Origin of the sequence: Silanimonas sp. (assembly GCF_027530345.1) — a bacterium.
Taxonomy (GTDB): domain Bacteria; phylum Pseudomonadota; class Gammaproteobacteria; order Xanthomonadales; family Xanthomonadaceae; genus Silanimonas.
Window position 1 is genome coordinate 223,806 of sequence record NZ_JAPZQK010000006.1, and the last position, 56,699, is coordinate 280,504.

The 56,699-nt window shown below is 69.3% G+C and carries 52 protein-coding genes (2 of these 52 cut by a window edge); 29 read left to right on the plus strand and 23 right to left on the minus strand.

Annotated features, from left to right (window positions below):
• The 4 genes from flgA to O9255_RS04000 form a co-directional block, all read left to right on the plus strand.
• Positions 1 to 577, plus strand: partial view of a flagellar basal body P-ring formation chaperone FlgA gene (flgA, locus tag O9255_RS03985; protein ID WP_345781357.1) — the 3' portion only. Its footprint begins 197 nt before the window's first position; the window shows 577 of its 774 coding nt (coding positions 198-774); the start codon falls outside the window, past its left edge; the stop codon is at positions 575 to 577.
• 127 nt (positions 578 to 704) lie between these two features.
• Positions 705 to 1,031, plus strand: a complete 327-nt coding sequence (gene flgM / locus O9255_RS03990; RefSeq protein WP_297865541.1) for a flagellar biosynthesis anti-sigma factor FlgM — start codon at positions 705 to 707, stop codon at positions 1,029 to 1,031.
• Between the two features lie 21 nt (positions 1,032 to 1,052).
• Positions 1,053 to 1,382: a flagellar protein FlgN gene (locus O9255_RS03995; protein ID WP_297865542.1), complete on the plus strand. Its 330-nt coding sequence runs from the start codon at positions 1,053 to 1,055 to the stop codon at positions 1,380 to 1,382.
• 44 nt (positions 1,383 to 1,426) lie between these two features.
• Complete coding sequence (locus O9255_RS04000) at positions 1,427 to 2,680, plus strand: ATP-binding protein (protein ID WP_297865543.1); 1,254 nt, start codon at positions 1,427 to 1,429, stop codon at positions 2,678 to 2,680.
• A 1-nt stretch (position 2,681) separates the two neighbouring features.
• Here the strand turns inward: O9255_RS04000 and O9255_RS04005 are convergent, their stop codons facing one another.
• Genes O9255_RS04005 through O9255_RS04015 form a run of 3 tightly spaced genes read right to left on the minus strand, consistent with a single transcriptional unit; the run spans position 2,682 to position 6,203 of the window.
• Positions 2,682 to 3,350 (minus strand): potassium channel family protein, encoded by a 669-nt coding sequence (locus O9255_RS04005; RefSeq protein ID WP_297865544.1) that lies wholly within the window; start codon positions 3,348 to 3,350, stop codon positions 2,682 to 2,684.
• Positions 3,351 to 3,381: 31 nt separating this feature from the next.
• Positions 3,382 to 5,064: an EAL domain-containing protein gene (locus O9255_RS04010; RefSeq protein WP_297865545.1), complete on the minus strand. Its 1,683-nt coding sequence runs from the start codon at positions 5,062 to 5,064 to the stop codon at positions 3,382 to 3,384.
• Between the two features lie 5 nt (positions 5,065 to 5,069).
• Entirely contained in the window at positions 5,070 to 6,203 is a 1,134-nt protein-coding gene (locus O9255_RS04015; protein WP_297865546.1) for an HDOD domain-containing protein, read from the minus strand.
• Between the two features lie 201 nt (positions 6,204 to 6,404).
• Here O9255_RS04015 and O9255_RS04020 point away from each other — a divergent pair, with 201 nt between their 5' ends.
• The 5 genes from O9255_RS04020 (at position 6,405) to O9255_RS04040 (ending at position 14,340) form a co-directional block, all read left to right on the plus strand.
• The gene (locus O9255_RS04020) at positions 6,405 to 7,496 is read left to right on the plus strand and encodes an HDOD domain-containing protein (RefSeq protein WP_297865547.1); all 1,092 of its coding nucleotides are present in this window, start codon (positions 6,405 to 6,407) and stop codon (positions 7,494 to 7,496) included.
• Between the two features lie 88 nt (positions 7,497 to 7,584).
• The gene (locus tag O9255_RS04025; RefSeq protein WP_297865548.1) at positions 7,585 to 9,828 is read left to right on the plus strand and encodes an EAL domain-containing protein; all 2,244 of its coding nucleotides are present in this window, start codon (positions 7,585 to 7,587) and stop codon (positions 9,826 to 9,828) included.
• On the plus strand, positions 9,825 to 11,816 hold the full coding sequence (locus O9255_RS04030; RefSeq protein WP_297865549.1) for a TonB-dependent receptor: 1,992 nt from the start codon (positions 9,825 to 9,827) through the stop codon (positions 11,814 to 11,816). Before O9255_RS04025 ends, O9255_RS04030 begins: the two co-directional genes overlap by 4 nt.
• On the plus strand, positions 11,813 to 12,370 hold the full coding sequence (locus O9255_RS04035) for a YfiR family protein (protein WP_297865550.1): 558 nt from the start codon (positions 11,813 to 11,815) through the stop codon (positions 12,368 to 12,370). Before O9255_RS04030 ends, O9255_RS04035 begins: the two co-directional genes overlap by 4 nt.
• The gene (locus O9255_RS04040; RefSeq protein WP_297865551.1) at positions 12,367 to 14,340 is read left to right on the plus strand and encodes an ATP-binding protein; all 1,974 of its coding nucleotides are present in this window, start codon (positions 12,367 to 12,369) and stop codon (positions 14,338 to 14,340) included. The genes O9255_RS04035 and O9255_RS04040 overlap by 4 nt, the downstream gene beginning before the upstream one ends.
• 19 nt (positions 14,341 to 14,359) lie before the next feature.
• On the opposite strand, the gene O9255_RS04045 is transcribed toward O9255_RS04040, so the two are convergent.
• The 6 genes from O9255_RS04045 to O9255_RS04070 all read right to left on the minus strand — a co-directional run bounded on the left by O9255_RS04045 (position 14,360) and on the right by O9255_RS04070 (position 18,830).
• Positions 14,360 to 14,698 (minus strand): hypothetical protein, encoded by a 339-nt coding sequence (locus O9255_RS04045; protein ID WP_297865552.1) that lies wholly within the window; start codon positions 14,696 to 14,698, stop codon positions 14,360 to 14,362.
• Positions 14,691 to 15,440, minus strand: coding sequence for a J domain-containing protein (locus O9255_RS04050; RefSeq protein ID WP_297865553.1), 750 nt, complete (start codon positions 15,438 to 15,440; stop codon positions 14,691 to 14,693). The genes O9255_RS04045 and O9255_RS04050 overlap by 8 nt, the downstream gene beginning before the upstream one ends.
• A 7-nt stretch (positions 15,441 to 15,447) precedes the next feature.
• Entirely contained in the window at positions 15,448 to 16,209 is a 762-nt protein-coding gene (locus tag O9255_RS04055; RefSeq protein WP_297865554.1) for a hypothetical protein, read from the minus strand.
• 19 nt (positions 16,210 to 16,228) lie between these two features.
• Positions 16,229 to 16,825, minus strand: coding sequence for a GTP cyclohydrolase I FolE (gene folE, locus O9255_RS04060; RefSeq protein ID WP_297865555.1), 597 nt, complete (start codon positions 16,823 to 16,825; stop codon positions 16,229 to 16,231).
• Positions 16,826 to 16,899: 74 nt separating this feature from the next.
• A complete protein-coding gene (locus O9255_RS04065) occupies positions 16,900 to 18,150 on the minus strand; it encodes a TCR/Tet family MFS transporter (protein WP_297865556.1) in 1,251 nt (416 codons plus the stop codon).
• A 71-nt stretch (positions 18,151 to 18,221) separates the two neighbouring features.
• Complete coding sequence (locus O9255_RS04070) at positions 18,222 to 18,830, minus strand: pyridoxamine 5'-phosphate oxidase family protein (protein WP_297865557.1); 609 nt, start codon at positions 18,828 to 18,830, stop codon at positions 18,222 to 18,224.
• Between the two features lie 121 nt (positions 18,831 to 18,951).
• On the opposite strand from O9255_RS04070, the gene O9255_RS04075 reads away from it, so the two are divergent.
• On the plus strand, positions 18,952 to 19,335 hold the full coding sequence (locus O9255_RS04075) for a DUF393 domain-containing protein (protein ID WP_297865558.1): 384 nt from the start codon (positions 18,952 to 18,954) through the stop codon (positions 19,333 to 19,335).
• A 1-nt stretch (position 19,336) separates the two neighbouring features.
• Here O9255_RS04075 and O9255_RS04080 read toward each other — a convergent pair whose 3' ends face one another.
• Both O9255_RS04080 and O9255_RS04085 read right to left on the minus strand, forming a co-directional pair.
• The gene (locus tag O9255_RS04080) at positions 19,337 to 20,527 is read right to left on the minus strand and encodes a class I SAM-dependent rRNA methyltransferase (RefSeq protein WP_297865559.1); all 1,191 of its coding nucleotides are present in this window, start codon (positions 20,525 to 20,527) and stop codon (positions 19,337 to 19,339) included.
• Positions 20,528 to 20,583: 56 nt separating this feature from the next.
• Complete coding sequence (locus tag O9255_RS04085) at positions 20,584 to 21,732, minus strand: GGDEF domain-containing protein (protein WP_297865560.1); 1,149 nt, start codon at positions 21,730 to 21,732, stop codon at positions 20,584 to 20,586.
• An 87-nt stretch (positions 21,733 to 21,819) separates the two neighbouring features.
• Here O9255_RS04085 and O9255_RS04090 point away from each other — a divergent pair, with 87 nt between their 5' ends.
• Positions 21,820 to 22,611, plus strand: a complete 792-nt coding sequence (locus O9255_RS04090; protein WP_297865561.1) for a rhomboid family intramembrane serine protease — start codon at positions 21,820 to 21,822, stop codon at positions 22,609 to 22,611.
• Positions 22,612 to 22,614: 3 nt separating this feature from the next.
• Here O9255_RS04090 and O9255_RS04095 read toward each other — a convergent pair whose 3' ends face one another.
• The 6 genes from O9255_RS04095 to O9255_RS04120 form a co-directional block, all read right to left on the minus strand.
• Positions 22,615 to 23,871 (minus strand): ABC transporter permease, encoded by a 1,257-nt coding sequence (locus tag O9255_RS04095; RefSeq protein ID WP_297865562.1) that lies wholly within the window; start codon positions 23,869 to 23,871, stop codon positions 22,615 to 22,617.
• Entirely contained in the window at positions 23,868 to 25,088 is a 1,221-nt protein-coding gene (locus O9255_RS04100) for an HlyD family efflux transporter periplasmic adaptor subunit (RefSeq protein WP_297865563.1), read from the minus strand. The genes O9255_RS04095 and O9255_RS04100 overlap by 4 nt, the downstream gene beginning before the upstream one ends.
• Complete coding sequence (locus tag O9255_RS04105; protein WP_297865564.1) at positions 25,085 to 27,025, minus strand: HlyD family efflux transporter periplasmic adaptor subunit; 1,941 nt, start codon at positions 27,023 to 27,025, stop codon at positions 25,085 to 25,087. The genes O9255_RS04100 and O9255_RS04105 overlap by 4 nt, the downstream gene beginning before the upstream one ends.
• A complete protein-coding gene (locus O9255_RS04110) occupies positions 27,009 to 27,686 on the minus strand; it encodes an ABC transporter ATP-binding protein (protein WP_297865565.1) in 678 nt (225 codons plus the stop codon). Before O9255_RS04110 ends, O9255_RS04105 begins: the two co-directional genes overlap by 17 nt.
• Before the next feature lie 83 nt (positions 27,687 to 27,769).
• Positions 27,770 to 28,309, minus strand: a complete 540-nt coding sequence (locus O9255_RS04115) for a hypothetical protein (RefSeq protein ID WP_297865566.1) — start codon at positions 28,307 to 28,309, stop codon at positions 27,770 to 27,772.
• 328 nt (positions 28,310 to 28,637) lie between these two features.
• Positions 28,638 to 29,084 carry an Lrp/AsnC family transcriptional regulator gene (locus O9255_RS04120; RefSeq protein WP_297865567.1) on the minus strand — a complete coding sequence of 149 codons (447 nt, stop codon included), beginning with the start codon at positions 29,082 to 29,084 and terminating at the stop codon, positions 28,638 to 28,640.
• 126 nt (positions 29,085 to 29,210) lie between these two features.
• On the opposite strand from O9255_RS04120, the gene phhA reads away from it, so the two are divergent.
• The 5 genes from phhA (at position 29,211) to O9255_RS04145 (ending at position 34,595) form a co-directional block, all read left to right on the plus strand.
• Positions 29,211 to 30,101: a phenylalanine 4-monooxygenase gene (gene phhA, locus O9255_RS04125; protein ID WP_297865568.1), complete on the plus strand. Its 891-nt coding sequence runs from the start codon at positions 29,211 to 29,213 to the stop codon at positions 30,099 to 30,101.
• Positions 30,102 to 30,169: 68 nt separating this feature from the next.
• Positions 30,170 to 30,850 carry a methylamine utilization protein gene (locus O9255_RS04130; protein WP_297865569.1) on the plus strand — a complete coding sequence of 227 codons (681 nt, stop codon included), beginning with the start codon at positions 30,170 to 30,172 and terminating at the stop codon, positions 30,848 to 30,850.
• Positions 30,843 to 33,233: an EAL domain-containing protein gene (locus tag O9255_RS04135; protein ID WP_297865570.1), complete on the plus strand. Its 2,391-nt coding sequence runs from the start codon at positions 30,843 to 30,845 to the stop codon at positions 33,231 to 33,233. Before O9255_RS04130 ends, O9255_RS04135 begins: the two co-directional genes overlap by 8 nt.
• The gene (locus tag O9255_RS04140; RefSeq protein ID WP_297865571.1) at positions 33,230 to 34,129 is read left to right on the plus strand and encodes a DUF3034 family protein; all 900 of its coding nucleotides are present in this window, start codon (positions 33,230 to 33,232) and stop codon (positions 34,127 to 34,129) included. The genes O9255_RS04135 and O9255_RS04140 overlap by 4 nt, the downstream gene beginning before the upstream one ends.
• A 28-nt stretch (positions 34,130 to 34,157) precedes the next feature.
• Entirely contained in the window at positions 34,158 to 34,595 is a 438-nt protein-coding gene (locus O9255_RS04145) for a group 1 truncated hemoglobin (protein ID WP_297865572.1), read from the plus strand.
• A 56-nt stretch (positions 34,596 to 34,651) separates the two neighbouring features.
• On the opposite strand, the gene O9255_RS04150 is transcribed toward O9255_RS04145, so the two are convergent.
• Entirely contained in the window at positions 34,652 to 36,871 is a 2,220-nt protein-coding gene (locus tag O9255_RS04150; RefSeq protein WP_297865573.1) for a methyl-accepting chemotaxis protein, read from the minus strand.
• Positions 36,872 to 37,108: 237 nt separating this feature from the next.
• Here O9255_RS04150 and O9255_RS04155 point away from each other — a divergent pair, with 237 nt between their 5' ends.
• A complete protein-coding gene (locus O9255_RS04155; protein ID WP_297865574.1) occupies positions 37,109 to 38,050 on the plus strand; it encodes a LysR family transcriptional regulator in 942 nt (313 codons plus the stop codon).
• Here O9255_RS04155 and mnmE read toward each other — a convergent pair.
• From mnmE to rpmH, 4 genes are all read right to left on the minus strand, one after another.
• Positions 38,025 to 39,374 (minus strand): tRNA uridine-5-carboxymethylaminomethyl(34) synthesis GTPase MnmE, encoded by a 1,350-nt coding sequence (gene mnmE / locus O9255_RS04160; RefSeq protein WP_297865575.1) that lies wholly within the window; start codon positions 39,372 to 39,374, stop codon positions 38,025 to 38,027. The two genes, O9255_RS04155 and mnmE, sit on opposite strands and share 26 nt — an antisense overlap.
• Before the next feature lie 100 nt (positions 39,375 to 39,474).
• Positions 39,475 to 41,241: a membrane protein insertase YidC gene (yidC, locus tag O9255_RS04165; protein WP_297865576.1), complete on the minus strand. Its 1,767-nt coding sequence runs from the start codon at positions 41,239 to 41,241 to the stop codon at positions 39,475 to 39,477.
• Between the two features lie 4 nt (positions 41,242 to 41,245).
• Positions 41,246 to 41,743 (minus strand): ribonuclease P protein component, encoded by a 498-nt coding sequence (rnpA, locus tag O9255_RS04170; RefSeq protein ID WP_297865577.1) that lies wholly within the window; start codon positions 41,741 to 41,743, stop codon positions 41,246 to 41,248.
• 32 nt (positions 41,744 to 41,775) lie between these two features.
• The gene (gene rpmH, locus O9255_RS04175; protein ID WP_297865578.1) at positions 41,776 to 41,916 is read right to left on the minus strand and encodes a 50S ribosomal protein L34; all 141 of its coding nucleotides are present in this window, start codon (positions 41,914 to 41,916) and stop codon (positions 41,776 to 41,778) included.
• 178 nt (positions 41,917 to 42,094) lie between these two features.
• Here rpmH and dnaA point away from each other — a divergent pair, with 178 nt between their 5' ends.
• The 12 genes from dnaA to O9255_RS04235 all read left to right on the plus strand — a co-directional run bounded on the left by dnaA (position 42,095) and on the right by O9255_RS04235 (position 56,133).
• Positions 42,095 to 43,441: a chromosomal replication initiator protein DnaA gene (gene dnaA / locus O9255_RS04180; RefSeq protein ID WP_297865579.1), complete on the plus strand. Its 1,347-nt coding sequence runs from the start codon at positions 42,095 to 42,097 to the stop codon at positions 43,439 to 43,441.
• 234 nt (positions 43,442 to 43,675) lie between these two features.
• Entirely contained in the window at positions 43,676 to 44,776 is a 1,101-nt protein-coding gene (gene dnaN, locus O9255_RS04185; RefSeq protein WP_297865580.1) for a DNA polymerase III subunit beta, read from the plus strand.
• A 123-nt stretch (positions 44,777 to 44,899) separates the two neighbouring features.
• Positions 44,900 to 45,994: a DNA replication and repair protein RecF gene (gene recF / locus O9255_RS04190; RefSeq protein WP_297865581.1), complete on the plus strand. Its 1,095-nt coding sequence runs from the start codon at positions 44,900 to 44,902 to the stop codon at positions 45,992 to 45,994.
• 255 nt (positions 45,995 to 46,249) lie between these two features.
• On the plus strand, positions 46,250 to 48,715 hold the full coding sequence (gene gyrB / locus O9255_RS04195) for a DNA topoisomerase (ATP-hydrolyzing) subunit B (protein ID WP_297865582.1): 2,466 nt from the start codon (positions 46,250 to 46,252) through the stop codon (positions 48,713 to 48,715).
• A complete protein-coding gene (locus O9255_RS04200; protein ID WP_297865583.1) occupies positions 48,715 to 49,509 on the plus strand; it encodes a type II CAAX endopeptidase family protein in 795 nt (264 codons plus the stop codon). The genes gyrB and O9255_RS04200 overlap by 1 nt, the downstream gene beginning before the upstream one ends.
• Before the next feature lie 85 nt (positions 49,510 to 49,594).
• Positions 49,595 to 51,214, plus strand: coding sequence for a UUP1 family membrane protein (locus O9255_RS04205; RefSeq protein ID WP_297865584.1), 1,620 nt, complete (start codon positions 49,595 to 49,597; stop codon positions 51,212 to 51,214).
• A gap of 3 nt (positions 51,215 to 51,217) precedes the next feature.
• On the plus strand, positions 51,218 to 52,189 hold the full coding sequence (locus O9255_RS04210; protein WP_297865585.1) for an alpha-L-glutamate ligase-like protein: 972 nt from the start codon (positions 51,218 to 51,220) through the stop codon (positions 52,187 to 52,189).
• A gap of 160 nt (positions 52,190 to 52,349) precedes the next feature.
• Positions 52,350 to 53,633 carry a tetratricopeptide repeat protein gene (locus O9255_RS04215; protein WP_297865586.1) on the plus strand — a complete coding sequence of 428 codons (1,284 nt, stop codon included), beginning with the start codon at positions 52,350 to 52,352 and terminating at the stop codon, positions 53,631 to 53,633.
• Between the two features lie 104 nt (positions 53,634 to 53,737).
• Complete coding sequence (locus tag O9255_RS04220) at positions 53,738 to 54,400, plus strand: energy transducer TonB (RefSeq protein ID WP_297865587.1); 663 nt, start codon at positions 53,738 to 53,740, stop codon at positions 54,398 to 54,400.
• 177 nt (positions 54,401 to 54,577) lie between these two features.
• The gene (locus O9255_RS04225) at positions 54,578 to 55,240 is read left to right on the plus strand and encodes a MotA/TolQ/ExbB proton channel family protein (RefSeq protein WP_297865662.1); all 663 of its coding nucleotides are present in this window, start codon (positions 54,578 to 54,580) and stop codon (positions 55,238 to 55,240) included.
• Between the two features lie 32 nt (positions 55,241 to 55,272).
• Positions 55,273 to 55,689 (plus strand): biopolymer transporter ExbD, encoded by a 417-nt coding sequence (locus O9255_RS04230; RefSeq protein WP_297865588.1) that lies wholly within the window; start codon positions 55,273 to 55,275, stop codon positions 55,687 to 55,689.
• Positions 55,690 to 55,692: 3 nt separating this feature from the next.
• Positions 55,693 to 56,133 (plus strand): biopolymer transporter ExbD, encoded by a 441-nt coding sequence (locus tag O9255_RS04235; protein WP_297865589.1) that lies wholly within the window; start codon positions 55,693 to 55,695, stop codon positions 56,131 to 56,133.
• 94 nt (positions 56,134 to 56,227) lie between these two features.
• Here the strand turns inward: O9255_RS04235 and O9255_RS04240 are convergent, their stop codons facing one another.
• Positions 56,228 to 56,699: the 3' portion of a pyridoxine 5'-phosphate synthase gene (locus O9255_RS04240; protein WP_297865590.1), read on the minus strand. 317 nt of this gene lie beyond the right edge of the window; the window shows 472 of its 789 coding nt (coding positions 318-789); the start codon falls outside the window, past its right edge; the stop codon is at positions 56,228 to 56,230.

Consider the following 56,699-nt stretch of genomic DNA (forward strand, 5'->3'; position numbering starts at 1 on the left):
CGTGGCCTCCATCCGCGCCGCCGCCGAGGGGGCCTTGGCCTCGCCCGGCGCCCGCATCGAGGCCAGCCTCGACCCCGCCCTGCGCATGCCGCCCTGCCCGCACGCCCTTCAAGCCCAGGCCCTGTCAGCCGTTAACGTCGAAGTGAGTTGCCCCGACGGCTGGCGCCTGTTCGTGCCGGTCCGGGTGCAGCGCGTGCAGCCCGTGGTGGTGCTCACCGCCGCCGTGGCCCCCGGGCAACCGGTCCCGGCCTCGGCGGTCGGCGTCGAGACCCGCGATACCGCGCGCCTCGGCGCCGCGCCCCTGACCGACCCGGCCCAGGCCATCGGCCAGACCCTGCGCCTCGGCGGGCAAGCCGGCCAGGTCCTGCGGCGCAGCGATCTGGTCGCACAGGCCGTGGTGAAGCGCGGCGAACCGGTGGCCCTCGTGGCCGGCGGGGGTGGCTTCGAGGTGCGGATGGCCGGCCGGGCCCTGGCCGACGCCGGCACCGGCGAGGTCGTCCGGGTCGAGAACCTGAGCTCCCGCCGGGTGCTGAGCGGCGTGGTGGCCGCCCCCGGCGAGGTCCGGGTCGGCCGATGAGCCCTCCGAAGCGTGGGCCGGCTCACGTTTCCGGCATGAACGAAAGAATTTCCCCCTTGGGGCTAAAGTCGCGCGGGACACGGCCGATACCGGTCGTGAGGAACCACCCGTTCCGGAGGACACGACCATGACCAGCAAGATCGACGGAGCCTCAGCGCCCCGCCCGGCCCCCGCGCCGGCGGCCGCGCCGACGCCGGCCGCCATCGAACGGTCGGGGACCCCGCGCGCCCAAGCCATCGCCCAGACCCAGGCACCGTCTTCGGACAATGTGCGCCTGACCGGCGAAGCCGAGGCCCTGCGGGTCGTGCAGAAGCAGACCAAAGCCGGCCCGCCGCCGATGGACATGGCGAAGATCGAAGCGCTGCGCGCGGCACTCGCCGCGGGCACGTATCGCATCGACCCGCAGGAGATCGCCCAGCGCCTGGACGCGCTGGAGCGCCAGCTGAGCGTCTGACGAAGCCCGAGACCCGACCCGATGACCGCCCTCCTGCTTGACGCCCTCGAAGCCGCCCTGCGCGCCGAACGCGATGCCCTTGGCGGGCAGGACGTCGAAGCGCTACTGCGCTCCACCGAGGCGAAGTTGCAGGCGCTGCGGGCCGCGGAGTCGGCTGGCCTCAACAGTGGGGATGCGCCACGCATCGCCGCACTGGCCGAGTACAACCGCGAGAACGGCCTGATGCTGGCCCGCCGCCGCCGCGCGGTGGCCTTCGCCCTGCGCCAGCTGGGCCGCAGCGAGGCGGTCGGCTACGACCCGCGCGGCCAACGTGCGCAGGGCACCTGGTCGCGGCCTATCGCCGTCGCCTGAGCCGGCGTTAGCCTGTGCACCGTCGTCTTGACGGTGCTTCGCGAATGCCCGACACCCTGCCCGGCCGCTTCTGGCTGCCGAGCCAGCCCAGCAACCCGGAACTCGTCGCCTTCCTCGAGATGATCGAGGAGGGCGTGCTGCTGGTCGATGCCCGGCGGGCCGTGCACTACGCCAACCCCGCGGCCGGTGAGCTGGCGCATCGGGTCGCCGCCGACCCCGCCGACCCGGACAACCCCGCACCCCTCGTGGCCTTGCTGCCGGACGAGGTGTTCAACGCCGCGGCCGGGGAAGCCTGGAGCGGCGACGTCCGCGACGAGGCCAGCGGCGTGGTGTTCGCGCTGCGGCGCTACCCGTGGATCGTGGACGACGCGCCCGCGCACCTGCTGCTGCTGCGCGACGTCACCGAGGCGCGCCACCGCCAGGACGAGCTGCGCCGCCGCCACGGCGAGCTGCAGCAGGCCTACGCCCGGCTAGCCAGCGCGCAGGAGCAGCTTCTGCAGCAGGAGAAGATGGCCTCGATCGGCCAGCTCGCCGCAGGCATCGCCCACGAGATCAACAACCCGATCGGCTACGTGCACTCGAACCTCGTCAGCCTGCGCGACTACACCAGCGGCCTGCTCGAACTCATCCACGCCTACGAACGCGCGCTCGCGCCAAAGCTCGACGAGACGACGCTGGCCACGATCTCGGAAGTGCGCGCGCGCGTCGATTTCGACTTCGTCTCCACCGACCTGCCCGAGCTCATCAACGAATCACGCGAAGGCCTCGAGCGCGTGCGTCGCATCGTGCAGGACCTCAAGGACTTCTCGCATGCCGGGCGCGAGGCCGGCTGGCGCCGCGTCGACCTGCACAAGGGCCTCGAGAGCACGCTCAACATCGTCTGGAACGACCTGAAGTACAAGGCGAAGGTCGAGCGCCAGCTCGGCCCCCTGCCCCTCGTGGAATGCCACCCGAGCGAGGTCAATCAGGTCTTCATGAACCTGTTGCTCAATGCCGGCCACGCCATCGGCGAGCGCGGGACCATCAAGCTGGCCAGCGGCCACGACGGCGCGCGGGACGAGGTGTGGATCAGCATCCGCGACAGCGGTCCGGGCATCGACGCCGAGGCCATGCCGCGGATCTTCGATCCCTTCTTCACTACCAAGCCGGTCGGCACCGGCACCGGCCTCGGGCTCTCGATCAGCTACGGCATCGTCAAGAAGCACGGCGGGCGCATCGAGGTGGCGAACGGCGCCGAAGGCGGAGCGATCTTCACCGTCGTACTGCCGGTGCACCAGCCGGTGCGGCTGGGCGAGTGATTCACTCCGGGCGTCGTCGCTGCATGCCAATCAGGCGCGAGATCACGATCGCGAGGTAAAGCACGCCCGTCACCTGCTGGATCATCACCACCGAGCGCGCGACATCGTGCACCGGGGTGATCTCGCCGAAGCCCACCGAGGTCAGGCAGGTGAAGCTGAAGTACAGCAGCTCCCACCAGCCGGTCAGGCCATCCGGGTTATTGGTCGGATTGATGAAGAACGCGCCGGGCGCGAGGTGCTCGATCACCGCGTAGACGTAGGCGAAGACGAAGGCGAGCAACACGTACAGCGAGGCGAGCGCCCAGAGCTCGTCGAGCGTCATCACGTCGTCGCGCAGCACGTAGCGCAGCAGGCAGCTCACCACGAAACCGTGGAACGCCGCCTGCGCGAGCTGGCTGGCCACGTATAGGCCGCTGCCGCCGGACACCACCTCGGCGGCATGCAGCAGCACCGCGGGCGCCAGCAGGAACCAGCCCAGCCGCGCCTCCGCACCGGTGGCTCGCGCCGCGCGCAGCGCCAACACGAGAATCACCCAGTCGAAGGCGACCAGCACCAGGCGGCCACCGGAAATCCCCTCCAGCCACGGCCAGGCGAGCACCTGCGCAAGCAAGGCGAGCAGGAGGAGCAGGTTTGGCAGGCGCCGCAGTTGGCGAAGGATCACGAAGCGCATGCGGCCTCCCCACGGGAACGCCCAACGCGGCTCACTGCAGACCCTCCCAGGTCCGGAAGGCCTCGCGGATGTGGTGGCGCAGGTCCTCTTCGTCCCAGGGCTTGGTGAGGAAGCGGTAGATCGCGCCCTTGTTGATGGCCTCGGTGACGGTGGCGAGGTCGGTGTAGCCGGAGAGGATCAGGCGCACCGTGCGCGGGTAGAGCTCCTTCACGCGGCCGAGGAACTCGGTGCCGCTGACATCGTTCATGCGCTGGTCGCTGACGATCACCTGGACCTCGTTGCTGGCCAGCAGCTCGAAAGCCTCCTGCACGCGGCTGGCCGCCAGCACGCGGTAGCCGTCGCGGCGGAACACGCGCTGCAAGGCGCGCAGCACGTTCTCCTCGTCATCAACGAGCAACAGCGTGCGCGAGGCGGCGCCTTGCGCGAACAGCTCCGGGCGCAGGTAACGCTGGCGCAGCAGCGGATCGACGTCGGCCAGCGGCTTCGGCCCGGAAAACAGGAAGCCCTGCAGCTGGTCGCAGTCGGCGCGACGCAGGTAGCCGACCTGCGCTTCGGTCTCGACGCCCTCGGCCATCACCTTCAGGTGCATCTGCCGGCCCATCGCGATGATCGCGCGGGCGATCGCCGCCTGGCCCTGGTCGTGCGCGACTTCGCCGACGAAGTCGCGGTCGATCTTGATCTTCGAAAGCGGGTAGCGCGGCAGCTGCACGAGGCCGGCGCCGCCCATGCCGAAGTCGTCGAGCGTCAGGCCCACGCCGCAGCTGCGCAGCCGCCGCAAGGTGTCGCGGATGCGGTCGACATCGCGCAGAAGCGTACTTTCCGAGAGCTCGATCTCGAACTGGTCGAAGGCCACGTCGGCGGCGGCGAGGCGCGCCTCCAGCTGGTTGACGAGGTCATCCTCGAGCAGCTGCACGGTGGAGACATTCACGGCGATACGCAGGTCGTCGAACCCGGCGCGTCGCCAATGCCGCGCATCCGCGATGACGCGGTCGAGCACCCAGCCGCTGATGCCACGCATCAATCCGAGCTGCTCGGCGCGCGGCAGGAACTGCGGCGGTGCGAGCAGGCGGCCATCCGGCGCGCGCCAGCGCAGCAAGGCCTCGACCCCGGCGATGCGGCCGTCGGCGGCATCGACGAACGGTTGGTAATGCAGTTCGAGTTCGTCGCGCGCCAAGGCCTTCGCCAAGGCGTGGGTGAACACCGGCACGCTGCGACCGGCGACGCCGGACGCGGCGTGGCGCAGCGCCCTACCGACGCCGGAGCGCTGCGCGGCGTAGAGCGCGCGGTCGGCGGCGCTCAGCGCGGCGGCCAACGTCGGGGCGTCGTCAGGGAACAGCGCGAGTCCGATGCTGCCGTTGATCTCCAACATGTAGGGCGGCACCGACAGCGGCGCGGCCAGTTCGGCCAGCAGGCGCTGCGCCCAGACCTCCGGGTCGGCAAGGGCCTCCGGGGCGTCGGTGGCCAGGAGCAGGCAAGCACCACGAAGGCGCCAGAGCCGGCCCTGCGGAAGCGCGAAGGCGGCGATGCGGTCGGCGGCCACGGCCAGCGCGCGGCCGGCGGTGTCCTCGCCAAGGCCATCGACCAGGCCGACAAACCGGTCCAGCGCGATCTCGGCGAAGAGCATGCGACGACCGTCGGCCACGAGCCCTTGCAGCGCCGGCGCATCCGCCCCCAGCCACGGCAGGCCACTGACCGGATCTGTGGATTCGTCCACGGGCTTCAGCCCTCGCCGCGAAGCTCGGCGGCCAGCGCCTGCCACCCGTCGCGCTGGTCGGCGAGGCCCTGCGCCTCGACCCAGGCCTCGTCGAGCGGCACTTCGGCCAGAAGGGCCCAGGCCACGTGGGAGGCGCCGACGACGCCCAGCCCATGCTCCGCCGCCCCCGTGGGCGTGGCGTGTTGCGCGACCGCCTCGACCAGCGTCTCCGGGAGACCCCACAGGGCGAGCAAGTAGGCGCCGGCCTCGGCGTAGGTCGGCCAATCCGCGGCCTCTCCGGGCTGCGGCGCCCACGGCACGCGGACCTGAGGCAGCAGGCGGCCGACGCCGGCCAGCAGCGCGGCGGTGGCGGCGAGGTCGGATTGCGGGCCCGGCAGCAGGCGGGCCGCCAGTCGCGAGGCGCGCAGGCTGGTGTCGCGAAGACGGTCGAGCGCCTCCGGCTCGGCCTTCGGGCGGGTGGCGCCGAAGATCTCGCCAGCCATCACCAGCCGGCGAAGGCTGAGGTTGCCCAGCCACACCACGGCGCTGTGGATGTCATCGATGCGGCGGCCGCCGCTGTACATCGCCGAATTGCACAGGCGCAGCACCTTCGCCGCCAGCGTCGGGTCGCTTTCGACCAGCGCGGCGACATCGCGCGCGGCGACGTCGAGGTCCTCCGTGCGGCGCATCAGGTCGAGCGAGAGCGCCGGCGGCGGCGGCAGCCGGCCGATGCGGCCGATCGCCTCCGCCAGCAAGGGGCTTTCCAGTCGCCGCCGCAGCGCGAGCAGCGATTTCAGGCCAGAAAGCAGCGCTTCGGCATCGAGCGGCTGGTAGAGGATTCGGTGCAGGTTCTCGAGCGCGGCGAGGCCCGGTGCATCGCGCCCGTCGTCGAGCACGAGGCAGCGCACCAGCTTCGGCGCTTCGCGCTTCAGGACGCCGAGGAGCGCGTTACCCGAACCCTGACCCAGCCGCGGCTGCACCAGCACCGCCTCGAAGGTTTCGCCACGGACGAGCGCAAGCGCCTCGTCGCTGGCACCGGCGACCTGCAGGATGATCCGGTCGCCCAAGGCCTCGACGAGTGCGGCAGCCACGCTGACGTCCGCACCGGCGAAGAGCAGGCGCAGCGGCGCGTCATCGGGGGTCGCAGCAGGAGCGATCAAGCGGGAATGCGGCTCGAAGAGACGTGGCTGGACTGTAGCAGAGGCCATGCGATGCCCTTCGCGCTCGGTAACGTCATGGCGATTGCGCAAGCTGTGACGCGGCGCACGCTGGCGAGGGCACCAAGCGTGATGCATACCCGGAATCGGCGGAGTCCTGCCGCTACCCTTCGGCAAAAGCGACAAAAGGCTCGACGCTCCACCATGCGTGTTTTCTTCGCCACGCCCGATCCGAACCGCCCCGGCGCCGTCGCCGATGCGCTGTTGTCCCGGGGCTACGACTGGCAGGTGCTGTCCTACGCCCGCCCCGAGGAGTCGCGCCAGGTGCTGGAACAGCACGCCGCCGACGCCATCGTCGTCGACACCAGCCTCGACGATGCGGAGGCCCTGCTCAGGCATGTGCTCTACACCGCGCCGCAAACGGCGCGTCTGGTGATCGGCACCACCGAGCACGACGGGATCGAGCCGCGGCTGCAGGCGCTGGCCCACGGCCTGCTCTCCGCCTCCAGCCCGGTGGAAGCCATCGCCGAGGCACTGGTCGCCTACGCCCAGCTCGCGCAGCGCCTCGACCGCCCGGCGCTGCGGGCCCAGGTGGGCGCCCTCACGCGCTTGCCCGGCGCGCCACGGCTGTACATGGCGATCTGCAAGGCGCTCGAAGACCCGAACGTCGAAATCTCGACGATTGCCGAACAGGTGATGGCCGACCCGGCACTGGGCGCGCGGGTTCTGCAGATCGCCAACTCGGCGATGTACGGCGCCGGCCGACAGATCGCCAGCATTCCGTTCGCGGTGGCCCGCCTTGGCCTGAAGACCACCCGCAACCTGGTGCTGGCGGCCGAGCTCTACGCGTTCAGCGGCCCGGAAGCGGCGCGCGCCGAGCGCGTGCGCCAGCGCAGCCTGCTGGCGGCCTGGCTGGCCCCGCGGCTGATGGCGCCGCGGATCGACCCCGATGTCGCCGCCACCGCCGCGCTGCTGGCCGGCATCAGCGAGATGCTTCCCGAGCTCGACGAGGGCGAGGTGCCGGCCCTGCCCTCGGTGCCCCCGGTGCAGGACGAGGCGGCGGCCTACCTGATGGGCCTGTGGCAGCTTCCGAGCCTCCTCCAGCAGGCCGTGGCCTGGCAGCGCACTCCGCGCCTGTCGGGGGGCGGGTTCGGCGTCGTCGGTGCCGTCCACGTGGCCACGTCGCTCGCCTTCGATCGGCCGGTGGACTGGGTGTGGCTGGAACGCTGCGGCATGGCGGCCCACCTGCCAGGCTGGCGCGAGCTCGCCGAGCGCACGGATCGCAGCGCAGCCTGAGCCGGAGGCCGCTTGTGCGGCGGTTGTGGGACGTGGCTATCCTAGGACGCTGCCGGGATGCCTCCCTGCGGCACGTCTGGGGAAAGGCATGAGCCACGATCGGCCCGAGGCCGGCGACGACAGCCTGGTGTTCGCGCAGGAAGCCGGAGAACCAGGCTCGCCCGAACGCGCCGCATGGACGATCCTCGTCGTCGACGACGAGCCCGATGTCTACGCCGCCACCTGCATGGCCATGCGTGGCGTCGAGATCCTCGGGCGCCCGCTGCAATTCCTGCACGCCGAATCCAGCGCCCAAGCCTACGGCCTGCTGCGGGCCGAGCCCGATGTCGCGGTGATCCTGCTCGACGTCGTCATGGAATCGGAGAGCGCCGGCCTCGATCTCGTGGCGCGCATCCGCAACGAGCTGCAGCTGCACAAGCCGCGGATCATCCTGCGCACCGGCCAACCCGGCTACGCGCCGGAGATGCAGGCGATCCGCGATTACGACATCAACGATTACCGCATCAAGAGCGAACTGACGCGCACCCGCCTGTACACCGTGCTGACCTCGGCGCTGCGCGGTTACCAGACGCTCTCGGCCGTCGAGGCCACGCGTAACGACCTCGAATACCTGCTCAAGGCGCAGACCGAACTCCTCGCCGCCAACACCATGCCGGCCTTCGCCGTCGGCCTGCTCGAGCGCCTCGCCGGCCTGTACGGCCTGCCGGCGCACACGGTGTTCTGCAGCGACGGCCGCCGCGTGCACGAAGCCGACGACCAGCGCCGACGCGTGGTCGCCGCGCTCGGCCGCTACGCCGACTGGTCGTGGCGCCGGCTCGATTCGCTCGGCGCCGAACCGGAAGTGCGCGCCATCGAGCTGGCCTTCAGCACGCGCCGCACCGTCACCAGCCCCTGCGGCATCGCCGTGTACCTGCCGTCGCGCACCGGCGCCGACGCGGTCGCCTTCCTCGGCGCCGACGACCTGCCCGCCACGCACGACCCGCGCGTGTTCGACATGTTCGTGCAGAACACCACGGTGGCCGCCGACGGCGTGCGCCTGGTCGAGCGCCTGCGCGATGCCGCCTACGTCGACGGACTCACCCGCCTGCCGAACCGCTCGGCGCTCGCCGAGACCATCGACGCCGCGCTGAAGACCCCGCCGGACGCGCCGCAGCGGCTGCTGCTGATCGACGTCGACCAGTTCTCCGAGATCAACGAGACCTTCGGGGACCGCATCGGCGACGCCCTGCTTCGCGGCGTGGCCCAGCGGCTGATGGCCCAGGCCGACGCCAGCGTGCGCGTGGCGCGCGTCGCCAACGACACCTTCGCCGCCTTCGGCCCGCGCGACCTGCTGGTACCGGCCGAATGGGCCAAGCGCCTCGACGAGCCCTTCGACGTCGAGGACCTGCAGATCGGCCTGTCGGCGTCGTTCGGCGGCGTCGAACTGGTGAACGACTGCGTCAGTGGCGGCGAAGTCATCAAGATGGGCTACTCGGCGCTGAAGCGCGCCAAGCAGACCGGCCATCGCTCGGTCGCGTTCTACTCGCACGAGGTCGCCACCGAGATCAAGGAACGCACGCGCCTGCTGCACGGCCTGCGCGCGGCCTTCGACCAGCAGCGCCTTTTCCTGATGTACCAGCCACAGGTCGAGGCGCGGAGCGGCCGCACCGTCGGCCTCGAGGCCCTGATGCGCTGGCGCTCCGACGACGGCCGGCTGGTGCCGCCCGACCGCTTCATCCCGATCGCCGAGCAGTCCGGCCTGATCAAGGACCTCGGCGCTTGGGCGATGCGCAGCGCGATCCATCGCGCCGCCGCACTGCGCGACGCCGGCCATCCCCTGCGCATGGCCGTCAACGTCTCGATGAGCCAACTGCTGGTGCCCGGCTTCGAGATCATGGTGGCCGAGGCGCTCGCCGACGGCGGGCTGCCGGCGGAACTGCTCGAGATCGAGATCACAGAATCCGTCGCGATGCAGTCGCCGGACATCGTGCTGCCGCGGCTCGCCGCGCTGAAGCAGCTCGGCGTCTGCGTCGCCATCGACGATTTCGGCACCGGCTATTCCTCGCTCTCCAGCCTCGAGAAGCTCGCACCCGAGCGCCTGAAGATCGACCGCAGCTTCGTGATGGGCCTCGACGCCGATACCGGCGGCGGTAGCCTCGCCGAGATGATCATCGAACTCGGCCGAGCGCTGGGCCTGAAGGTGATCGCCGAGGGCGTCGAAACGCCGACGCAGCGCCAACGCCTGATCGAGCTCGGCTGCGACGAACTGCAGGGCTACCTGTTCTCGCCCCCGCTGCCCATCGAATCGCTCGGCGAATGGCTGGCCAAGCACGGCGAGGGTTTCGCCTTGTGAGCCCGCGCTGGGTGCTGCCGATCGCCCTCGGGTTCGGCGCGACGGCCGCGCAGGCCCAGCCGTCCGCCGACGAATTGCTCGATCTCGAGCTGCAGCAGTTGCTTGAGCTGCCGGTCAGCGTGGCCAGTCGCGGCGAGCAGCGCAGCGCCGATGCCGCAGCGGCGGTGTTCGTCATCGACCAGGCCACATTGCGGCGCTCCGGCATCCAGCGGCTTCCCGATGCCTTGCGACTGGTGCCCGGCCTGCACGTGGGCAAGTGGGACGGCAACAAATGGGCCATCGCCAGCCGCAATGCGATGAGCCGCTTCACCAGCACGATGCTGCTGCTCGTTGACGGCCGTCCGGCCTACACGCCGCTCTTCGGCGGCGTGCGCTGGGAGACCTTCGACCTGCCGATCGACGAGATCGAGCGCATCGAGGTGGTGCGCGGTCCGGGTGGTCCACTGTGGGGGGCAAACGCCGTCGACGGCATCATCTCCATCGTCACCCGTCGCAGCGACGCCACGCTCGGGCAACGCATCGCCGTTGGCCTCGGCGAAGGTGATGTCGAACGGTTCGCCGAAGCCCGCACTGGGCACCGCCTCGGCGACTGGACGTGGCGGCTCGGCCTGCGCTGGATGGATTCCGCCCCCGGGCTGCTGCCACCGATCGGCCAGAGCGCCTGGACGGCGCCGCGTGCCGTGGGCGACGAGGGACGCGACGAGGGACGGTTCCGCACGGCCATGCTGCGTTTCGACAGTCCTGAGGACCGCCCCGGCGGCGCCCTGACGGCCTGGCTCGGCCACCGCGAGGGGCGCTTCGTCGACCAGCGCCTCGTTGGTGGGCTGCCGCGCGACAACCTCAACTGGTTCGACCTCGACTACGCGGCCGGCGAGTGGCGCCGCGGCCTCGCCGACGGCCAGGCGCTGGCGCTGCGCGCCAGCCTGCAACGGCTCGACCTCGGCGACGCGACGCTCGAGGACACGCAGCGGGTGGTCGACGTCGACCTGCAGCACAGCGGCACCCACGGGCGCCACGCGTGGACCTGGGGCCTCGGCTACAACCATTACCGCAGCGAAACGCGCACGCCGCAGCGATCGGCGACACCGCCCTGCACCGGTTGCTTCGGCGCCGAGCCGCGAATCGGCACCGATGCCAAGCGCAGCGTGTTCGCGCAGACGCAGTCCGACCTCGGTCGCGGGTGGACGCTGATCGCCGGCGCCAAGGTCGAGGATTCCTGCAGCATGGACTGGGACACGCAGCCGACCGTGCGGCTGCGCTGGCAGCCCGGCTTCGGCGGGACGTTCTGGGGTGGGTGGACGCAGGCCCTGCGCTCGTCCACGCGCCTCGAGCGCGATGGCGCGCTGTTCAACGTGCCGGCCAACCTCGCTCCGGCCTTCGGCTGCCGGCGCTACGAAGCCGGCACCTGCGTCATCGGCAATCCCGCTCAGGCGCCCTGGCAGGTCGAGGTGGCCGAGCTGGGCTGGCGCCAACAGCTCTCTCCGGCGTTCTCGCTCGACGCCACGGCGTTCAAGAGCCGCTACGCCGACCTAGCGACCATCCCCGGCTCGCGGGTGCGCGACCGCGTCCACGGTGTCGAGTTGGTGACGCAGTGGCTGCCCTCGGAGCGCTGGTCGGTGGATGCGTCGCTGACCTGGCACCGCGGACGTGACCGCTTCATCGGCCAGCCCGGCCGCATCGACACCTTCTTCCTGCCCGAGCTGAGCGGACAGGTGCACGTGCAATGGTCGCCGGCCGACGCCATCGACGTCGACCTGCGCTGGTGGCGCAACGACGACCGCGCGACGAATTCGGCGCGCATCGGCGTGCTGCCGGGCGAGGACCGCATCGACCTGCGGCTGGCCTGGCGCCCCGCACCGGGCTGGGAAACGGCGCTCGCCATCGGCAATGCGAACGACCCACGGGCGGTCGAGTACCTCGAGAGCCTGCGGGTGAACACCGCGCTGCCACGCAGCATCACCTGGTCCGTGGCATGGAGCCCGCCATGACGCGGGCCCGGGTTCGATCGATCGCCGGGATGCTGCTGGCGCTGGTGCTGGCACCTGCCGCCCATGCCAGCGGCGCGGCGGACGAGTACGCGCTGAAGGCCGCATTCCTCTACAACTTCACCCGCTTCGTCGAGTGGCCGCCGGACGCCTTTCCCTCCGGGGACGGGCCCTTCCGCATCTGCGTGTTCGGCACCGACCCGTTTGGCGCCCGCTTGGACACCCTTGCCCGGCGGCGCGTCGGCACACGCGCCATCGAAATCGCTCGCCCTACGGCCCTCGCCGACCTGCCGCGCTGCCAGATCGCCTACCTCGGCGTGGGCACGCCGGACGCGATCGAGGCCGCCGCGATCGGCAACGCCGCCCCCACCACGCTCACCGTCGCCAGCGACGCCGCCTTCGCCCGCGATGGCGGCATGGTGGCGCTCGTCACCGCCAGCGGCCGCGTCAAGCTGCACGTCAATCTGGCGAGCATCCGTCGTTCGCCGCTGCGCTTCAGCGCCAAGCTGCTGGAGGTTTCGGAGGTGCGGCACGGCGGCAGCGGTGGCGGCCGGTGATCCGCGGCCTGCGCACCCTGTCGATCCGGACGCGGCTGCTGGCCGTCATCGGCGCGGTCACGCTGCTGGCAATCACCACCTTCGGCGCCATCGCGCTGGTGAGCGAGCGCGACGCGGCCCGCGATGCGCTGGGCTCGGAGCAGGCGGCGCTGGCGACGCTGGTGGCGAACCGCAGCGCCGCCGCCCTGCTCTTTGGTGATCCGTCGCTGGCGCAGGAGAACCTCGATGCACTGAGCGGCATCGCCCACGTGCAAGCGGCCTGCCTGTACGACAACGAGGGTCGTCTGTTCACCGGCTACACCACCGCCGACGTCACGGCCTGTCCGCAGACGCGCAGCGCCGCCGGGGTGGTGCCCGGCGGTTCGCTGGTGGTCGAGGTGCCGGTCGAGCTCGACGAGATCGTCGGTTCGCTTTCGCTGCGTTCCAGTCTTGGCCCGGTGGAGGCGCGCCTGCGCGAACAGGCGGAGACCTGGGCGGCCGCAGGCGCGGTGGGCGCCGTCCTCGCCCTGGTGCTCGCCGCCCTGCTGGAGCGGCTGATCTCCGGCCCGATCCGGCGCGTCAGCGCCGTGGTCGAGTCGATCGACACCAGCAATGCGCAAGGCCGTCGCGCGCCCGTGGAGGGCGACGACGAGGTCAGCCACCTCGCCGAGGCGTTCAACCGCATGCTCGACCGCCTCGATGAGCAGACCCGCGGCCTCAAGCTGCAGGCGGAATACAACGAGGTTCTGTTCAAGCGCTCGCCGCTGCCGGTGATCGTGGTCGATCCGCGCGCGAACTGCATGGTCGACTGCAACGAGGCGGCGGTGGCCATCTATGGCTGGGGCAATCGCGATGCCACGCTGAACACGAATGCGGCCGATGTCTCCACGCCATTGCAGTACGACGGCACGCCGTCCGAGCAGGCCAGCGTCCCCTACACCGTGGCGGCCCTGGCCGGCCAAGCCCAGGTCTATGACTGGCGCCATCGCCGCCCCGACGGCACGGAATTCGATGCCGAAGTGCACCTGACGCGCTTCGGGCCGGAAGAGGCCCCGCTGCTGCTGGCCAGCCTGTTCGACGTCACCGAGCGCAAGGCCGCCGCCGCCGCCCTGCAGCGCCTGAACGAGGCCCTGGAATCGCGCGTGGCCGAGCGCACGCACGACCTCGCCGCATCGAACGCCGAGCTCTCGGCGACGGTGGAGCAGCTCCGCCGCGCCCAGGTCGAACTGGTGCGCAGCGAACGCCTCGCTTCGCTGGGCTCGCTCGTCGCCGGCGTCGCCCACGAACTCAACACGCCGCTCGGCAGCGCGCTGCTGGTGGCCACCACGCTGGGCGACGGCATCGAGGAGCTGCGGCGCAAGCTCGACACCGGAGAGCTGAAGCGCTCGACGCTCGACACCTTCCTCGAGCAGCAGGCCGAAGCGCAGGCGCTGATCGTCCGCAACGCGCGGCGCGCCGCCGAGCTGATCGGCCGTTTCAAGCAGGTGGCGGTCGACCAGACCTCCGAGCAGCGTCGCCGCTTCGACCTCGCGGAAGTGGTGGACGAGATCATCGGCACGCTGCAGCCGCGGCTGCGCAAGACGCCGCACCAGGTGGTCGTCGACATCGCCCCGGGCCTCGCGATGGACAGCTACCCCGGGCCGCTGGGCCAGGTGGTGACGAATCTCGTGCTGAACGCGCTGCTGCACGGCCTCGGCGACCGCCCCGGCGAAGTGCGCGTGGTGGCCAGCCCGCTCGACGCGGATCACGTGGCCTTGAGCGTCAGCGACGACGGCGTGGGCATCCCGGCCGAGCACCTGCCGCGGATCTTCGATCCGTTCTTCACCACCAAGCTCGGCGAAGGCGGCAGCGGCCTCGGCCTGCACATCGTCTACAGCCTGGTGCAGCGCAGCCTCGGCGGTCGCATCGACGTGGAGAGCCGCTCCGGCCACGGCGCGCGCTTCACGGTGGTGATGCCGGTGAACGCGCCGAAGAGCGCCGAAGCGGGCTGAGCGCCCGGGCCGCGGCGGCTCAGCGCTTCAACAGGCGATGCCACCAGCGCGCACCGCGCTTGTGGGTCGACGCCGACGGCTTCGCCAACGGCTCGGCCGGCAGGTCGGGACGCACGAGATCGCTGTCGGCCAGCGCCTGTGCCCAGGCGCCGTCCTCCATCAGCAGTTCGACGCGCCAGTCGCGCAGCCGGCGCGCCACGAGGTACACCGCGTCGTGCGCGGCACGGCGGTCGGGGTCGAGCAGCACGGCCTTCGCGCGCTGCGCGAGCTCGCGGTCCTTTGTCGCGCCGATCGCCCGCTTCAGGGCGGCCTCGTCGGCGCCGAAGCCGAGGCCGAGGCGTTCGTAGAGGTCACGCATCGTCGTCGTCCTGAAGGCGCTTCCACGCCTTCTGCACCGCGTCGAATCGCTCCGCAGACGCAGCCTTCGCGGCCTCGTCGGCCTGCAGTTGGCGATCGGGATGGTGCTGGCGCGAGAGCTTCCGCCAAGCGGCCTTGATCGCGATCGGCGTGGCGTCCGCCTTCAGGCCGAGCACCAGCAGGGCATCGCGGCGCTCGGCGTCGGCCTGCGCGGCCTTGCCGGCATCGGCCTCGCGGGCCTTCTGGCGCGCGGCACGGGAGCGCGCGACGGCTTCCGCCGCCTCGAAGAACGCCGGGTCGGAGAGATCCGCCGGTGCCTCGAACTCGAAGCCGAGCAAGGCCTCAAAGCGCTCCGGCAGCAGCGAGGCCGGCGCGGCGAGCAGGTCGGAGAGGAAGATCAGCGCATGGCGCTCGATCTGCGAGATGCGGCCGTCGGCCGCGGCCACGCGAATGTAGAGGTCGAGCAGCGAGACGGTGCGCTTCGGCGAGCGTTGGCCGCGGAGGAAGCGGAACAGCTTCGGCAGGTCCTTCGGCATCGCATCGGCGGCGAAGGCCTCGGCGATCTCCTGCAGCGGCACGCCCTCGGGGTCGTGCGTCAGCGCGAGGCCGACCTCATGGAACTCGCGCGCATCGAGCGGTCCATCGAGCACCGCCAACCATAGCGCGGAGGCACGGATGCTGTCGGAGAGCCGCTGCGGGCTGTCCTGCAGGCGCTGCACCAGCCCGGGCGCGGTGCCGTTCAAGCCCGCCTCAGACGTGGGCGTCAGGGTTCAGCAGCAGGCCGGCCAACCAGCTTTCGCCGCGCTCCAGCAGCTCCACCGGCGTGTACTGCCAGCCGGTGACGATCATCGCTTCGGCGACGGCGAACTCGCGTTGCGGCTTGTTGAAGCTGCGTTCGCCGGCTTTCACCATCTCAAGCACGAAGGCCGGAGGCGGCACCGCCTCGGGATCCGCGGCGCCGGCCATCACTTCGGCGACGCTGCCGAGGTTGGCACCCTGCCCCTTCACCAGAGCTTCGACACGCGCCAAGGCCGTGGCCTGCGCATCGCCGGTTTCCTCGACGTGCGGGGCGGCGGCGGCCAGGGTCTTGCAGATGGTGTTGAGCTGGCCGGTGGCCTTCATGCGCGCCAGCTTGGCGGCGCCGGCGGCGCCTTCCGCGGCTTCGAGATCCTGCTGCAGGCGCTCGATCTCGGCATTGGCGTCGGTGGGAATGCCGTGGTCGAGCAGGCGCAGCACTTCCTTCTGCAGCTCCGCGTACAGCGACGGGTGGCTCGACTTCAGGTTGCGCGCCACCATCTGCCACGCGTAGGCCACCTGCTGTCCGCTGCGTTCGGACGGCGCAGGCGGGCCGTCGGGCTTCTCCGCGCCGGGCGCCGGCACGCCGATCCCCGTGCCCAGCATCGACAGCGCGGTATCCAAGCGGTGGCACAGGTCGGATTGGTCGAACTGTCGCATCGCCTTTCGGAGCTCGATGCGGCAGTCGATCAGCAGGGGTCGGAGGGGCAGGTCCATGCCCGCATTCTAGCCACGCTCAGCGGCGATGGCCGCCCACTTCGACGAAGGCGAGGAACTCGGCGCGGGTGCGGGCGTCGTCACGGAACAGGCCACGCATGGTCGAGGTCACCATGCTCACGCCGCGGGTGTGAACGCCACGGGTGGTCATGCACTCGTGGCTGGCCTCGATCACCACGCCAACGCCGCGCGGTTGCAGCACGCGCTCGATGCAGTCGGCGATCTGCGCGGTGAGCTTCTCCTGCACCTGCAGGCGGCGCGAATACGCCTCGACCACGCGGGCCAGCTTGCTGATGCCGACCACCTTGCCACCCGGGAGGTAGCCCACGTGGGCCTTGCCGATGATCGGCGCGAGGTGGTGCTCGCAGTGGCTCTCGAAGGGGATGTCGCGCAGCACGACCATCTCGTCGTAACCCTCGACTTCCTCGAAGGTGCGCGCGAGGTAGGCGTCCGGGTCGAGGCTGTAGCCGCTGAACCACTCGCGCCAGGCGCGCGCGACGCGCAGCGGCGTGTCGACGAGGCCTTCGCGCGCCGGGTCGTCGCCCGCCCAGCGCAGCAAGGTGCGGACGGCCGCCTCGGCATCGGTGCGGGTGACGCGATCGGCGTCGTCGCTCATGGGAATCTTCACGCGGCAGGGGACGGATTCACACGGTAGGCCCCGCCGCGTTCACACGGCGAGAAGTCCGGGCGTTACGCGGCCGGCGGCGACGCTCTGTTCGGAAGCAGCCGGGTGGCGCGATGCGCCAGCGCCCATGCGGCGCCGAGCAGCAACGCCGAAAACAGGAAGGCCGCACCCGGCAGGTAGGCCGGCGGATGCTCGCCGATGAACAGGCGGAAGATCGCCGTGAACAGGAAGGGCCCGAAGATGCCTGCCGTCGACACCAGCGAGGCGAGAGAGCCCTGAAGACGACCCTGCAGCGAGGGGTCGATGCGCTGCGTGACGAGGCTCTGCGTGGCCGGGCCCGCGAGACCCCACAGGGCCAACAGCGGTACCGACAGCAGGAACAGCGCGCCGGTCGGCGCCACGCCCATCCACGCGAAGCCGGCGATGCCGCTGGCCAGCCCGATGCCCACCGCGCGGCGCTCGCCGATGCGCGGCACGAGTTTCCGCACCAGCACCGCCTGCACGAGCGCGTTGCAGATGCCGACGAGGCCGAGCGTCAGCCCGACATCAAGCTCGCTCCAGCCGTAGCGGTAATCGGTGTACAGCACGTACACGCTCGGCAGCACGTAGTGCGCGAGTTGCGAGAGAAACACGACGCCCGCCAGCCCGAGCACGCCGGGGGCCGAGGCGAGCAGCCGCAGGGCGCCGAGTGGGCTGGCCCGACGGACGTCGAAGCGCGCACTGCGCTTCTCCACCGGCAGCGATTCCGGCAGCACGAAAAAGCCGTAGAGGAAATTCGCCAACGACAGGCCGGCCGCCAGCCAGAACGGCAGGCGCACGTCGATCTCGCCCAGCACGCCGCCGAGCGCCGGACCGAGCACGAAGCCGATGCCGAAGGCCGCGCCGAGCATGCCGAACGCTCCGGCGCGTTTGTCGGCGGGCGTGATGTCGGCGATGTAGGCATTGGCGGTGCTGATCGACGCCGAGGTGATGCCGGCCAGCACGCGGCCGAGGAACAACAGCGGCAGCGTGTTCGCCACGGCCATCAGCACGAAGTCGAGGCCGAGGCCGAGGTTCGACAACAGCACGACCGGGCGGCGACCAAAGCGGTCGGAAAGCGCACCCTGCACGGGCGAAGCGAGGAACTGCGACAGTGCGAACACGCTGCCGAACACGCCGACCCACCACGCCGCGGTCTCGACCGAGCCGCCGACGAACTGCTTGATCAGGTGCGGCAGCACCGGGATGACGACGCCGATCGCAAGGATGTCGAGCGCGACGGTGATCCAGATGAAGACGAGGCCCGGAGGGCGTCGGGCCGGGGCGGCAGCGTCCACGCGGAAGTCCGTTCGAAGAGGACGCGCAGTGTAGCGCGGCGCCTGACGTCAGCCGTGCCGGGGCCACGCGTTCAAGGCACCAGCCACTCACCGCGCCAAGGCCCGAAGCCCACGCGCGAGAAGCGCGCCCGCCGATGGCCCTCGAACGCGAGATGCAGCCACTCCATCCGCTGCAACGGCACCGTCACCACGGCGAAGTTCGCGCGACCGGCCGCGCTCTCGGCTTCGTTCGGACGGTCTTTTGACAGATGCGCGGGTAATCCGCTGGTCGGCAGCGGCGCGGGAGTGCCGGGCGCGGCCTCGGCGAGGTAGCAACGCCGCGACATCAGCCCGGTGCGCTTCCACGCGAGCTCCGCGACCGCGTCGTCGTGGTGCAGCACGGCGCGGCCTTCGGCGCGCAGCTGGATGCTCTGCCCGTAGAAGCACAGCGCCACACGCGGGTCGCGCTCCAGCTCGGCCCACTTCTCGCTGCGGCGATCGGTGTGGAAACCCAGCACGCCGCGCTCGCGGTCGACCTGCCTCAGCACGACGTAGCGCGCGCTGGGGCCGCGCGGTGAACTGGTGGCCAGCACCGCCTGGTGGAAAGCCGAGTGCCGAAGGCGTTGCCCATCGGCGAGCTGGCTCCAGAGCTGTTCGAGCACGCTGGCGAAAGTGAGCGAGGGGGGTTCACGGCTGTCCATGCTTTCATTGGAACCGCGGCACCGTCGGCGGAGCGCGAAGCATCCTGCGGCCATTCGCATCCGCGAACCGTTCTCGACCGGCTTCACCGCGGCTGCGCGCGCGTTGCACCACGCTGCGCCCATGGATGCCCCTCCCTCCGAGAGCCTCGAAGTCTTCTTCGACGGCGGCTGCCCGGCCTGCCGACGCGAGATGGCGCACTACCGCGCGCAACCGGGGGCCGAAGCGATCCGCTTCACCGACGCGGCGCAGGAGCTCACGCGCCTCGCCGATGTCGGGCTTGATCCGATGGCCGCCATCGCGACCCTGCATGCGCGCGACGCCGACGGCACGTGGCACATCGGCGTGCCGGCCTTCCGCGAGATCTGGCTCCGCCTACCGCGCTACGCGCCGTGGGCGCGGCGCTTCGCGTGGGCCATTGATTCGCGCGCGCTGGCTTGGGCCTACGCCGTGTTCTGCCGGCTTCGGCTACCGCGGCGCTGCCGCGACGGCCGCTGCCCGGCCTGATTCAATCCAGCACGCGGCAGAACGCGGCCTTCAAGTAACGGCTTTCCTGCACATGGGCGAGCCACGGATGGTCGGCGCCGGCGCCGGCCACCTTGATCACCTGCACGGTGCGGTTCGCGTAGAAGGCCGCGCGGCGCAGCATGTCGAGGAACTCCTCCTCGCTCACCAGGCCCGTGCAGCTGAACGTGGCGAACAGCGCCCCCGGCTTGCACACGCCGAGGGCCAGCTTGTTCATGTCGAGGTACTTCTTCAGCGCCGGGATCACCTGCTCGCGGTCGCGCGTCATCTTGGCCGGGTCGAGGATCACCACGTCGTAGGCCTCGCCGCGCGCAGCGGCGTCGCGCAGCCACGGGAAGATGTCGGCGTGGATGAAGCGCGTCTTCGTCGCGGCGGCCTGCGCGTTGAGCTTGAGGTTCTGCTTGGCGATGGCGATGACGTCCTCGTCGATGTCGACACCCACCACTTCCGACGCGCCGCGCGCCGCGGCGTACACAGCGAAACCACCGGTGTTGCAGCACAGGTCAAGCACGCTGCGACCCTCGACCTGGCGCGACAGCCACTCGCGGTTGTCGCGCTGGTCGGCGAAGAAACCGGTTTTGTGCGCGCTGCCGGGGGCGGCGCGGAACTGGATACCGTGCTCGGTGATGACGACGGGCTTCGGCGCCTCGCGCTGGTGCAGGTCGAAGCTCTCCTGCTTCTGCACGTGCTCGTCGGCGAACCACCAGAACGTGCAGCCCGGGAACTGCGCTTCAAGCGCGGCGAAGATCCACTCGCGGTGGCGGAACGCGCCGGCCGAGAAGAACTCGACCACGAGCAGGTCGCCGTAGCGGTCGACCACGAGGCCGGAGATGCCGTCGCCCTCGGAATGCACCACGCGCCAGGCATTGCTGACCGCGTCGAGCTTGAGCAGGTCGCGGCGCAGGGCCACGGCGGCGGCGATCTTCGTGCGGAACCAGGCTTCGTCGATGGCCTCGTCCGGGTCGGTGGTGAGGATGCGCAGCGCGATGCGCGAATGGCCGTTGTAGAAGCCGCGGCCGCACCAGGTGCCGTCGCGATCGTAGACCTCGACGATGCTGCCGGGCCTCGGCTTGGTCGGCGGCTTCTCCACCATCTTCTGGAAGATCCAGGGGTGGTTCGAGCGGCGCTCGATCTTGAGGCGGACGGCGGGGGTTTCGGCGGAGGCAGCGTTCATCCCTGCATTGTACGCGCGGCCCGCGGAGCCCCGGCTCGACGGCCCGAACGGGCCGCTCAATCGGCCAAGACGACGCAGTTCCGGCCCGCGGCCTTCGCGGCGTACATCGCGCGGTCGGCGACGTGCAGCAGCCCGGCGAGCGAGCCCGCATCGCCACGTGCCACCACGCCGACCGAGACGGTCACCGACAAGGGGCCATCCTCAAGAACGACCGGCGTCTCGGCGATGTCGCGGCACAAGGCCTCGGCGCGTCGATGCGCTTCCTCGAGGCTGGTATCAGGCATCAGGAGCACGAACTCCTCGCCACCGAGCCGGGCGACCACGTCCTCGGCGCGTGTCGCATGACGCAGGCGCTCGGCCAGTGCGACGAGCACGGTATCGCCGGCCTCGTGCCCACGGGTGTCGTTGATGTGCTTGAAGTGGTCGGCATCGATGGCGACGACGGCGACCTTCCGGCCGGGTTCGAGCAGCAGGGCGTCGCCCCTCCGCTGGAGCTCCCGCCGGTTGGCCAGCCCGGTCAGTGGGTCGGCGATGGCCAGACGATGAAGTTCGCGCTGCAGGCGCTCGTTGATCATCAGCAGGAAGCCCAGCGTCGACACCAGCGGAGCAAGGTTGGACAAGGTGAAGACGAGGCTCTGCATCACCGAGGCCTGCATCATGTGGTCGACGCCCCAAGCGCTCATCTGCACGACGGCGCGCGCCAGCAGGATGAGCATGGCGGCCACCATCGAGACGCCGACGACGTGGTAGGCCATGGGCTGCGGACGCGGCGCGTGGATCCAGAGCACGCGGGCGGACTCGGCGAGCACCGCGGCGACGAGCAACGCCCCCAGCACCAGGCGCGCCGTCAGGCTGGGCCAGATCCAGAAGAAAACGACGCTCACCGCCACCTGCAGCAGTGGCAGCGGCGCATCGCGCCAGCGCAGCACCGGAAGGCGAAGGAAGGCGCGGAGTGCGAAAAGCAGGCTCTGGAAGCCGAGGAACAGGGCGAGGTTGCCCAGTACCACCGAGGCCGCGTCGGGGACGTGCCCGCGCGCCGCGATCAACATCCAGCCGGTGGCCAGCAGGCCGATGCCGAGAGTCCAGTAGCGCAGCTCCTCCCGTGACTCCCGCGGGAAGTCGCGTATCACCGCGGCCAGGGCGATGAAGGTGAGGACGCTGAGCACCGTGGACAGCACGGCGATGGTGCGCAGATCGAGTTCCATGCGGGCCTCGCCGGAGAAGCACGATGATAGGCCCGGTGGGCGTGCCGCGCCGCTTGTCCCCGATCGGACCGCCCCCATGTTCGCGGGATGGACCCTTTCGTCACCGCCCACGACCCGGCCGAACAATCACGCGCGCAGCGCCAGCGGGTGCGCTCCCAGCTCTTCCGCTGGCTGCTGTTCGTCGTGCTGCTGGGCTTCGTGCAGATCGCCACCATCGCCTGGCCCGCGCTCTCCTCGTGGGCGGTGGTGCCGCTGACCGGGCCCGGCCTTGTCGGCCTGGTGACGGCGCCACTGCTGCACGCCGACTGGGGCCACCTGTTCTCGAACGCGCTGGGCCTCGTGGTGCTCGGCACGCTGGTGGGGACGGTGTACCCGCGCTCGGCCTGGCGCATCGTGCTGGCCGCGTGGGTGGGCGCCGGCGTGTTCACCTGGTTCATCGGCCGGCCGTCAGTACACCTCGGCGCCTCGGGCCTGGTGCACGGCCTGTTCTTCGCGCTGTTCACGCTGGCCTTGCTGCGCCGCGACCGCCCCGCCGTGGTGGCGGCAATGATCGCGATGATGCTGTTCGGCGGCATGCTGCTGACCGTGCTGCCGCACGAGTGGCGCATCAGCTGGGAGATGCATGCCGGCGGCGCGCTGGCAGGCATCATCGCGGCCTTCGTCTGGCGCCATCGCGACCCGCCCCCGGCGCGCAAACTGTATTCGTGGGAGATCGAGGAGCTGCAGGCGCAGGCGCTATCCGAGGCGAAGGCGCTGGATGAAGCCGCCTACGAACCGGACCGACCGCGCGAGGTGCCGGTTTTATGGGTTCGGCCCGAACGCACGGACGACCGCGGCACCGTGCTGCCCTTCCGTCGCCCCGACGACGGCCCGCGCTGAGGCTCAGTCGGTCCGCAGCGCGGCGATCGGGTCGAGCTGCGCGGCCTGTCGCGCGGGGTAGACGCCAAAGCCAAGGCCAACGACCGTGCAGGCGAACACGGCGCCCAGCACCGGCAGCGGCGCCCAAGCCACCTGCCAACCGGCCAGCGCGGCGATGGCGTAGGCCAGCAGCGCACCGAACACGAGGCCGAGCACCGCACCGGCGGCGCAGATGGCGGCGGCCTCGCGCAGGAAGCGCGCGACGATGTCCTCCTGGCGCGCGCCCAGGGCACGCAGCAGGCCGATCTCGCGGCGCCGCTCCAGCACGTTGGCCAGCATGATGTTCATGATGCCGATGCCGCCCACGAGCAGCGAAACGGCGGCGATCGCGCCCATCACCACCCGGAAGATGCGCTGCGTCTGCTGGTGCTGGCGGAACAGCTGCGCCGGCACGACGAGGCGGAAATCGTTGGCGCCGGCATGGCGCTCGCGCAGCAGGGCCGAGAGCGTGCGCGCGCCGGCTTCGATGCCCTCCGGCGATTCGAGGCGCACCAGCAGGCGATCGAGCTCGTCCTGCAGCGGCGGGCTGGCGAAGCGCGTCAGCGCGGTGGAGAGCGGCACGTAGACGCGGTTGGTCTCGAGCCCGAGCTGCACGCCTTCGAAGGCCTCGGCGGAGAGGTCGCGATCGACCAGCACACCCACCACCTCGAGCCACACGTGGTTCACCTTCACCAGTTGGCCGACGGCCTCGCCGTCGGGGAACAGCGTGCGTGCCGCCTGGTGGCCGAGCACCGCCACCGGCGCGATGCGACGTTCGTCCGAGTCTTCCAGCGCCCGGCCCGTGGCCACCTCGAGCGAAGAGAGGGCGAAGAACGAAGGCGTGACGCCCACGGCCTGGGCGTCGGACGCGGCATGGTCGCTGGCGACGGCGTCGGTGCGAAGGCGCTTTTCCGCCGCGCTGGACTGCGCCCCCGGCACCACGGCGAGCGCGGCGGCGGCATCGGCGCGGGTGAGGCCGAGGCTGCGTTCGCGCAGCTCGCGCAGCGCGGTTTCGTCGGTGGGCGCGCTGGCTTCGACGACGAGATTGTTGAGCCCGAGGCCTTCCACGAGCCGCAGCGCTTCGCGACGGCTGCCCTCGCCAACGGCCTGCATGGCGACGATGGCGCCGACGCCGAAAACGAGGCCGAGCAGGGTGAGGCCACTGCGCAGCTTGCGCCGCGAGAGCTCGTCGAAGGCTTCGCGCCAGCCGAGGCGGTCGAACAACATGTCGCGGCGGATCATGGCGTGGCCTCCGTGGCCGGTTCGGGCTCGGCCAGCACCACGGCGTCGCCGGGCGCGAGGCCCTCGAGCACTTCCGAGCGGGCCGGCCCGCGCACGCCCAGCGTGACCGGGCGCGATTGCGCTTCACCGTCCACCCAGACGCGCACCGAGGTCTGGCCGGCGTCGCTGCGCACGGCGAGGTTGGGCACGCTCAGCGCCGCGTCGGCCGACTTCAGCCGCACGCGTGCCTGAAACGCTTGGCCCGGCACCCACGCGTGCCGGGCGCCGATGTCGGTCGGCACCGCGACCTTGAAGGCGAGGTACTTGATCGGGCTGTTGCGCGAGGTCGCGCGCGGCGCGCTCGCCAGCCAGCTGATCGGCGCTTCGAAGGCCTCTTCCGGCCGACCCGCGGGGTGCAGTTCGACCGCCTGCCCGACGGCCAGCACCTGCGCCTCGATCTGCGGCAGGCTCAATTCGACTTCGAGGCTGCGGCTGTCCGGCAGGGTGGCGAGGTCATTGCTCGCCCACATCTGCGCGCCGATCTGCGGCTTCTCGCCACCCCAGTTGGTGGCCAGTACGAACACGCCGTCGTGCGGCGCACGCAGCTCCAGCGCGCCGAGGTCATCCTCGCGCGTCTTGACGCCCATCGCCACGGTGTCGCGCTGCGCCGACAGCACCTGCAGCTCGGCACCGCCGCGCTCGGCGCTCTGATCCTTGCGCCAGTCGAGCACCTCGCGCTTCTCGCCGAGGTAGCGCTCGTCGGCCACGGCGTCGAGGACCACGTTGCGCGCGATGGCCGCGAAGTCGGCTTGGGCATAGCGCGAGGCGATGGCGAGCTGGCTCTGCACCTGGGCGATGTCGACGTCGAGGCGACCCACGCCGATCTCGAGCTCCGCCTGCTTGGAGGCCTGCGACAGCGCATTGCGCTCGAGGTTCAACAGGGCCTTGTCGAGTTCGAGCTGCGTCTGCTCGGCACCGAAGCGCGCGACCACGTCACCGGCTTTCACCGGGCTACCGTCGGGCACCATCCACACCAGCTGGCGCTGCGCCCAGTTCTGCCCCGGCACGACGAGCTTGGTGGCCTTCGCCGCCTTGAGCTCGCCCGAGGCCTCCACCCAGAGTTCGAGCGGCGCGGGCTGCAGCACTTCCAGCGCCGGGGTCGCCTCCGGCGCGTCGCCGCAGGCGGACAGCGCGGCAAGACCGGCAAACAACGTTGCGAGGCGGAGGGAGCGCGTCATGGCGCGGCCTCCGTGGCTTCGAGTTCGACACCCACCGCCTGGCCGGGACGCAAGCCCGCGGTATCGCCCTCGAGCGAGAGTTCGACATCGATCACCGGAATCGGCTGGCGGCGCGACTTGTTGCGCACGGCGCTGCCGATGCGCGTCACGCGCGCGTCGATCTGCCGGCCGGCGCCGCCTTCGACGCGCACGCGCGCCTTGGCGCCCACCGCAAGGCGCATGAGCTCGCGCTCCGGCGCGGTGGCGCGCACGAGGAGCGTCGCCGGGTCGGGGATCTCGGCCACGGCCTGGCCGATGAACACCTGGCTGCCGACCTCGAAACGTTCGCCGCGCCAACCGGTCCGGAGGACGAGGATGCCGTCGCGCGGGGCCTTCACCTGCAACTCGGTGACGGCGCGGCCGAGGGTCGCGACTTCGGTTTCCAGCTGGGTCAATTCGGCCTCGACCAGCACGCGTTCCGCGGCGCGCTGGGCGCGGCCGGCGGCGTAGCGCTGCTCGAACAGCGCATCGCGCTGCTCGGCGCGGCTGCGATCGATAACAAGCTTGCGGTACTCCACCGAGCGCAACAGCTCGGCCGGCTGTTCGGTCTTGCGCTCGGCCTTGATGCGCTCGGCGCGCTGCTCCTCGAGCGTGAGGGCTTCGGTGCGCTCGCGCTCCGCGAGGTCGAGCAGAAGGCGCTCGCGTTCGCTGCGCTTCTCGCGCCGCTTGCTCTCGGCCTCCTGTAGGCGGCGCTGCACTTCCGCGCCATCGAAGGCCACCACCACATCGCCGGCCTTCACCCGCGAACCGTCGGGCGCCATCTGCGTCACCTGGTACTGCCACTGGTTCTCGACCGCCGGTGGTGCGATGGCGTCGCTGCGCGCCGCGGCGATCTCGCCCTCCAGGCGCAGCGTGCCGGCGGTGTTCGCCGCGGCGGCGGTGCCCGGGGGCGCGGCGGCCGGCGCGGCGTCCGCGATCGGGGCGCCGGCCTCGATGCGCGCGCTCATTCCGGGCTTGAGGGCCAGGCCAACGGACCCTTCGAGGGTCACTTCGACGGTGAAGTAGCGGCCGCTGCCCCACTCGGCCTTCGGCTCAGGCGCACCGGCGATGCTGGCGATGCGCCCGGTCAGCGCTCGGCCCGGCAGCGCATCGAAGCGAACCTGCACCGCCTGGCCGGACCGCAGGCCGGGGCGGTCGACTTCGAGCACCCAGGCGCGCACGGCGAGCTCGCCGGCACCCACCACTTCGCCGATGGCCATGCCGGGATTCGCCGAAGCCCCAACCTCGAAGCGTTGGCCACTCCACGGATGGAAGCCGAACACCGCGGTACCGGCCCGGGTGGCGCGCTGCTCGGCGCGGGCGATCTGCCGCTCGGCGAACACGAGGTCGGCCTCGAGCTGGGCCACTTCCAGCGCGCCGTCGCGCGCGCGGCGCTGCACGCCGGCTTCGGCGCTGGCGAGCTCCTGGCGCTTCAACACGATCTCGCGACGGGCGCGCTCGGCTTCGCCCTGATAGCGGTCGTAATCGATGCGCGCGAGGTAGTCGGCCGGGATCGCCGCATCCACTTCGGCCTTGGCCAGCGCGGCCTCGGCGTCGACCAGCGCGAGTGCGGCGTCGACGCGGCGCACGTCGAGCTCGGCGCGCTCCTTGTCGATGCGGGCCTTCGCCAGCGCGATCTGCGTCTTCAGCGCGTTGATCTGCGCGGTGGCCGCGCCGGGATCGATGCGCACGAGGACGTCACCGGGCTTCACCGCGCCGCCGTCCGCGGCGAGCTGGCGCAGCACGACAGGATTGCTGTTCGACATCGGCGCGTAGATGGTCTCGGCGTCCGAGGAGCGCACCACGCCACTGAGCATCACGCGGCGCGCGTCGTCGGCCGCGTCGGCCTGCGCATGGACAGGGGCCATGTGCAGCAGGGCCGCCATCGCGAGGAGCAGGGACCTACTGGCGCTGGTCATCGTCCACCTTGCCGTCTTTCATGCGCACCTGCCGCGGCAAGCTGGCGGCCAGCGCCATGTCGTGGGTCACCATCACCACGGTCTGTCCCGCGGCGTGCAGTTCATGCAGCAGCGCGAGGATGTCGGCCGCGCTCTTGGAATCAAGGTTGCCGGTGGGCTCGTCGGCGAGCAGCAGGGCCGGCTCGAGCACCAGCGAACGCGCGATCGCGGCGCGCTGCATCTGGCCGCCCGAAAGCTCCGAGGGCCGGTGTTCCATGCGTGCGCCAAGGCCGACGCGCTCCAGCAGTTCGCGGGCGCGCGCTTCGACATCGTGGGCGAAGGGCGTGCGCGAGAAGCGCATCGGCAGCAGCACGTTCTCGAGCACCGTCAGCCGCGGCATCAGGTGGAAGCTCTGGAACACGAAGCCAATGCGGCGGTTGCGCAGGTCACTCAACTGGCCGTCGTCGAGGCCGGCAACATCGGTGCCTTCCAGGAGGTAGTGGCCGGCGTCGGGGCGGTCAAGGCAGCCGAGCACGTTGAGCAGGGTCGACTTGCCCGAGCCCGACGGGCCGGTGACGCCGACGAACTCGCCGCGCTCGATGGTGAGGTCGACGCCGTCCAGGGCGTTCACTGTCTGCCCGCCGGTGCGGTACCGGCGTGCAATGTCCTTGAGTTCGATCATGGAGAGCGAGGATGCCGATGGGCGCGTGATGGTCGCAGCGAGACGGGTCTTTCGGGCTTGGATCGTATCCCTCGGACAGCGACCTACCGGGCGTTCCGAGTTACAACCTCAGCATTGCCGTTCGAGTCGATAGTGAAAACGAACCGCCAAGCCAAACGAACCGCAACAGGCGTGACCGAGAGCGCACCTGTGCATTCATCATCTGAGGTCTCGGCAGCGTCAGCTGTCTCGAATTCACACACGGCCGCAGCAAAGTACGGCCAGCGCTCGAGAGTATCCAGAATGCTTTTCCTCATGGCGTTCAAGGATTCGGACTGCTCTAGAGCGCAAGGTTCTCCCGGAAATCTCTCAAACTGTACGTCTTGAACGTCGCCCTCGTCCGTCACGGTGTACGAGACGCAGAGTGTCACCGCTGTGCCAGTCGGCAATTCATGGTGTTCCGGGAAAGCGGGCAGCGGCAATGGACCAATTTCACCCGGCAACAAAAACTTTTGGTTTGATGCAACCGAAACCTGCTTTGCTCCAACTGGAAGATTCGCGTAACCCTCGACACGGAGTGCGTCGTGGCGGCAACCGGCGATCATAAGCAGTGCGACAAGAAGAAACACAGTGGGAAATCGCATCGGCATCTCTGGTGTTGGAAGCAGCGACCCGAAATCGGGTCGCTGCAGGCGCACTTACTCCAGCGGTCCAGTCTCAGGCAGCTTTTCGCAAGTCACCACTCTGCCTTTCGCTTCACAAGACCAACCGGGGGGTGAGGGCACGGGTCCATCCGGTAGCGTCGGCGTGGAATCTTCTGCGAATGCCGAAGCTGACGAGAGAAGCAGACCAGCTAGTACCAATGCTCGATAGTACGATTTCATTGATCATCCTTTTTCAAGAGCCGCTTTTTTGCGGCAACGCACCATCCCCCCCCCTGCACTTTTGTCAACCGGCGGATGGGCCTCTGCGTTACTTCACCGCACGCAGCACGAAGCTCGAATTGACGTCGGCCACCTGCCCACCGGCCAGCAGGCGGTCGAGCAGGAAGCGCGAGAAGTGCTCGAGGTCCTGCACCCGGACTTCGATCAGGTAGTCCATGTCGCCGGTCAGCGCGTGGCAGCGCTCCACTTCGTCCCAACCGTTGATGCTCTCGGCAAAGCGGGCGATGTCGGCGGCACCGTGGCTCTTCAACTGCACGCGCACGAAGGCGCGCAGGTTCAGACCCAGCTTCGAGGGATCAACCTCGGCGCGGTAGCCGGTGATCACTCCGTCCGCCTCGAGACGCTGCACGCGGCGCAGGCAGGCGGAAGGCGACAGGTTCACGCGTTCGGCCAGCTCGACATTGCTCAGCCGCCCTTCCGCCTTCAGGGCGCGCAGCAGGGCGAGGTCGGTGCGGTCGAGCGTCGTCGTCTGCATGTTCGTTTCCTCACTGCCAAGCCGTGCGCACGATTATTGCTCAATTGGCGCCGATTCCTGCAACTTCGCAAGCCTGTTGCGCCCGTGCGGCGCCACAATAGGCGCCCCTGCTTCCGGTCACCTGCCATGAACGCCCAGCCCCGCCGCGTCGAACACCTGCAGACCGACAAGGGCAGCGTGCCGGTCTACACCACGGCGGTGATCGAGCAGCCCTGGTCGACCTACAGCGCCACCGACCATGCGGTCTGGACGCAGCTGTTCCGCCGCCAGCGCGAGCTGCTGGTGGGCCGCGCCGACGACGAGTTCCTGCGCACGCAGGACGCGATGGGCATGGGCGAGGACCGCATTCCGAAGTTCGACGAGCTCAACCGCATGCTGCGCGCGCGCACCGGCTGGGAGCTGATCGGCGTCGAGGGCCTGCTGCCCGAGCTCACCTTCTTCGAGCACCTCGCCAACAAGCGCTTCCCCGTCACCTGGTGGATCCGCACGCCGGAGCAGCTCGACTACCTCAGCGAGCCGGACCTCTTCCACGACCTGTTCGGCCACGTGCCCCTGCTGATGAATCCGGTGTTCGCCGACTACATGCAGGCCTACGGCCAGGGCGGCGTGCGTGCGCACGGCTTCGGGCCCGAGGCGCTGGCGCAGCTGACGCGCTTGTACTGGTACACGGTGGAGTTCGGCCTGATCAACACCGCCGCCGGGCTGCGCATCTACGGCGCCGGCATCCTCAGCTCGAAGGGCGAGTCGGTGTACTGCCTCGACTCGGCCGCGCCGAACCGCATCGGCTTCGACCTCGAGCGGATCATGCGCACGCGATTCCGCATCGACACCTTCCAGAAGACCTACTTCGTCATCGACAGCTACGAGCAGCTGATGGAGGCCACGCGCCCGGACTTCGCGCCGATCTACGCGCGACTGGCCGGCCAGGACACCCTGCCCGCCGGGCTGGTTCTTGACCGTGACCGGGTGTTCACCCGCGGCAGCGGTGAAGGCTGGTCAAACGACGGCGACGTCTGACGCCGCGCACGTCGCCCGGCGGGCACCGATGGGTATGATCCGGGGACCTTGTTGACCGGAGTCCCGGCATGGTCGTGGCTGCCCGCTTCGTTCCCTCCTCGCCGGCCGTGGCGTGCGCACTGCTGCTCGGCCTGCTGCCCGGGGCACTGAGCGCCGCGCTCCGCGTCGAGGTCCGCAGCGGCGGGCAGCCGGTGGCGTCGGCGGTCGTCACGCTGACGCCGATCGGCCGTGCGGCCGCCGTCACACCGATCGATGCGGTGATGGACCAGGTGAACAGTGAGTTCCAGCCACGGGTGCTGGTGGTGACGAAGGGTTCGCGGGTGCGCTTCCCGAACAGCGACACGATCCGCCACCAGGTGTACTCGTTCTCGGCGGCCAAGCGCTTCGAGCTGCCGCTGTACACCGGGACGCCGCCGGACCCGGTGGTCTTCGACCGCGCGGGGGTGGTCACGCTCGGCTGCAACATCCACGACTGGATGAAGGGTTACGTGGTCATCGTCGAGACGCCGCACCACGCCGTCACCGGGGCGGACGGGCGGGTGACCCTCGACGCGCCGGACGGTGCGTACCTGCTCACCGCGTGGCACGAGCGCCTACCCACCCCCGACGCGGCGCCGAAGACGCCAATCACGCTGCCGATGGCTGGCCCCGCAACCCTCGAGTTGCCCTTGGCCCCGCCGCCGCCGCCGCGCGGCACCGACCGCCTGCGCGCCCTGCAGGACAAGTTCCGCACTCCGCCACGTGAGTGACGCGCCGGCCGCCGCCACGCCACGTGCCGGGCTGCGCTTCGGCACCAAGCTCGTGCTCATCCTCGCCGGGCTGGTCTTGATGCTGCAGCTGGCCGGCTGGCTGACGGTGCAGGTCGCCGTGCGCAACGGCGTCGACCAGCAGCTGGTGGACGGGCTCGAGGTCGGCGCGCGCGTCTGGGAACGCCTCGACGATGCCCGACAGCGGCAGCTGCTCGAGCGCGTGTTCGTGCTGGCCGACGATTTCGGCTTCAAGCAGGCCATCGCGACGCAGGACGGCCCGACGCTGGAATCGATGCTGGAAAGCGCGGCCGGGCGCATCGATGCGCCCTTTGCCATGGTCCTCGCCCCGGACGGTCGCCTGCTGGCGCAGCGCATGCCCGACGGGGCGCTGATCCCGCAGGCGGGCGTGGCGGCGCGCCTCGCGATGGCCCGCGAGCAGGGCTTCGCCTCGGGCGTGGTCGCCCTCGGCGAGCAGCCGGTGCGCTATGCCCTGGTCCCGGTGTTCGCCCCGGACCTCGTCGGCTGGATGGGGCTCGGCCAGGCTTTCGGGAGTGATGAAGCTGAGGAAATCGGTGCCGTCGCCGGCGTCGAGGCCAGCGTGCTGGTCCGCCAGGGCCCGGCATGGCGCGTGGCCGAGGGCACGTGGGCACCGGAGGACGAGGAAGCGGCGTTGCTCGCCACCGGCGTGCCGCGCCTGCTGGTGCACGAGCTCGAGAGCGAGGTCGATCCGGCCATGGCGCTGCGTCTGTCGGCGGAGCAGGGCACGCCCGTCTACCTCGTCCTGCAGGCATCGCGGAAGCGTGCCATGCAGCCGTATGCCGGGCTGCAGGCGCAGGTGCTCTCGCTGTCGTTCGGTGCCACGGTACTGGCCATCATCGCCGCGTTCGCCATCGGACGTCGGGTCAGCGGGCCGGTGGGTGCGCTGGCGCGTGCGGCCGAGCGCATCCGCGGCGGCGAATACGCAACGCGGCTGGCGGTGGTCGGCACCGACGAATTCGCCACGCTCGCCGAGGCCTTCAATGCCATGCAGGACGGCATCGCCGAACGTGAACAGCGGATCGTCCACCAGGCCGGGCATGACGGGCTGACCGGCTTGCCCAACCGCGAGCGCGCCCTTGGCCTGCTGCACGAACGGCTGCGCGATCCGCTGCTCGTCGAGGGCGCGTTGGCGATGGTCGACCTGCGGCGCTTCCACGAAGTGAACGATCTGCTCGGCCATCGGCATGGCGACCTGGCGCTGGCGGAAGTTGCGCGCCGACTTCGGGACAGCGTCGGGGGCCACGACCTCGTGGCGCGTCTCGGCGGCGACGAATTCCTGCTCGCGCTCTGGGGTGCCGATACAGCGTCCGCCGCGGCGCGCGCCGAAGCCCTGGTGGCGGCTCTCGCCGCACCGATGGACGTCGACGGCGCCCCGCTGCGCCTCGACGCCACCCTCGGGCTGGTGCCCTTCCGGCGCGATGATGCGAAGGCTCTGCCGGATGCCCGCACGCTGTTCCGTCGCGTCGAGATCGCCGGCGACCTCGCGAAGCGCGAAGGCCACGCGATCGCGCTGTACCGCGAGGGCATGGACGAGCAGCACTTGCGCCAGCTCGCCATCGTCGGCGAACTGCGCGGTGCGATCGACGACGGTCAATTCACCCTGAACTACCAGCCCAAGGTCGACGTCGCCACCCGCGACGTGCGTCATGCCGAGGCGCTGTTGCGCTGGACGCATCCGACCCTCGGGCGGATCGGCCCCGATGAATTCATCCCGCTCGCGGAGCGCGCCGGCTTGGTGGGCGTGCTGACACGCTGGGTGGTGGATCGCGCCTTCGCGGACATGGCGGACTGGCGGGCTCGGGGCATCGACGTCGGCGTGGCCATCAACCTCTCGGCCATCGACCTCGCCGATCCCGAACTGCCCGGCGCGGTGCTCGAACGCCTGCGCCATCACGGCATTCCCGCGACGCAGGTCATCGTCGAGGTCACGGAAAGCGCGGTGCTGGCTGATCTCGATCGCGCCATCGCCTCGCTCAACGTGCTCCGCGCCGATGGCCTGCGGGTATCGGTGGACGATTTCGGCACGGGGCAGAGCTCGTTGGGCCAGCTCAAGCACCTTCCCGCCGACGAGCTCAAGATCGACAAGAGCTTCGTGCTCCAGCTGGCGCCCGGCAGCGAGGACGAACGTATCGTGCAGTCCATCGTCCAGCTCGGCCACGCGCTGGGCCTCAAGGTCGTCGCCGAGGGATTGGAAACCGAAGCCGGCCTCGACGTGCTGGCGCGCTTGCAGTGCGACGTGGCGCAGGGCTACCACTTCAGCCGACCCTTGCCCGTGGAGGCGCTCACCACATGGATCCTCGCCCACCAACAACTCCTCCGCGCCGCCGCGGGAGAGCCCGCATGACCGGCGTGGCGCCGGCCGCCGCCGCCGTGCTGTTGCTGGCGACGGCATCGTTCGCTGCGGCCGCGCCGTCGGAACTCGCCACGCGCGACGCCGTGGGACATGCGGGGCGCCTGCTCGCCACCGGCGGCGCCAGCATGATCGAAGGCAGCGCGGGTGGCGGCATCGTGCCTTGGGCCGTGATCGCGGGCTACGGCACCGAGGACCAGTGGGGCGCCGCGGCGTTCGCGACACGCGTCGAAGTCCGCGACTACGCGCTCACCAGCCAGGGCGTCGCCTTGGGCTGGCGCAACCGGATCGAGCTGGGGGTCGCGAGGCAGCAGTTCGGCCTGCCCACGCTGGCCGACGCGCTGTCGCTGCCGACACGCCGCTTCCGCCAAGACATCGTCCACGCGAAGTGGCGGCTCGCCGGGGACCTCGTCTACACGCCGATGCCGCAGCTCACGCTCGGTGCGCAGCACAAGACGCAGCGCGATTTCCTCGTGCCATCGCTGGTCGGCGCGCGCGACAACTCCGATATCGATGTCTATCTCTCGGCCAGCAAGCTGTTCCTCGGCGCCGCCGGTGGCCGCCATCTGCTGCTGAACGGCACGCTGCGACGCACCCGCGCCAACCAGACCGGGCTGCTCGGCTTCGGCGGCGACCGCGACGACGGGTACGCGCTGGTTGGCGAAGCGAGCGCCGCGGTGCTGCTGGACCCGCGCTGGGCTGTGGGCGTCGAATACCGGCAGAAACCGGACAATCTCGGCTTCGCCCGCGAGGACGACTGGAAGGATGTGTTCGTCGGTTGGTTCCCGAACAAGCGCGTGGCGGTCGTTGCCGCCCGGGCGGATCTCGGCCGCATCGCCACGCTCGAAGACCAGGAGGGCTGGTATGTCTCGCTGCAGCTCAGTCACTAAGGCGGACGTCCCCGCTCGCGCTGTTTCGGTGCCGCGTCTGCGCGCGGTGCTCGTCGCGATCGCGCTTTCGGTCCTGCTCGCCGGCTGCGCCAGTGCCCCAGCGAGGCAGGGCACCACGCTCTACGAGCGTCTCGGCGGCGAGGCCGGTGTCGCGGCGATCACCGAAGGCCTGCTCATCCGCAGCGCGGACGATCCGCGCATCCGCGATGATTTCGCCGAAGCCGACATCGTCAACCTGCACACGCGCCTCGTCGAACACCTGTGCGCGCTCACCGGCGGGCCCTGCACCTATGGGGGACGCGACATGAAGGCCGCGCACGTGGGCCTCGGGCTGACGGAAGCCGACTTCAACGCACTGGTCGAGAACCTTGTCGACGCGATGACGGAACGGGGCGTGCCGATCGCCGCGCAGAACGAACTGCTGGCGATCCTCGCACCGATGCGCGGCGAAATCATCCGCCAGTAGTCAGCCGGCGGATGAACACCGGCTCGTCTTGGGGCTGCACGGAACCGGGCCGCCCTTCAACGCGAGACGACGAAACGTGCAGCGATCTGGGCCAACTGGCCGGTCTGTTCGTTCATGGCCTGTGCCGATGCCGCCATTTCCTCGACCAAGGCCGAGTTGGCTTGCGTGACCTGGTCCATCTGCGTGACCGACTGATTGACCTCCGCAAGGCCCTTCGCCTGCTCAACGGAAGCCGCCGTGATCTCGGTGATGATCTCGGCCACTTTCTGGGAGGACGCCACGATGTCCTCCATGGTTTGGCCGGCTTTCTGGGCCACACCCGCGCCGGTCGCAATCTTGGAGACGGACTCGTTGATCAGTGCGGCGATTTCTTTCGCCGCGGTGGCGGAACGTTGCGCCAACGCCCGCACTTCCGCAGCAACAACGGCAAACCCGCGACCCTGGTCTCCTGCGCGCGCGGCCTCAACCGCCGCGTTGAGCGCGAGGATATTGGTCTGGAAAGCGATGCCATCGATGGTGCTGGTGATGTCCGCCATGCGGCGTGATCCCGCCTCGATATCTCGCATCAGCGCAACGACCTGCTGCACGGTCTCACCGCCCTCGCTGGCGACGCCCGCGGCCCGCGAAGCCAACTGCTTCGCCTCTTGGGCATGCGCAGTGCTTTGCTTCACCGTGGCATTCATCTCCTCCATCGCAGCGGCGGTTTCCTCGACGCTCGCGGCGGCCTGTTCGGTGCGCTTTGAAAGATCCATGTTGCCGGCAGCGATCTCCGAGGACGCATCGCCCAATGCGGCGACCGCCCGCTGGACTTCACCGATGGTCGTCGCGAGGGCATCCGCCGTCGCGTTGGCGTTGCGATTGAGCTCGCCAAAACTGCCCATCAACTCCGCCGAGGAGCGCACGGTGAGGTTGCCTTGGGCCAAGGCCGCCATCGTCACCTGCACCTCGTCGATGGCTTGGCTGGTGAGGTCCATCAGGGAGTTGAAGATGCGGGCGAGTTCCTGGTATCGCGGATCATCGGTCTGGAGCTCGACGCGTGCCGTAAGAATTCCCGCCGCAGCCTTCTGGGCGACATTGCGCAGTCCGTGACGGAAGTTGGTGTCGTCCGTGCGGTCTTGCCACTCGAGTGCTGTACCAAGCCGCTCGCCATTGGCACCGAACACCGGCGTTGCCGTGAGATCGAAGTGCATGCCGCCAACCGCAAGTTTGGCCCGGTGCGCCGTCGCCAACGTCGGCATGAGAGCGCGCTGATGTGCCGGGTCGCGATGGAACCGGTCAAAGTTGCTGCCCAGAATGTTGCTCGCCCTGAAGTCGGGCAAACGCTCACGAATCGCCGCTTCCCCCTGGGTCAGGGTGCGGATGACCGCGGGGTTGACGTAAACAATTTTGCCCTCGGCGTCGGCGATCATCATGCCGCTGGCAGCGCCATCGAGGGCGCTGCGCACGCGGGCGTTTTCAGTAGCGATTTCACGCTCGCGCTCGATTCGATCGCGCAATTGCGTCTGCATGTTGGAAAGCGTGCGCAGCAGGCGTGCCGTTTCATCACGCCCCTCGAGGACGATGACGGAGTCAAAGTGCCCTTCGGCGACCCGGCCAGCAACATCGACCGCCCGGCCGAGGGGTCGGACGACGCTACGGGTGATCGCCCACGCCACGGCGCCGCCGACCGCGATCGCCACCAGCGTCAGCAGCACGAGAATCCGCGAGAACCCATTGGCCACCGACGTGGCGTTTGTGGCCTCGATCTTGTTCTTTTCTTCTTCCCGGTCGATGAACTGGTTGATTCGCGCGAGCCATTCCACGAAAGCAGGCTTTGCCTCGGCGAGAAGGAGCGCCTGCGCACCCGCCACGTCACCCGAGGCACGCAACGCGCGAACCTCCTCGATCAAGGGCAGCGTCTTTGCTTCGATCTCTTTGATCCCTGCGAGGATGCGACGCTCCTCGTCGTCGGCCCCCACCATGAGCTCGTCCAACGGTGCCGCCGACGCGGCGTAAGCTTCCGCGAGACGATCAATGGCACCCTCTGCTTCCGCGCGACCCTCCGGGTCATCGACGAGAACGACGTCCCGCAGCTCGATGGCGCGATCGTGCACGCTGCCGCGGAAATTGATGGCATAGCGCTGCTTGACACTATTGATCTCGTTGATCTGGGCCAAGGCGCGATCGATCACACCGACGCGCTGGATGCCGACGGCGGTGACGACCATCATCAAGACGAGGATCAAGCCAAATCCGAGCAAGAGACGCTGGCCGATGCGGATGGACGACAGATTCACAGGGCACGCTCCAAGGCTTTATTCATTTCTTGCATGGAAAACCATTCTGCGACGACGTCGCAATGAACACTGCGACGCGGCGCATGCTTATCCGCCTTTGACAACAAATGAAACTTTTCCCGGCCGAACAAGCATGAGCCGTTGGCGACGTTAGAATCGGGCCGATCTGACGTCCAATGCATGTTGTATCGTTACCCATGCATCCAATGCATTGAAATGATTCAAGGTGCCAAACATATGGATCTGAAGAAGCTCCGACATCTGGTCGCCATCGCCGACGAGGGCGGCTTCGTCAAAGCTGCAAGGCGCCTTCATATGTCCCAGCCAGCGTTGAGTCGAAGCATTCAGGCGCTGGAGGCGGAAGCAGGCGTCCCCCTGATCGATCGAGGCACGCGCTCAGGCGGGCTGACCCCAGCGGGCGCCTTTGTCCTGGATCGCGCGAGGAAGCTGCTTTTCGCCTCGGGATGCCTCGATCGGGATTTGGCCCTGTATCGCGAACGCCAGCTGGGCCAACTCGCGTTCGGCGTCGGGCCGTTTCCGGCCGCAATGTTCCTCCCTAACCTGGTGCAGGACCTGAGGCGTGAGCACGCCGAGGTGCGCATCAAGCTGGAAATCAGTCACGGCTCCAATTTGCTTCAGTACTTGCGGAACGAGAAGATTGATTTCTTCGTCTCCGACACCCGCGATTTCGCGACCGAGGACGATATCGCGATCGTTCCGCTTCCACGTCAGCCCATGGGTTTCTTCGTCCGAAGCGGACACCCGATCACGGCGCTCCGTACAGTAAAAGCAGAGGCACTCGTTGATTTCGGCCTCGCGACCGTCGAGCCGCCTCGATCAGCAAGGGACACCGTTTCGTCCGCGATGGGGGTGGAATCGAGCTCACTTCCCGTGGTTCTGGAGTGCAACGATCTTTCGACGCTGAAGCAGGCGGCATTGGCCTCGAATGCCATCCTGTGCGCGGCTCGCGTGGCGATGGTCGACACCGTTGCGGATGGCCGATTCATCGCGTTGAACGTCAAGGATATGCCACCTCTGCATTCCGAAATGGGCGTCGCCTCAATCAAGGGGAGAAGTGCTTCGCCTTTGGTCGAATCGGCGATCCGCAGGATCGTCTCTATGGCGACGTCCGTCTCGACGTCGCCATCCGAGCCTACTTCCCGATGCAAAAACTGCTGAATATCCGACCCAGCAGCGCATCGCTGCTGATCCGGCCGGTGATCTCACCGAGCGCGTCCTGCGCCAGCCGCAAGTCTTCCGCTGCCAACTCACCCTGACGCGCGCGCAGCTGCGCTGCGGCGTCGGCAAGATGCGTTCCGGCGCGGACGATGGCCTCGACGTGGCGCGTGCGGGCGGAGAACGCGCCGCTGCTGCCTTCGCCCACGCCCGCCGCATCGCGCAAGCGCTCCCGGAGGGCGCCTAGGCCGAGGCCATGCGGGGCGTCGATCCATAGGTGCCATCCGTCGTCGCGCTGTTCCACCCGGCCTGCGGTTCCGGTGAGGTCGGCATGGGTATGCACCCAAAAGACCCGCGACGCCACGTCGCGTTCCTGCCGCAATCGCGCCATCGCCACGTCGGCCTCGCGATCGTCGAGCACCGCTAACACAAGATCGGCCTTCGCCACTTCGGCGCGCGCGCGACGGATGCCCTCGGCTTCGACGACATCGTCGGTCTCGCGCAGTCCTGCGGTGTCGACCAACGTCAGCTCGAAGCCATCGATGCGGATGACGTCGCGGAGCACGTCGCGCGTGGTACCAGCGATCGGCGTGACGATGGCGCGCTCCGAACCGGCCAGCGCGTTCATCAGCGCGCTCTTGCCGGCGTTCGGCGCGCCGACGATCACCACGTGCAGGCCGTCGACCAGTCGCACGCCGCGCGCCGCATCGCGATGGAGGGCCGCATGCAGCGCCTCGACGCGCGCCAGCCTCGCGGCCAGCTCGGGAGCGGCGAGGAAGTCGATCTCCTCCTCGGGGAAGTCGATGGCCGCCTCGACGTGCACGCGCAGCAGGGTGAGCGCTTCCACCAGTTCGTCGACGCGGGCGCTGAAGACGCCGTCCAGCGAACGCCGGGCGGCGCGCAAAGCCGCATCGGACGATGCAGTGATCAGGTCGGCGACGGCTTCGGCCTGCGCGAGGTCAAGCTTGCCCTCGAGGAAGGCGCGCTCGCTGAACTCGCCGGGGCGCGCCGCGCGCGCGCCAAGCGCGAGGCAGCGCGCCACCACCTGCGCAAGCAGGCGCGGGTTGCCATGGCCCTGCAGCTCGACGACGTCCTCGCCGGTGAAGCTGCGCGGCGCGTCGAAGGCGATCACCAGCCCATCGTCGATGACTTCGCCATCCGCACCGTGGAAACGGACGTAGCGGGCCTGTCTCGCCACGAAGGGTCGTTCCGTCGCACACAGCGCTTCGGCGATGGGCTTCGCGCGCGGCCCGGACAGGCGCACCACGCCGATACCGGCGGCGCCGTTCGCGGTGGCCACGGCCACGATGGTGTCGCGTTCGCTCATGGCGCGAAGCCTAGCGCGGCGGCGAGCGCCAAGTAGCCCGCACATGCGACGAGGCCCGCTTGCGCGGGCCCCGTCATTGATCTTTGCGTGGGTGATCGGCTCACTTCGCCTTGGTGACCGCCGGGGTCGTCGGACCACCGTAGCGCTTGGTCATCCACCACTGCTGGGCGAGGCCGAGCACGCCGTTGGTGAGCCAGTACAGCACAAGGCCCGACGGGAAGAAGGCGAACATCACGCCGAAGATCACCGGCATCCACTGCAGGACCTTCTTCTGCATCGGGTCCATGCCCGGGCTCGGCGTCAGCTTCTGCGTGGCCCACATCACAGCCAGGTTCAGCGCCGGCAGGATGAAGAGCGGATCGGGCGCGGTGAGGTTGTCGATCCACAGCATCCACGGTGCCTGGCGCAGTTCGACGGACTCAAGCAGCACCCAGTACAGCGCGAGGAAGATCGGGATCGGCACCAGCATCGGCAGGCAGCCACCCAGAGGATTGATCTTCTCCTTCTGGTAGAGCTCCATCATCGCCTGGTTGAACTTCATGCGGTCTTCGCCGTACCGCTCCTTGAGCTGCTCGATGCGCGGCGCGACGGCGCGCATGCGGGCCATGCTCTGGTACTGCTTCGCCGACACCGGGTAGAGCAACAGCTTGATGATCACGACGATGCCGATGATCGCCCAGCCCCAGTTGCCGAACAGGCCGTGGAGAGCGTTGAGCACCCAGAACAGCGGCTGCGCGAGGAAGCTGAAGATGCCGTAGTCGAGCGACAGCGGCAGCGAGGGGTGCACCGCTTCCATCGGGCCCTGCAGCTTCGGGCCGACCCACAGGGTGAGATCGACGCGATCGCTTCCGCCGGGCGGCACGGTCACCGCCTGGCCGACGCTGCGCGCGGCGAAACGGCCACCGTCCACCGCGTGCAGCGAGAAGACCTGCGGCTGGCTCTTCGGCGGCACCCAGGCCGACACGAAGTGGTGCTGCAGCATCGCAATCCAGCCGTCGGTCACGGTCTTGTCGAGCGTGCCGTCGTCGACGAAGTCCTCGAACCGGCGCTTCTCGAAGTGGTCGCTCGAGCTGTACCAGGCCGAGCCGACGAAACTGAAGCTCTCTGGGTTGGTGAACATCGCCGTCTTGCCGGGCGGCGGCGGCGGCACGCGGAGCAACTGCTGGTAGAGGTTGCCGGTGAACGCGGCAGCACCCTCGTTGACCAGCTCATGGCGCACGCCGATGGCGTAGCTGCCGCGGGTGACGGTGTAGACCTTGCGCACCGTCAGGCCGCTGGCGGCGTCGCGCCAGACCATCGGCAGTTCGATCGTGTTCGCGCCGTCGGCCAGCGTCAGGGTCGAGCCCGGGGTTTCGAAGGTGTAACGCGCATCGGCGCCCGGGGCGGTGGTGGTGCTCAGCCAGCCGGTCTGCGCGATCTCGAACCGCGAGGGTTCGCGGTCGAACAGGATGACGTTGCCCTTCTCGGGATTCTCCTGGTCCAGCGGGTAGTCGAGCAGCTCGGCGAAGACCAGCGTGCCGCCCACCGAGTCAACCCGCAGGCGCAGCACGTCGGTGAGGATCTCGACGCTGGCGGCCGACGCATCGAGGGTTGGAGTCGGCGTGGCTGCGACTGCGGGCATGGCCTGCGGCGCATCGACCACCGTGGGCAAGCCCGACGCGGCATCGGCCGTTGTCGCGGCTGCGGGGGCGGCATTCGGCGCATCGGCGAGGCTGGGGAGCCCGGCGGTTCCAGCGTCCGCGACCACCGCGGCGACCGGCGCTGGAGGCGGGGTCGTCGGCGTGGTGGTGAAGCGGGTCCACTCGAAAGCCATCAGGATCGCGACGGCGACCCAGGCGAACAACAGGAAAGCGCGGTTCTGGTTCATGCGTTCACTCGCCCGGTGACGCCGTGGGGCGCGGGGCAGGGGCGCCCTCGGGGGCGGATAAGGAGGGAGTGTCGGAAGGGGAGGTGGGTGCGGACGTCGCGGATGCAAGCCCGGCGGCCGCGTCACGGCGAGGGATTGTGCCGGTGGGCGATGACGGCGGCAACGCGATCAGTCGATCCCAGAGATGCGCGAGATCCTTTCGCAGCGCGGCCTTGTCCAGGGCGCCGCACCCGACGCGGGCGACGACGATGCAGTCGCCGGCAGGCAGGTCGCGGTAACGCAGGCGGAAGCTCTCGCGGACCTGGCGCTTGATGCGGTTACGGACCACCGCATCCGGGCTGACCTTGCGGCTGACCGCCATCCCCAAACGACAAAAGCCCCCATCGCGCAAGCGCAGATGGAGGCTGAAGTGGCGCGTACTCACGCGCCGGCTGTCGGCGAAAGCGTCGCGGTAATCACGCCCGGTGCGGACGCGAACGTCGACCGGAAAGCGGGCGCTCACGCCGCGCGCGCCGGTCGATGACGCCGGATCGCTTAGGCGCAGAGGCGCTTGCGGCCCTTCGCGCGGCGGCGCGACAGGATCTTGCGGCCGTCGACGGTCGCCATGCGGGCACGGAAGCCGTGGTCGCGGGCGCGCTTGAGGTTGCTGGGCTGGTAGGTGCGCTTGGTGGCCATGGGTCACCTCGGTAGGTGGAAGAAAAGAGGCGGGAGATTACGCGCCGGACCCGCCTCCGTCAAGCGACGCCGCGCTTGGCGGGCCGGGGCGGCGACGCTATGCTGCCAACCCATCCCACTTATCCACAGCCGCGTCCCCACGGAGGCGGGGGTGGGCTATACGCCACTGAAACTGTCCATGGAATCCGCCTGGCCCCGTTGCCTCGAACGTCTTGAAGCCGAATTTCCGGCCGAAGACGTCCAGACCTGGCTCAAGCCGTTGCATGCCGACGAGCGCGTGGACGGCCTCACGCTGTACGCGCCGAACGCCTTCGTGGTCGACACGGTGCACGAGCGCTACCTGGGCCGCATCCGCGAGCTGCTGGCCCATTACGCCGGCGAACCCCTGAGCGTGCAGGTGACCGTCGGCAGCGCGCCGCGTCCCGCCGCGGCCGGCCGCGAGCCGGGCACCGCCCCGCCGGCCCCAACGGCGGCGGCGGCCCTGCGTGCCGCCCTTCCCGAGCTCCCGAGCAACGTCGACCCGGCCTACACCTTCGAGAACTTCGTCGAGGGTCGCAGCAACCAGCTCGGCAAGTCGGCGGCCCTCCAGGTGGCCCAGAACCCGGGCCGGGCCTACAACCCCTTGCTGCTTTATGGGGGCACCGGACTCGGCAAGACCCACCTGATGCATGCCGCTGGCAACCTGATGCGCCAGCTCAACCCGGGCATGCGCGTCCTCTACCTGCGCTCCGAGCAGTTCTTCTCCGCGATGATGAAGGCGCTGCAGGAGAAGTCGATGGACCAGTTCAAGCGCCAGTTCCACACCGTGGACGCGCTGCTGATCGACGACATCCAGTTCTTCGCCGGCAAGAACACCACGCAGGAGGAGTTCTTCCACACCTTCAATGCGCTGTTCGACGGCAAGCAGCAGATCATCCTCACCTGCGACCGCTACCCGCGCGAAGTCGAGAACCTCGAGCCGCGGCTGAAGTCGCGTCTCGGCTGGGGCCTGTCGGTGGCGATCGAGCCGCCGGACTTCGAGACCCGTGCCGCCATCCTCGGGGCCAAGGCCCAGGCGCGCGGCGTGGCGCTCCCGGACGAGGTCGCGCTGGTGATCGCCAAGCGCATGCGTTCCAACGTCCGCGACCTCGAAGGCGCGCTCAATACGCTGGCGGCCCGGGCCAACTTCCTCGGCAAGCCCATCACGGTGGATTTCGCGCAGGAAACGCTGCGCGACCTGCTGCGCGCGCAGCAGCAGGCGATCTCCATCCCGAACATCCAGAAGGCCGTGGCAGACTACTACCAGCTGCGCGTGGCGGACCTCCTGTCCAAGCGCCGGACCCGCTCGCTGGCGCGCCCGCGCCAGGTGGCGATGGCCCTGGCCAAGGAGCTCACCGAGCACAGCCTGCCGGAGATCGGCGACGGCTTCGGTGGCCGCGACCACACGACGGTGCTGCACGGCTGCCGGGTGATCCGCGACCTGATGCAGACCGACGGCAAGCTGCGCGAGGACTGGGACAAGCTGGTGCGAAAGCTGACGGAGTGAGGGGACGGGAAACGCCGTCGACAGGCCGTGCACAGCCTGTGGACAACGTGGGACAACTCGAAAACCGTCTGCGTTGCCCACCGTTATCCACACGGTTGTTCTTCCGGTTCCCCACAGCGTTTCGGCGATAAAGTTCAACAGAATCAAGGCTTTGGAAAGTTTTTCAGCGTTTTCCCAGGCCTCTACCACCACCATTGATAGATTTATCCAACGACGGAAATAGGCCCCGACCGCATGCGCTTCTCCCTGTCACGCGAAGCCCTTCTGAAGCCCCTCCAGCAAGTGGTTGGCGTGGTGGAGCGCCGCCAGACCCTCCCCGTCCTGTCGAACCTGCTGGTTGAAGTGCGCGGCGTCGAGTTGTCGCTCACCGGCACCGATCTGGAAGTCGAGATGGTGGCACGGGCCGTGGTGGAGGACGCCGAGGATGGCGAGACCACCATCCCCGCGCGCAAGCTGTTCGAGATCGTCCGCGCGCTGCCAGACGGTTGCCGCGTGACCGTGGTCGTCAGTGGCGACAAGGCCACCGTTTCGGCTGGTCGCAGCCGGTTCACCCTGGCGACCTTGGCCGCGAACGACTTCCCCTCTGTCGACGCGCTCGAAGGCGTGGAGCGCGTGTCGCTCTCCGAAGCCCTGCTCAAGGACCTCATCGAGCGCAGCGCCTTCGCCATGGCGCAGCAGGACGTCCGCTACTACCTCAATGGCCTGCTGTTCGACCTGCGCGGTGATTCCCTGCGCTGCGTGGCCACCGATGGCCATCGCCTCGCGTTGTGCGAAGCCGCCCTGCCCGGCGGCACCGGCACCAAGCGCCAGATCATCGTGCCGCGCAAGGGCGTCCTGGAACTCCAGCGTCTTCTTGAGGGCGGCGACCGCCTCGTGGAGCTGGAACTGGCGCGCAACCACCTGCGCCTGCGCCGCGAGGATGTGAGCTTCACCACCAAGCTGATCGATGGCCGTTTCCCGGATTACGAAGCGGTGATTCCGATCGGCGCCGACAAGACGGTGGAGCTGGACCGCGAAGTGCTGCGCTCGGCACTGCAGCGCGCGGCCATCCTCTCCAATGAGAAGTTCCGCGGCGTGAAGCTCGAGGCGGCCCCGGGCCTGCTGCGCATCGTCGCGCACAACCCGGAGCAGGAAGAGGCCCACGAGGAGCTCGAGGTCGAGACGCGTATCGATGGTCTGGCCATCGGCTTCAACGTCACCTACCTGCTGGATGCGCTCGCCGCCCTGAAGGGCGAGTCGGTCGTCCTGAACCTCCGTGACGCCAATTCCTCGGTGCTGGTGCGGGAGAGGGACAGCGATCGCAGCCGCCACGTGGTGATGCCGCTGCGCCTGTGACCGGTTGGCTTGCCGCCACGGTGAACGCCCCGACGCCCGGTTCTGCCGGGCGTCGCGCTGTCGGGCGTCGTTCGTCGCTCCGTAGGACTGTCTTGCAGGCCTTCCGTCGGATGAGGGCGGGTCGTGCGCGTTGACTCGGTCGACATCCGCGGGCTCCGTTGCCTGCGCTCCGTGTCGTTGGCTCTGCCTGCTGCCGGGGCTTGGCTGGTGGGACCGAACGGCGCCGGCAAGACCAGCGTGCTCGAGGCCCTCTGCTTGCTGGGGTTCGGGCGGAGCTTCCGCGGTCGTGTTGCCGATGGCTTGGTGCAACGGGGCGAGGCGGCGTTGGAGGTGGTGGCGCGCTGGACCGACGATGCGGGGCGGGCCCGTGTTTCCGGGCTCCGTCATGCCGGGGATCAGTGGGAGGCGCGGTTGGATGGCGCTGCGGTGGGTAGCCTGAGTGAGCTGGCCGCCCCGTTTCCGGTGCTCTGCTTCCATCCGGAGTCCTCGCAAGTGGTGACCGGGCCAGCCGAAGAGCGGCGCCGGGCTCTGGATTGGCTGGCGTTCCACGTGGAACTTCGCTTTGCGGAACTGGCCCGGCGCTATGGGCGTGCCCTCAAGCAGCGAAACGCCCTACTTCGCGCCGGGGCGCAGGACGTGGAGTTCGACCCCTGGGAACGGGAGATGGGCTTGATGGCGGAAGGCCTAGCCGCCCAGCGGGCGACGGCCTTGGGCCTGTGGCAACCCGCCCTCGACCGCGTCTGGCCGACGCTCGCTCCGGGACTCGAGCCACCGTCGCTGCAGTTGCGCCCGGGCTGGCGGCAGTCCGAGGCCCTGCTGACGGATCTGCTTCTGCTCAATCGGGCCCGCGATCGTGAGTTGGGCTACACCACCATCGGCCCGCAGCGCGCCGACGTGGATCTGGGCCAGCCCTGCGGGGTGGATCCCGAGCAGTTGTCGCGGGGTCAGTCCAAGTTGGTGGCCTTGGCGTTGGTTCTCTCCCAGGCCGAGGCGCTTCGTGGGTGGTCGGGGGAGCGGAGCCTGTTGCTCCTCGATGATCTCCAAGCGGAGTTGGATGCGGGTCGACAGGCTGCGGTTCTCGAGTGGGTCGCTTCAGCCGGGTGCCAGACCCTGGTCAGCGGGACCCGTTGGGACCCCGCTCTGTCCGAGCAGACCCCGGGATGGGCGTTGTTCCACGTGGAACACGGCGGCCAGATCAGTGAAGGGGCCGCCGTCTGAGGGGTGGTGTCGGTACCCGCGGCACGGCGAGCCGGCACCCCGGCGGATCAGGGGTTCCACGTGGAACACCAGCCGCCTTCACTCCCCCGGAACGCCTATAATCGAACGGTTCCAGCCCGGCCCCGCGCCGGCCGTCCCGGGTCCACGCCCGCGCCGCTGCCGACGCCCTGCCCTGCTCCATGGGCACCCGGCTGGCCTCTTCTCGGCGTCCGTTGGCTACACCGCCATCGGCCGCCCGCAACGCAGCCGCAGAGCATGACGGAACAGACCCCCAGCACCCCGGCCACCCCGGCCTACGACGCCAACAGCATCACCGCCCTAGAAGGCCTGGAGGCCGTCCGCAAGCGTCCGGGCATGTACATCGGCAACGTCAACGACGGGTCCGGCCTGCACCACATGGTGTTCGAGGTCGTCGACAACTCGGTCGACGAGGCCTTGGCCGGCCACGCGAACATGGTGCTGGTCACGATCCATGAGGACGGCTCGGTCTCGGTGTCGGATAACGGCCGCGGCATCCCGGTCGGCCGTCATGCCAAGGAGAGCGAGAAGCAGGGTCGCGACATCTCCGCCGCCGAGGTGGTGATGACCGTCCTGCACGCCGGCGGCAAGTTTGACGACAACAGCTACAAGGTCTCGGGTGGCCTGCACGGCGTTGGTGTTTCGGTCGTGAACGCGTTGTCGGAGAAGCTGCTGCTCGACATCTGGCGCGAAGGCCACCACTACCAGCAGGAGTACCGTCACGGCGAGCCCGTGTATCCGCTGAAGCAGCTGGAGCCCTCGGAGAAGCGCGGCACCGAGGTCCGCTTCTGGCCGTCCGTCACGGCGTTCAATGAAAACACCGAGTTCCACTACGACATCCTCGCGCGCCGCCTGCGCGAGCTGTCCTTCCTGAACTCCGGGGTCCGGATCGAGTTGGTCGACGAGCGTCCCGACGGCAAGCGCGACCTGTTCGAGTACGAGGGCGGCATCCGCAGCTTCGTCGAGCATCTCGCCCAGCTGAAAACCCCGCTGCACCCCAGCGTCATCTCGATCAGCGGCGAGCAGGACGGCATCGTGGTCGACTGCGCCGTCCAGTGGAGCGACGCGTACCACGAGACGATCTATTGCTTCACCAACAACATCCCGCAGAAGGATGGCGGCACGCATCTGACGGGCTTCCGCTCGGCGTTGACCCGCACCCTCACCCGCTACATCGAGAAGAGCGGCATCGCCAAGCAGGCCAAGATCGCGATGTCGGGCGACGACATGCGCGAAGGCATGATCGCGGTGCTGTCGGTGAAGGTGCCGGACCCGGGCTTCTCCTCGCAGACCAAGGAAAAGCTGGTCACCGAGGCCGTGCGCCCGGTCGTCGATGCCATCTTCGCCGCGAAGCTGGACGAGTTCCTGCAGGAAAACCCTCACGAAGCCCGCGCCATCACCGGCAAGATCGTCGATGCCGCGCGCGCGCGCGAGGCGGCGCGCAAGGCCCGCGACCTGACGCGCCGCAAGGGTGCGCTCGACATCGCCGGCCTGCCGGGCAAGCTGGCCGACTGCCAGGAAAAGGACCCGGCGCTCTCCGAACTCTTCATCGTCGAGGGTGACTCGGCCGGTGGTTCCGCGAAACAGGGCCGCAACCGCAAGACCCAGGCGATCCTCCCGCTCAAGGGCAAGATCCTCAACGTCGAGCGCGCCCGCTTCGACCGCATGCTGGGAAGCGCCGAGGTCGGCACCCTGATCACCGCGCTCGGCACCGGCATCGGCAAGGACGAGTACAACCCGGACAAGCTGCGTTACCACCGCATCATCCTGATGACCGACGCCGACGTGGACGGCTCGCACATCCGGACGCTGCTGCTGACCTTCTTCTACCGGCAGATGCCGGAGCTGATCGAGCGCGGCCACATCTACATCGGCCTGCCGCCGCTCTACAAGATCAAGCAGGGAAAGACCGAGCTGTACATCAAGGACGATCACGCCCTCAACTCGTACCTGATCTCCAACGCCATCGAGAACGCCGAACTCGTTCCGGCCGCCGGCGCGCCGCCGGTCCGTGGCATCGCGCTCGAGTCGCTGATGCAGGCCGTCGCCGCTGCACAGGAAACCGTGGAACGCCATCGCCACCGCGTCGACGGCGCGGTGCTCGAGACGATCTACCAGGCCGAGCCGCTGACGGCCGAGACCTTCGCCGATGCCGCCAAGCTCGCCGCATGGTGCGATGCACAAAACACCAAGCTCAAGGCCAGCGGCCTCGGCAAGCCGCGCTACGTGCTGAGCGCCCAGGCCGAAGCGGGCGACACGCCCGGCGCGATCCATGTCGACAAGCAGCACCACGGCCTGTCGAGCCGCCAGACCATCGCCGCCGCGCAGCTGCTGCACGGCGAACTGAAGGCCCTCACCGACACCGCGGCGAAGCTCGCCGAACTCGCCCTTGGCGACGGCGCCACCGTCAGCCGCGGTGGCAAGTCGCTGCCGCTGCGCGATTTCGCTGCGGCGCAGCATTGGCTCCTCGAGGAAGCCAAGAAGGGCCGCACCATCCAGCGCTTCAAGGGCCTCGGTGAAATGAACCCCGAGCAGCTCTGGGACACGACAGTGAACCCGGAAACGCGCCGCCTGCTGCGCGTGCGGATCGAAGACGCCATCGCCGCCGACACGATCTTCTCGACGCTGATGGGCGACGTGGTCGAACCGCGCCGCGCCTTCATCGAGGACAACGCGCTGAAAGTCGGCAACCTCGACGTCTGATGGTCGCCGCGTCAGACCACGCAGGCCAGCCTTCGGCGCCGCTGGACGAGCCTCGCGCGACGCCCGGATCGCTATGGCGTCTTTCGGGAGCGACGCTGCTCGACGCCGTTCTCGCTGTCGTCGTGGTCTTTGGCGGTAGCGTGGTCATCGGCCTGATTCTTGGTGGCTTGCGCACCGCCGGTGTCGACGTGGGCCCGCCCGGGCCCGGCATCCGCGGCATGCCGGCGATCCTCATCCCCCTCGCCATGCTTGCCACCCTGGGCGCGGGCGTGGCGCTGTGGCTGCTGCACCGTCGTCGCCTGCCCTCGGCGCCGCGACCGTGGACGGGGCGTCTGCTCGCAACGGTCGTGCTCGCCGCGCTGGCCCTCCAAGCGCTGGCCTTCGGCTACTACCACCTCGCCGCCCACTTTGGTCTACGGGTGACGGGCTCGAACATCGATCCCGTCCTCAGCGCGCTGAACGCGGCCCCGCTGCTCACCGCACTGATGGTGGTGATCGCCGCACCGGTTGGCGAGGAGCTCCTGTTCCGCCGCGTCTGCCTTCATCGCTTCGCCCAAGCCGGGCGACCTCTGCTCGGCCTGGTGTTGAGCAGCACGTTGTTCGCGCTGCTCCACCAGCCCCTGCCCGGAGAGCGCGGCCTGCTGGTGTGGCTGCTGATGCTTGTGCCCTATGCGGTGATCGGCGCCGTCCTCGGGCAGCTCTACCTGCGAACCGGGCGCATCGAGGCCCCGATCCTCGGCCACGTGATCATCAACGCCCTCGCCATCGCGATGCTGGCGCTCGGCAGCCGCTGACACCGTCGGCGGCCTTCGGGCACTCGGTTACACTTCCGTCCTGCCGCGCCCTCCGGTGGTGCGGACCTTTGCCTCGGAACGCCGAATGAGCAAGCGCCACCTCTACCTTCTCGCCTTCGCCATCATCGCCCTGGCCACCTCGGCCATCGTCTACAAATGGCAGGTGCTGAAGTTCCCACTGCAGCCCGACGAGTCGGTGCAGGTGTGGTCGGTGCAGGCCCATGTCGAATACCAGCCGCAGCGACGCGCCAATGCGCTCACCCTGCAGTTGCCCTTCCTGACGCCTGGCTGGATCGTCCTCGACGAGCGCTACGTCGCCCGTGGCTATTCCAAGATCCCCGAGCGCGAGCCCCAGGGCCGCGAAGTGCAGTGGGCCACCCGCAACGCCGTCGGCGAGCAGGACCTCTACTACCGCGCCACGATCGTCCGTTCGCAGCTGAAGGACGAGACCCTCCTCCCTGACCTGCAGCCCGAGCTGCTGACGCCGCCGGAGCTCGAGGAACCCTACGCCGCCGCCGCGCAGGAACTGCTGGACGAAGTGCGCGAGCGCTCGGCGGACGTCACCACCTTCTCGCGCGAGCTGATCCGCCGCCTCAACGAATCCCCGGACGAGGGCGCCCAGCTGCTGCTCGACCGTTACGCCCGCGAGGATGGCTCCGGCAACGTCGACGACGAACTGCGCACCCGCTTCCTCGTCGACCTGCTCGCCATCCGCACCATCCCGGCGCGCCTCGTGCATGCGCTGCGCCTGCCGGAAGGCGGCGTCGAGGGCACGGCGCGCATCGAGACCTGGCTGCTGGTCCACACCGGCACCGAGTGGCGCCTGCTCGATCCGCGCACCGCCGCGGAAGGCCTGCCGAAGGACCTGCTGCTCTGGAACGTCTCGCCGGAGCCGCTGCTGGCCATGGACAGCGACGCCACGCCCTCGCTGATGTACACCGTCAGCTACAACCTCGCCGACGCGATGGCCATGGCGCAGCGCCGCCTCGAGGTGCAGGACGCCAACTACATCCGCTGGTCGCTGCTCTCCCTGCCGCTGCAGGCGCAGGAGGTCTACAAGGTCCTGCTGCTGGTGCCGATCGGCGCCTTCATGATGCTGATCCTGCGCAACATCATCGGCATCAAGACCTACGGCACCTTCATGCCGGTGCTGGTGGCCCTCGCCTTCCGCGAGACCGCCTTGGTCGCGGGCATCACCCTGTTCGTCCTCGTCGTCGGCGCCGGCCTGCTGGTGCGCTTCTACCTCGAGCGATTGCGCCTGCTGCTGGTGCCGCGCCTCACCGCCATCCTGATCCTCGTGGTGCTGTTGATGGCCCTGATCTCGGTGATCGCCAACCGCCTCGACCTCGAGGTCGGCCTCTCCGTCGCCCTGTTCCCGATGGTCATCATGGCGATGACCATCGAGCGCATGTCGGTGGCCTGGGACGAGCGCGGCGCCGGCACCGCCATCAAGGAAGGCGTGGGCACGATCATCGTCGCCGCGCTGGCCTACTTGGTGATGAGCTGGGACCGCCTCGAGCACCTGATCTACGTGTACCCGGAGTTCCTGCTGTACCTGTTCGCCGCCGCGCTGCTGCTCGGCCGCTACTCCGGCTACCGCCTGATGGAGCTGTTCCGCTTCCGCGCGCTGGCCCGCGAGGCCGACCCGATCGCCCCGGCGCCGGCCGCCGCCGCCCCGGCCGGCGGCGACGCGCCGAAGGCCTGAGCCATGGCGCTCTGGAACCCCATCGAGATCGCGCGCCGCCTGCGCAAGATCGGGCTGATCGGCATCGGCCAGCGCAACGCGCACTACGTGCTCATGCACAACCCGCGCAAGTTCTACCCGCGGGTCGACGACAAGCTGATCACCAAGAAGCTGGCCATCGAAGCTGGCCTCCCGGTGCCCGAGCTGTACGCGGTCGTGCGGGAAGAGCACGAGATCGCCGAGCTGCACGAGAAGATCAAGCACCGCGAGAGCTTCGTCGTGAAGCCGGCCCACGGCTCGGGCGGCGACGGCATCCTCGTCATCCACGGCCGCCGCGGCGACAAGTACCGCCGCGCCAACGGTTCGCTGATGAATCGCGAGGAGTTCGAGCACCACCTGTCGAACGGCCTCTCCGGACTGTTCTCGCTGGGCGGCCAGCCCGACCACCTGCTGGTCGAGTACTGCGTTCAGTTCGACCCGATCTTCGAGCGCGTCAGCTTCAAGGGCGTGCCGGACGTCCGCATCATCGTCTTCCTCGGCTACCCGGTGATGGCGATGATCCGACTGCCGACGCGCCTTTCGGACGGCAAGGCCAACCTGCACCAGGGCGCCATCGGCGTCGGCATCGACCTGCCGACCGGCGTCACCAAGCGCGGCGTCTGGGGCTCCGAGATCATCCGCGACCATCCCGACACCGAGCACAGCATCGTCGGCCTGAAGATCCCGCGCTGGGACGACCTGCTGCACATGGCCGCGCGCTGCTACGAGCTCTCCGGCCTCGGCTACATCGGTGTCGATTTCGTGCTCGATAAGGACCACGGCCCGATGATCCTCGAGTTGAACGCGCGCCCCGGCCTCGCCATCCAGATGGCGAACGCCAACGGCCTGCAACCGCGCCTCGAGAAAATCGAAGCCCTGCAGGCGGCCGGGACGCTGTCGAAGGACCCGGCCGAGCGCGTGGCCTTCGCCGTGGCGAACTTCCCGACCACGGGCTGAGGCCGATACGCCACCGTGCGGTGGCGCCGATTCGTTAACGTCGTGTTTGTTCGCGGTGACAGCGCAGCGACGCACGCCACGATTCACGCCGGGTTCCCTTGAGCCTGCGGCACCCTAGGCATTACCCTCGCCAGCCTTGCTTCCGCGCCCGGAGTTTTTAATGGCCGCCACCCGTACCGTCCTGCTTGGCATCGCCGTCCTCACCGCTGCGTTCGCGGCGATGCCGGTGGATGCGCAGATGCCGCGCGACGCGCGCGACCGCGACCGTGGCGCCGAAGAGGCCCCGGCCAAGTTCTTCCCGGACGCCACCCGCGTCGTCGAGGAAGGCAAGGTCTCGCGCGGCCTGCAGCGCCAGCTCAACGACATGATCGCGGCGCTGAACGAGAAGGGCGATCCGGCCAAGGCGCGTGAACTGGCCGAGGCGGTGCTGGCCAACGAACGCGCCAACGCCTACGAGAAGTCGGTGGCCGCCCAGGTGGCGGGCAGCGCCGCCGGCGAGCTCGACGACATCCCCGCGAGCATCGCCTACATGGAGCGCGCGATCGCCGAGAACGGGCTCGACAACGAGCAGCACTACGGCACGATGCAGAACCTCGCGATCACCTACCTGTCGAACGAGCAGTCCGACAAGGCCATCCCGCTCTTCGCGCGGCTGATCGAGGAAACCAAGACCACCAACCCGGACTTCCACTTCGCGCTTGCCGGCGCCTACTACGAGTCCGAGCAGTACCCGCAGGCCATCGAGGCGCTGAAGCGCACCATCGCCCTGACGCCGACGCCCAAGCCGGAGTGGCTGCGCCTGCTCGCTTCGGCGCACACCGAATCCGAGCAGCCGGCGGAAGCGGCCCAGGCCCTTGAGCGCCTCGTCGCCCTGCAGCCGGACGACAAGCGCCTGATCCTGGCCCTCGCCTCCTCGTACATCGACCTCGAGCAGGCGGACAAGGCCATCGCCACCATCGAAGGCGCGCGCAGCCGCGGCCTGCTGACGGAAGCGCGCGACTACCAGAACCTCTACGCGCTGTACTTCAATATCGACGGCAAGGAGAAGGAAGTCATCGCCGTCATCAACGAGGGCCTGTCGAAGGGCATCCTCAGCCGTGACCTGCCGACGCTGAACGCGCTGGCCCAGGCGGCGTACTTCGCCGAGGACATGGAACTCGCCATCAACACCTACAAGGAAGGCGCGGCACTCGACCCGAAGGGCGAGACCGCCCTGAACTACGCCAAGGTGCTTTCCAGTGAAGCACGTGACGCGGAAGCCCGCGACGCCGCCAAGGCCGCCCTTGCCAAGGGCGTGGCCAAGCCCGGCGAGGCATGGATGGTGATCGCGCGCTCGGAGAATGAGCTCGACAACCGCCCGGCCGTCCGTGCTGCGCTGCAGGAAGCCGCGAAGTACCCCGAGACGCGCGAGCAGGCCAATCGCATGCTTTCGCAGCTCCGCTGAGCCCTTCACGTTTTGCCCGCCTTCAGGCGGTATCCAGCGTCGCTTCGATCCCTTACTATTATTGACCCGCCCAGCGCGGGGTCCCATCCAAGCCGGTCCAACGCATGACGGACAATCGAATCTACGGCACCAAAGTCCCCGCGCCGTTCAGCTGGCCGCGGACGATCGGTATCGCCTTCGCCATCGCCCTGCACGCCGCGGGTGGTCTGGCGCTGCTCGTGCCGATCAACAATGCTGCGGCCGAGGAAGAAGAAGAACGCGTGGTCAACGTGAACTTCATCGAACCGCCGCCGCCGCCCCCGCCGCCGCCGCCGCCGCCGCCGGAACCGCCGAAGGTCGTGCAGAAGATCGTGCAGACCCCGGTCACCCCGACGCCGGTCCCGCCGCCGCCGGAAGAACCGCCGGTCGTGTTCGACGACGCCAATGCGCTGGACGTCGAGGCCCCGCCGCCGTCGCCGCCCGCGCCGCCCGCGCCGCCCGCGGATTTCGCGCCGTCCGAGGACATCTCGGGCCGTCGCCTGAACCCGCCGCGCTACCCGCCGCAGGAGGCCCGCCGCTGCATCGGTGGCGAGGTCATGCTGCGCGTCATCATCGACGCGGCCGGTGCCGTCCAGGACGTGGCCGTCGAGAAGTCCAGCCGTAGCCGCAACCTCGATCGCTCCGCGGTCGAAGCCGCACGCCGCTGGCGCTTCAACGCCGGCCTGCGCAATGGCCAGGCGGTCGGTGGCGCCGTCCTGGTGCCAGTCAATTTCACTCCTCCCTGCTAATCCAACCGAAGGTATCCACTCATGCTGCAGGACAACACCAACACCGCGCCGGCGACGGACGCTGCTGCTGCTCCGGCGGCGGCCCCGGTCGCGACCAACGTGGCGCTGACCGCGCCCGCCGCAGGCACCGCCCAGACGGTGCAGCAGGACGTCGCTGATTTCAGCGTGCAGAACGCCATGGCCCACATGGGCGTCGTCAACTGGTCGGTGTTCGCCGCCCTGGTGATCATGTCGATGGTCGCCTGGTACTACACGATCATGAAGGCCATCAAGTACGCCCGTATCAACGGCCGTGCCGGCGCCGTCACCTCCGCGTTCTGGCAGACCAGCAACGCCCAGGAAGCGATCCGCTTCATGGAAGAGCAGCCGGGTTGGGAGCCGTTCTCGAAGATCGCCCTCGACTGCGCCCAGTCGGCCGCCCACCACCAGAAGTCGGAAGGCCGCCTGTCGGAAGCCCTGAATCGCTCGGAGTTCATCGACCGCGCCCTGCGCCAGGCCGTGGCCCGTGAGTCGGCTTCGCTCGAAGACGGCCAGACCTGGCTCGCCACGACGGGCGCCATCGCGCCGTTCGTCGGCCTGCTCGGCACCGTGTGGGGCATCCTGATGGCCCTCGTCGGCCTGTCGGCCTCGGGCGAGAGCTCGATCAAGGCCGTCGCCGGTCCGGTCGGTGAAGCGCTGATCATGACCTTCATCGGTCTGTTCGTCGCCATCCCGGCGGTGATCGCGTTCAACTACTTCAACCGCAACAACCGCAAGCTGATCGGCCAGTTCGACGCCTTCGCGCACGACCTGCACGACTTCTTCGCCACCGGCGCCCGCGTGGGCGGCGACAAGCGCTGAGGGGTTGACCCCCCTCTCCGCGGAGATCCTTTATGGCCTTCAGTTCTGACACGGACGGCGGTTTCACCGAACCGAACGTCGTCCCGCTCGTCGACGTGATGCTGGTGCTGCTGATCATCTTCATGGTCACGGCCTCGGTGTCCGAGAACGTGAAAGTGGAGCTGCCGAAAGCGACGGTGGACGCTCGTCCGCCGGCGCCCAAGGTGCCGCCGATCACGCTCTCGGTCCGCGAGGACGGCACGATCTTCTGGGCCGACGAGGCGCTCGCCGGCAAGGAGATGCTGGACACCCGACTCGCCGTTGAGGCGCAGAAGGAGCCGCAGCCGGACGTGCTGCTGCGCGCCGACAGCGAAACCAAGTACGCGTTGATCCAGGACGTGACCACCCGCGTTCGCGTGGCGGGCATGCGTTCGATCAACTTCGTGTCCGAACCGGAATCGGGGAACTGAACCATGGCGTTTTCCGCAGGGGGCGGTTCCGGCCCCAAGTCCGACATGAACGTCGTGCCGCTGATCGACATCCTGCTGGTGCTGCTGATCATCTTCATGGTGACGGCGCCGACGCCGGCTTCGCTGATCAACGTCACGCTGCCGCAGCGCATGCGCAATCCGCCACCGCCGCCGCCGACCGAGCCGCCGCCGCCGGTCAAGCTACAGATCCTGTCGTCGGGTGAGATCCTGATCAACGGCACGCCGGCCCCGCTGTCGACGCTGGAAGACCAGTTCGCCGACATCACGCAGGTGCGTACGCAGGTGCTGAAGCCGGAAGAGCAGCCGAAGCTCGAGATCGAGGTCGATGCGGAAGCCGAATACGAGGTGCTGGCGAAAGTGCTCGCCCGCGCCAAGAACGCGCAGATGGAAAAGATCGCGTTCGTCGACCAGGTCGCGCAATAAGGCGGACGGGCCGGCAACGCGCCGGCCTTTGTCCAACGCAACGCCGCCTCCGGGCGGCGTTGTCGTTTCCGGACATCGAAGGCGCGGTTGGTCCTCAGCCGCCGGTGATCGCGCGGTAGCGGCGCACGGTTTCGGCGAGACCGTCGACCAGCGCTCCGGCGATCAAGGCATGGCCGATGGAGACCTCCAGCACGCCGGGGACCTCGGCGAGGAACGCAGCGAGATTGGCTTGCGAGAGGTCGTGCCCGGCGTTGACGCCGAGGCCGATCGCCTGCGCCGCCTCGGCGCTGCGCCGGCAGGCGGCGAGCGCATCACGGAAAGCCTGGCCTGCCACACCGCCAGTTCCCTTCGACGCACTGATGTGCGCCGCCTCATGCGCTTCCGCATACGGGCCGGTGTACAGCTCGATGCGGTCGGCACCGGCGGCGCGCAGGCTTTCGAAATGCACCTCGCCAGCGTCGACGAATAGCGAAACCCTGCAACCCAGCGCTCTGAAAGCGGCGATCTGCGCGGCCATCGTCGCGGGCAATGCGCTCGGGTCGAAGCCGTGGTCGGAGGTGATCTGC

Bases quoted from the DNA above. Each gene is read 5' to 3' on its own strand.
- flgM (WP_297865541.1), top strand. From the start codon at position 705: ATGACCAGCAAGATCGACGGAGCCTCAGCGCCCCGCCCGGCCCCCGCG.
- O9255_RS03995 (WP_297865542.1), top strand. From the start codon at position 1,053: ATGACCGCCCTCCTGCTTGACGCCCTCGAAGCCGCCCTGCGCGCCGAA.
- O9255_RS04000 (WP_297865543.1), top strand. From the start codon at position 1,427: ATGCCCGACACCCTGCCCGGCCGCTTCTGGCTGCCGAGCCAGCCCAGC.
- O9255_RS04005 (WP_297865544.1), bottom strand. From the start codon at position 3,350: ATGCGCTTCGTGATCCTTCGCCAACTGCGGCGCCTGCCAAACCTGCTC.
- O9255_RS04020 (WP_297865547.1), top strand. From the start codon at position 6,405: ATGCGTGTTTTCTTCGCCACGCCCGATCCGAACCGCCCCGGCGCCGTC.
- O9255_RS04025 (WP_297865548.1), top strand. From the start codon at position 7,585: ATGAGCCACGATCGGCCCGAGGCCGGCGACGACAGCCTGGTGTTCGCG.
- O9255_RS04035 (WP_297865550.1), top strand. From the start codon at position 11,813: ATGACGCGGGCCCGGGTTCGATCGATCGCCGGGATGCTGCTGGCGCTG.
- O9255_RS04045 (WP_297865552.1), bottom strand. From the start codon at position 14,698: ATGCGTGACCTCTACGAACGCCTCGGCCTCGGCTTCGGCGCCGACGAG.
- O9255_RS04055 (WP_297865554.1), bottom strand. From the start codon at position 16,209: ATGGACCTGCCCCTCCGACCCCTGCTGATCGACTGCCGCATCGAGCTC.
- folE (WP_297865555.1), bottom strand. From the start codon at position 16,825: ATGAGCGACGACGCCGATCGCGTCACCCGCACCGATGCCGAGGCGGCC.
- O9255_RS04070 (WP_297865557.1), bottom strand. From the start codon at position 18,830: ATGGACAGCCGTGAACCCCCCTCGCTCACTTTCGCCAGCGTGCTCGAA.
- O9255_RS04075 (WP_297865558.1), top strand. From the start codon at position 18,952: ATGGATGCCCCTCCCTCCGAGAGCCTCGAAGTCTTCTTCGACGGCGGC.
- O9255_RS04080 (WP_297865559.1), bottom strand. From the start codon at position 20,527: ATGAACGCTGCCTCCGCCGAAACCCCCGCCGTCCGCCTCAAGATCGAG.
- O9255_RS04085 (WP_297865560.1), bottom strand. From the start codon at position 21,732: ATGGAACTCGATCTGCGCACCATCGCCGTGCTGTCCACGGTGCTCAGC.
- O9255_RS04090 (WP_297865561.1), top strand. From the start codon at position 21,820: ATGGACCCTTTCGTCACCGCCCACGACCCGGCCGAACAATCACGCGCG.
- O9255_RS04095 (WP_297865562.1), bottom strand. From the start codon at position 23,871: ATGATCCGCCGCGACATGTTGTTCGACCGCCTCGGCTGGCGCGAAGCC.
- O9255_RS04100 (WP_297865563.1), bottom strand. From the start codon at position 25,088: ATGACGCGCTCCCTCCGCCTCGCAACGTTGTTTGCCGGTCTTGCCGCG.
- O9255_RS04105 (WP_297865564.1), bottom strand. From the start codon at position 27,025: ATGACCAGCGCCAGTAGGTCCCTGCTCCTCGCGATGGCGGCCCTGCTG.
- O9255_RS04110 (WP_297865565.1), bottom strand. From the start codon at position 27,686: ATGATCGAACTCAAGGACATTGCACGCCGGTACCGCACCGGCGGGCAG.
- O9255_RS04115 (WP_297865566.1), bottom strand. From the start codon at position 28,309: ATGCGATTTCCCACTGTGTTTCTTCTTGTCGCACTGCTTATGATCGCC.
- O9255_RS04120 (WP_297865567.1), bottom strand. From the start codon at position 29,084: ATGCAGACGACGACGCTCGACCGCACCGACCTCGCCCTGCTGCGCGCC.
- phhA (WP_297865568.1), top strand. From the start codon at position 29,211: ATGAACGCCCAGCCCCGCCGCGTCGAACACCTGCAGACCGACAAGGGC.
- O9255_RS04130 (WP_297865569.1), top strand. From the start codon at position 30,170: ATGGTCGTGGCTGCCCGCTTCGTTCCCTCCTCGCCGGCCGTGGCGTGC.
- O9255_RS04140 (WP_297865571.1), top strand. From the start codon at position 33,230: ATGACCGGCGTGGCGCCGGCCGCCGCCGCCGTGCTGTTGCTGGCGACG.
- O9255_RS04155 (WP_297865574.1), top strand. From the start codon at position 37,109: ATGGATCTGAAGAAGCTCCGACATCTGGTCGCCATCGCCGACGAGGGC.
- mnmE (WP_297865575.1), bottom strand. From the start codon at position 39,374: ATGAGCGAACGCGACACCATCGTGGCCGTGGCCACCGCGAACGGCGCC.
- yidC (WP_297865576.1), bottom strand. From the start codon at position 41,241: ATGAACCAGAACCGCGCTTTCCTGTTGTTCGCCTGGGTCGCCGTCGCG.
- rpmH (WP_297865578.1), bottom strand. From the start codon at position 41,916: ATGGCCACCAAGCGCACCTACCAGCCCAGCAACCTCAAGCGCGCCCGC.
- dnaA (WP_297865579.1), top strand. From the start codon at position 42,095: ATGGAATCCGCCTGGCCCCGTTGCCTCGAACGTCTTGAAGCCGAATTT.
- dnaN (WP_297865580.1), top strand. From the start codon at position 43,676: ATGCGCTTCTCCCTGTCACGCGAAGCCCTTCTGAAGCCCCTCCAGCAA.
- gyrB (WP_297865582.1), top strand. From the start codon at position 46,250: ATGACGGAACAGACCCCCAGCACCCCGGCCACCCCGGCCTACGACGCC.
- O9255_RS04200 (WP_297865583.1), top strand. From the start codon at position 48,715: ATGGTCGCCGCGTCAGACCACGCAGGCCAGCCTTCGGCGCCGCTGGAC.
- O9255_RS04205 (WP_297865584.1), top strand. From the start codon at position 49,595: ATGAGCAAGCGCCACCTCTACCTTCTCGCCTTCGCCATCATCGCCCTG.
- O9255_RS04210 (WP_297865585.1), top strand. From the start codon at position 51,218: ATGGCGCTCTGGAACCCCATCGAGATCGCGCGCCGCCTGCGCAAGATC.
- O9255_RS04215 (WP_297865586.1), top strand. From the start codon at position 52,350: ATGGCCGCCACCCGTACCGTCCTGCTTGGCATCGCCGTCCTCACCGCT.
- O9255_RS04220 (WP_297865587.1), top strand. From the start codon at position 53,738: ATGACGGACAATCGAATCTACGGCACCAAAGTCCCCGCGCCGTTCAGC.
- O9255_RS04225 (WP_297865662.1), top strand. From the start codon at position 54,578: ATGGCCCACATGGGCGTCGTCAACTGGTCGGTGTTCGCCGCCCTGGTG.
- O9255_RS04230 (WP_297865588.1), top strand. From the start codon at position 55,273: ATGGCCTTCAGTTCTGACACGGACGGCGGTTTCACCGAACCGAACGTC.
- O9255_RS04235 (WP_297865589.1), top strand. From the start codon at position 55,693: ATGGCGTTTTCCGCAGGGGGCGGTTCCGGCCCCAAGTCCGACATGAAC.